The sequence below is a fragment of the Streptomyces sp. UF-297 genome (assembly GCF_058245575.1).
The window spans coordinates 1-41,967 of sequence record NZ_JBSIBZ010000086.1 but is presented as its reverse complement, the minus strand read 5'-3'; the positions used below and the strand labels follow the sequence as shown (position 1 = coordinate 41,967).

At 69.5% G+C, this 41,967-nt stretch carries 36 protein-coding genes and 3 pseudogenes; 17 read left to right on the top strand and 22 right to left on the bottom strand.

The features are described from left to right. Positions 1 to 245 (top strand): hypothetical protein (locus AC4IJH_RS34990; protein WP_490855994.1); only part of this gene is annotated, 245 nt, incomplete at its 5' end. A gap of 73 nt (positions 246 to 318) precedes the next feature. On the opposite strand, the gene AC4IJH_RS34985 is transcribed toward AC4IJH_RS34990, so the two are convergent. The 3 genes and pseudogenes from AC4IJH_RS34985 to AC4IJH_RS34975 all read right to left on the bottom strand — a co-directional run. Beyond that, positions 319 to 975, bottom strand: a complete 657-nt coding sequence (locus tag AC4IJH_RS34985) for a maleylpyruvate isomerase N-terminal domain-containing protein (RefSeq protein WP_490855993.1) — start codon at positions 973 to 975, stop codon at positions 319 to 321. A gap of 309 nt (positions 976 to 1,284) precedes the next feature. After that, positions 1,285 to 2,394, bottom strand: coding sequence for an N-acetylmuramoyl-L-alanine amidase (locus AC4IJH_RS34980; protein ID WP_490855992.1), 1,110 nt, complete (start codon positions 2,392 to 2,394; stop codon positions 1,285 to 1,287). A 402-nt stretch (positions 2,395 to 2,796) separates the two neighbouring features. Next, a pseudogene (locus AC4IJH_RS34975) lies at positions 2,797 to 3,156 on the bottom strand (sigma factor); the annotation flags it as partial. A 267-nt stretch (positions 3,157 to 3,423) separates the two neighbouring features. Here AC4IJH_RS34975 and AC4IJH_RS34970 point away from each other — a divergent pair. The 3 genes from AC4IJH_RS34970 to AC4IJH_RS34960 all read left to right on the top strand — a co-directional run bounded on the left by AC4IJH_RS34970 (position 3,424) and on the right by AC4IJH_RS34960 (position 6,001). Continuing rightward, positions 3,424 to 4,506 (top strand): NAD(P)/FAD-dependent oxidoreductase, encoded by a 1,083-nt coding sequence (locus AC4IJH_RS34970; RefSeq protein ID WP_490855991.1) that lies wholly within the window; start codon positions 3,424 to 3,426, stop codon positions 4,504 to 4,506. 77 nt (positions 4,507 to 4,583) lie between these two features. Then, positions 4,584 to 5,393: a leucine-rich repeat domain-containing protein gene (locus tag AC4IJH_RS34965; protein WP_490855990.1), complete on the top strand. Its 810-nt coding sequence runs from the start codon at positions 4,584 to 4,586 to the stop codon at positions 5,391 to 5,393. Positions 5,394 to 5,560: 167 nt separating this feature from the next. Beyond that, positions 5,561 to 6,001, top strand: coding sequence for a nuclear transport factor 2 family protein (locus tag AC4IJH_RS34960; protein ID WP_490855989.1), 441 nt, complete (start codon positions 5,561 to 5,563; stop codon positions 5,999 to 6,001). Here AC4IJH_RS34960 and AC4IJH_RS34955 read toward each other — a convergent pair. The 5 genes from AC4IJH_RS34955 to AC4IJH_RS34935 form a co-directional block, all read right to left on the bottom strand. Then, complete coding sequence (locus AC4IJH_RS34955) at positions 5,943 to 6,530, bottom strand: methyltransferase family protein (RefSeq protein ID WP_490855988.1); 588 nt, start codon at positions 6,528 to 6,530, stop codon at positions 5,943 to 5,945. The two genes, AC4IJH_RS34960 and AC4IJH_RS34955, sit on opposite strands and share 59 nt — an antisense overlap. Before the next feature lie 430 nt (positions 6,531 to 6,960). Beyond that, positions 6,961 to 9,057, bottom strand: coding sequence for an ATP-binding protein (locus tag AC4IJH_RS34950; protein WP_490855987.1), 2,097 nt, complete (start codon positions 9,055 to 9,057; stop codon positions 6,961 to 6,963). 574 nt (positions 9,058 to 9,631) lie between these two features. Further along, entirely contained in the window at positions 9,632 to 9,874 is a 243-nt protein-coding gene (locus AC4IJH_RS34945; RefSeq protein ID WP_490855986.1) for a hypothetical protein, read from the bottom strand. Next, positions 9,871 to 10,113 carry a hypothetical protein gene (locus AC4IJH_RS34940; RefSeq protein WP_490855985.1) on the bottom strand — a complete coding sequence of 81 codons (243 nt, stop codon included), beginning with the start codon at positions 10,111 to 10,113 and terminating at the stop codon, positions 9,871 to 9,873. Before AC4IJH_RS34940 ends, AC4IJH_RS34945 begins: the two co-directional genes overlap by 4 nt. A gap of 798 nt (positions 10,114 to 10,911) precedes the next feature. Beyond that, positions 10,912 to 12,327, bottom strand: a complete 1,416-nt coding sequence (locus tag AC4IJH_RS34935; protein WP_490855984.1) for a carotenoid oxygenase family protein — start codon at positions 12,325 to 12,327, stop codon at positions 10,912 to 10,914. A gap of 477 nt (positions 12,328 to 12,804) precedes the next feature. Between AC4IJH_RS34935 and AC4IJH_RS34930 the strand changes: the two genes are divergently transcribed. Next, complete coding sequence (locus AC4IJH_RS34930; RefSeq protein WP_490855983.1) at positions 12,805 to 13,293, top strand: amidohydrolase family protein; 489 nt, start codon at positions 12,805 to 12,807, stop codon at positions 13,291 to 13,293. A 181-nt stretch (positions 13,294 to 13,474) separates the two neighbouring features. Here the strand turns inward: AC4IJH_RS34930 and AC4IJH_RS34925 are convergent, their stop codons facing one another. Further along, entirely contained in the window at positions 13,475 to 14,281 is an 807-nt protein-coding gene (locus AC4IJH_RS34925) for a class I SAM-dependent methyltransferase (RefSeq protein WP_490855982.1), read from the bottom strand. Positions 14,282 to 14,826: 545 nt separating this feature from the next. On the opposite strand from AC4IJH_RS34925, the gene ovoA reads away from it, so the two are divergent. From ovoA to AC4IJH_RS34910, 3 genes are all read left to right on the top strand, one after another. Beyond that, positions 14,827 to 17,199: a 5-histidylcysteine sulfoxide synthase gene (gene ovoA / locus AC4IJH_RS34920; protein WP_490855981.1), complete on the top strand. Its 2,373-nt coding sequence runs from the start codon at positions 14,827 to 14,829 to the stop codon at positions 17,197 to 17,199. Between the two features lie 124 nt (positions 17,200 to 17,323). Next, entirely contained in the window at positions 17,324 to 19,225 is a 1,902-nt protein-coding gene (locus AC4IJH_RS34915) for a hypothetical protein (RefSeq protein WP_490855980.1), read from the top strand. A gap of 138 nt (positions 19,226 to 19,363) precedes the next feature. After that, a complete protein-coding gene (locus AC4IJH_RS34910; RefSeq protein ID WP_490855979.1) occupies positions 19,364 to 20,785 on the top strand; it encodes a pyridoxal phosphate-dependent decarboxylase family protein in 1,422 nt (473 codons plus the stop codon). Between the two features lie 122 nt (positions 20,786 to 20,907). Here the strand turns inward: AC4IJH_RS34910 and AC4IJH_RS34905 are convergent, their stop codons facing one another. Further along, a complete protein-coding gene (locus tag AC4IJH_RS34905) occupies positions 20,908 to 22,383 on the bottom strand; it encodes an FAD-binding oxidoreductase (RefSeq protein WP_490855978.1) in 1,476 nt (491 codons plus the stop codon). Continuing rightward, entirely contained in the window at positions 22,376 to 23,572 is a 1,197-nt protein-coding gene (locus AC4IJH_RS34900; protein ID WP_490855977.1) for a glycine cleavage T C-terminal barrel domain-containing protein, read from the bottom strand. The genes AC4IJH_RS34905 and AC4IJH_RS34900 overlap by 8 nt, the downstream gene beginning before the upstream one ends. A gap of 500 nt (positions 23,573 to 24,072) precedes the next feature. Here AC4IJH_RS34900 and argF point away from each other — a divergent pair, with 500 nt between their 5' ends. Next, the gene (gene argF, locus AC4IJH_RS34895; protein WP_490855976.1) at positions 24,073 to 25,065 is read left to right on the top strand and encodes an ornithine carbamoyltransferase; all 993 of its coding nucleotides are present in this window, start codon (positions 24,073 to 24,075) and stop codon (positions 25,063 to 25,065) included. Between the two features lie 37 nt (positions 25,066 to 25,102). Here argF and AC4IJH_RS34890 read toward each other — a convergent pair whose 3' ends face one another. From AC4IJH_RS34890 to AC4IJH_RS34855, 8 genes and pseudogenes are all read right to left on the bottom strand, one after another. Continuing rightward, positions 25,103 to 25,813, bottom strand: coding sequence for a hypothetical protein (locus AC4IJH_RS34890; RefSeq protein WP_490855975.1), 711 nt, complete (start codon positions 25,811 to 25,813; stop codon positions 25,103 to 25,105). A gap of 1 nt (position 25,814) precedes the next feature. After that, complete coding sequence (locus AC4IJH_RS34885; RefSeq protein WP_490855974.1) at positions 25,815 to 26,366, bottom strand: RNA polymerase sigma factor; 552 nt, start codon at positions 26,364 to 26,366, stop codon at positions 25,815 to 25,817. Further along, the gene (locus AC4IJH_RS34880; protein ID WP_490855973.1) at positions 26,363 to 26,521 is read right to left on the bottom strand and encodes a hypothetical protein; all 159 of its coding nucleotides are present in this window, start codon (positions 26,519 to 26,521) and stop codon (positions 26,363 to 26,365) included. Before AC4IJH_RS34880 ends, AC4IJH_RS34885 begins: the two co-directional genes overlap by 4 nt. A 151-nt stretch (positions 26,522 to 26,672) precedes the next feature. Then, complete coding sequence (locus AC4IJH_RS34875) at positions 26,673 to 27,125, bottom strand: hypothetical protein (RefSeq protein WP_490855972.1); 453 nt, start codon at positions 27,123 to 27,125, stop codon at positions 26,673 to 26,675. An 82-nt stretch (positions 27,126 to 27,207) separates the two neighbouring features. Beyond that, positions 27,208 to 28,194, bottom strand: a complete 987-nt coding sequence (locus AC4IJH_RS34870) for an MsnO8 family LLM class oxidoreductase (RefSeq protein WP_490855971.1) — start codon at positions 28,192 to 28,194, stop codon at positions 27,208 to 27,210. Between the two features lie 348 nt (positions 28,195 to 28,542). Next, on the bottom strand, positions 28,543 to 29,436 hold the full coding sequence (locus AC4IJH_RS34865; protein WP_490855970.1) for a S41 family peptidase: 894 nt from the start codon (positions 29,434 to 29,436) through the stop codon (positions 28,543 to 28,545). Positions 29,437 to 29,477: 41 nt separating this feature from the next. Beyond that, a pseudogene (locus AC4IJH_RS34860) lies at positions 29,478 to 29,555 on the bottom strand (transposase); the annotation flags it as partial. Positions 29,556 to 29,605: 50 nt separating this feature from the next. Beyond that, the gene (locus AC4IJH_RS34855) at positions 29,606 to 30,118 is read right to left on the bottom strand and encodes a PadR family transcriptional regulator (protein WP_490855969.1); all 513 of its coding nucleotides are present in this window, start codon (positions 30,116 to 30,118) and stop codon (positions 29,606 to 29,608) included. 55 nt (positions 30,119 to 30,173) lie between these two features. Here AC4IJH_RS34855 and AC4IJH_RS34850 point away from each other — a divergent pair, with 55 nt between their 5' ends. The 3 genes from AC4IJH_RS34850 to AC4IJH_RS34840 are packed head-to-tail and all read left to right on the top strand — an operon-like array spanning position 30,174 to position 31,776. Continuing rightward, positions 30,174 to 30,863, top strand: coding sequence for a cysteine hydrolase family protein (locus tag AC4IJH_RS34850; RefSeq protein ID WP_490855968.1), 690 nt, complete (start codon positions 30,174 to 30,176; stop codon positions 30,861 to 30,863). 26 nt (positions 30,864 to 30,889) lie between these two features. Then, positions 30,890 to 31,414 carry a class I SAM-dependent methyltransferase gene (locus tag AC4IJH_RS34845; protein WP_490855967.1) on the top strand — a complete coding sequence of 175 codons (525 nt, stop codon included), beginning with the start codon at positions 30,890 to 30,892 and terminating at the stop codon, positions 31,412 to 31,414. Then, positions 31,393 to 31,776 carry a hypothetical protein gene (locus AC4IJH_RS34840; protein WP_490855966.1) on the top strand — a complete coding sequence of 128 codons (384 nt, stop codon included), beginning with the start codon at positions 31,393 to 31,395 and terminating at the stop codon, positions 31,774 to 31,776. The genes AC4IJH_RS34845 and AC4IJH_RS34840 overlap by 22 nt, the downstream gene beginning before the upstream one ends. Positions 31,777 to 31,848: 72 nt before the next feature. Here AC4IJH_RS34840 and AC4IJH_RS34835 read toward each other — a convergent pair whose 3' ends face one another. Next, positions 31,849 to 33,411 (bottom strand): PucR family transcriptional regulator, encoded by a 1,563-nt coding sequence (locus tag AC4IJH_RS34835; protein ID WP_490855965.1) that lies wholly within the window; start codon positions 33,409 to 33,411, stop codon positions 31,849 to 31,851. A 284-nt stretch (positions 33,412 to 33,695) separates the two neighbouring features. Here AC4IJH_RS34835 and AC4IJH_RS34830 point away from each other — a divergent pair, with 284 nt between their 5' ends. After that, positions 33,696 to 34,817: an MFS transporter gene (locus AC4IJH_RS34830; protein ID WP_490855964.1), complete on the top strand. Its 1,122-nt coding sequence runs from the start codon at positions 33,696 to 33,698 to the stop codon at positions 34,815 to 34,817. A 2-nt stretch (positions 34,818 to 34,819) separates the two neighbouring features. After that, a pseudogene (locus tag AC4IJH_RS34825) lies at positions 34,820 to 35,326 on the top strand (urea carboxylase-associated family protein); the annotation flags it as partial. Positions 35,327 to 35,446: 120 nt separating this feature from the next. Here AC4IJH_RS34825 and AC4IJH_RS34820 read toward each other — a convergent pair. Beyond that, a complete protein-coding gene (locus AC4IJH_RS34820) occupies positions 35,447 to 36,655 on the bottom strand; it encodes an amidase (protein ID WP_490855963.1) in 1,209 nt (402 codons plus the stop codon). A 547-nt stretch (positions 36,656 to 37,202) separates the two neighbouring features. On the opposite strand from AC4IJH_RS34820, the gene AC4IJH_RS34815 reads away from it, so the two are divergent. The 3 genes from AC4IJH_RS34815 to AC4IJH_RS34805 all read left to right on the top strand — a co-directional run bounded on the left by AC4IJH_RS34815 (position 37,203) and on the right by AC4IJH_RS34805 (position 40,677). After that, a complete protein-coding gene (locus AC4IJH_RS34815) occupies positions 37,203 to 38,300 on the top strand; it encodes a hypothetical protein (RefSeq protein ID WP_490855962.1) in 1,098 nt (365 codons plus the stop codon). A gap of 307 nt (positions 38,301 to 38,607) precedes the next feature. After that, a complete protein-coding gene (locus AC4IJH_RS34810) occupies positions 38,608 to 39,849 on the top strand; it encodes a sensor histidine kinase (protein ID WP_490855961.1) in 1,242 nt (413 codons plus the stop codon). A gap of 117 nt (positions 39,850 to 39,966) precedes the next feature. Further along, positions 39,967 to 40,677, top strand: coding sequence for a response regulator (locus AC4IJH_RS34805; RefSeq protein ID WP_490855960.1), 711 nt, complete (start codon positions 39,967 to 39,969; stop codon positions 40,675 to 40,677). 37 nt (positions 40,678 to 40,714) lie between these two features. Here AC4IJH_RS34805 and AC4IJH_RS34800 read toward each other — a convergent pair whose 3' ends face one another. After that, positions 40,715 to 41,464: a Rossmann-fold NAD(P)-binding domain-containing protein gene (locus AC4IJH_RS34800; protein ID WP_490855959.1), complete on the bottom strand. Its 750-nt coding sequence runs from the start codon at positions 41,462 to 41,464 to the stop codon at positions 40,715 to 40,717. Positions 41,465 to 41,967 lie beyond the last annotated feature (503 nt).

Genomic DNA, 41,967 nt, shown 5'->3' with positions numbered 1-41,967 from the left:
TCACCAGGTCACCAGGTCACCAGGTCACCAGGTCACCAGGTCACCAGGTCACCAGGTCACCAGGTCACCAGGTCACCGTCAACGACCCACAGCAGGTGCGCGCTCTGCAGGAGGCGGTACGCAACACCGTGGACGCTGACCTCGATCCGACAGCCATCCCGGCGGACGAGCTGGCCATGGCCGGGCTCACCGTCGAATGCGAGACGACCAGCGTGTCCACCGGGAAAGAACTGCGGGAGCACTAGCACAAACACAAGCTGAAGGTATGCGCACGCCGCAGGGTTCCCTCCGTCGGACGAGAATGCGGCTGGCCGCCGGTCAGCCCAGGACGAGGGGGAGTTTCGTGGCCAGCTCGCCCAGTGCTGCGCGCTCGTCTTCGGTCGGTACGCGCCGGCCGGTGCCGATCAGTAGTGCGTCCGTGTCGGAGAAGGACGGAGGGAATGCCGCTCCGGCGATCTGCTCCAGCAGTTCGCGTGTGCGGGCGAGGCCTTCGGCGGGCGGTTGTGCCGCGTGCGGGAGATGCACGATGAGGTCGAGGTGGTGCAGCGTCCATTCCAGGACGTACGCACCGAGGTAGTCGCCCGTGGTGAGCACCTGGTCCTGGGTGCTCACCCGCACCGTGGGGTCGGCGAGTCCGGCGGCGCGACCGGCGGCGGAACCGACGTCGTCGAGATGGAACTTGAGCAACCGCGGCTCTTCATACGCGGCGGCCAGCCGGACGATCAGCGCGTCGAGCGGATCGTCGCCGGTCGGCGGCGTATCGGCGACATTCCAGTAGGTCACCGCATCCCGGGTGGGTTTTGCTTCGGTGGGGGTGACGAGGGTGATCAGGACATCCTGGGCGTCGATGATCAGGTGGCACACCAGGTCCCGTACGAGCCAGCCGGTGCAGCCGGACGGCCGCGCGAAGTCCTCGTCCGAGAGTTCGGCGACCGCTGTGCGCAACGCTGTCCACGAGCGTGAGAAGAGATCCACGGCCGCAAGCTAGCAGCGCCCGGCCCCCGATTGCGACCGAATTTCACCCGCCCGCACGGGGGAAACTCGCGTCCGGGCACGGGGAACTCGGGCTCATGAATATGGGGCTCACGGGCAGTCCGCGAACCCCACGTTCAGTCATCCCACATCAAGGATTTCCTCGTGGAGTGGGAGGGCGAGTGTTCTCGGTACGCGAGACGGTGCCGTCAGCCCGTGGAGACCCCGCTCGCGGCCGATGCACTACTGCCGGTCCCGGCTGCACTTCGGCGGGCGAACTTCACGCGTACCGACGCAGGGAATCAATTCCGCCTACTTGCCCGGCTCCTGGGCCTGCTCGATGCGCTCGGCTACCCGCTCACGCAGTTGAGGAAGCAATGCGTACAAGTCCTCGCCCGGGCAGAGCGTGGCGAAGACGTCGCGATGTCCGGAGATGACGTCGACGGTCGTCGGCTTCTGGCCGGGGAAGTCCAGGGTGGCTTTCCCGGCAGGGTTCAGCTGGTACTGGGATCCCTTCCAGGCGAGGATGTCCCGCAGGCCGTCGAGCATGGGCTCCTCCGGCTTCGCGGCGCCCTGTTCGGTGGGCTCGAAGTTGCCGAGGGTCGCTACGCCGAGAGTTCCCGTGTTGTATCCGGCGGCGTGGCCGCCCAGGATCGCTTTGGGGTCGGCGGAGGGGTTCGCGGCGATGCTGCCACGGCGTCCCTCCCAGATTCCGCCGAAGCGGTCGACGACGAAGTGGTACGGGAAGTCGCCGTACTTCTGGTTGTCGATCATGTCCGCGTAGATGGCGCGCATCAGGCCGGGCACGTCTTCCGGGCGGTAGGCATTGCCGTTGACGGTGTGGTGGACCACCATCGCCCGTACGGTGCTCATGCCCTTGAGCCCAGGGTCGGCCTTGGATTCGTCCGCGCCCCAGTCGGCCCGGCTGTGGACCGTGGGCTTGAGGCGGTCGGCGGCGCCGATGCCTGTTTCGGCCGGACTCGCGGCGGCCACCGGCTTCATGGCCACGCGCTGTACGGAATTCCGCGCGCCCGAGCTCTCCCCTGTGTCCGGCTTCTTGTCCGGGTTGATCAGGGACAGTCGGAGGTCGTCGGGGAGCTTGCCGTTCTGTGCGGTCATACGCAGTTGCACGCCGTCGGAGGTGTCCGAGAAGAAGACTCCGGATCCCGCGCGCTTGGCCTCGTCGGAATCCTGGTCGCTGCCGAGAGGGATGTTCTGCCATGCGGTCCAGGCACCGTTGCGGTGGAACCGTGCGCTGGCACTGGCCGTGTGGCCGAGGCGCGCTCCCTTGCGCCAGGACAGGCTGATCGCCCGGAATGTCTCGGGGGTGTTTTTCCGTACGTCGATCCCGTGCTTGGCGGTGCCGGATTGCGTACCCGGCCGCGGTTCGCCCGTAGCGCCGGTCAGTGTCACGTTCGTCATCTGCGTCGTGGGAGCGACGTCCGCGACCGGGACGGTGGGTTCCGGGACTCCGGGCTGTTCAGCCGTCAGAACTGCGGCGGCGAGGGCCCCACCGGCCAGCAGTGCCGCAAGGGGCCGGGCTATACGTATTTTTGACATCTAGGGACTTTCCATTGGTACGGGACGCAGTGACCCAAAATGATCAAGCGAAGGTGCAGTACATCACAACAAGGCGCCATGAAATACCTATTGCTTCCCTGAAGGTCAAAACGGGCCTTTTTCGCGCACACTTCAAGCCACCCGATTCCTCACCTCGCCGAAGGCCTGCCGGGCGTGCGGGGCTCGGCCGTGGCACGGGCGGTGAAGACACCAAGCCGTACCGGCCGGATCGACGCATCGCATGCACCACGGGTGCCACGTGTGCTCGGTCGGCGTGAGCGTCTCCAGCACCAGCGGCATCGCCATCGAGACGCTGTCGGCGAGCTCGATGTCCTCGGCCACGTCCGGCGCGGTCCGCAGCGGCTCGGGCATCCAGGGGCCGACGTACGGCTCCTTGCGCCGCCCGAGCGTCGCATCCGGGTGAGCACCTGGCGGGTGGTGATCCGGATCAGATACGCGCGCTGGTCCCGTACCGTGCCGAGCTCGACGTCCGCCCACCGCAGCCGAGGTCTCCTGGAGCACGTCCTCCGCATCGGCCGCCGACCCGAGCATCTCGTAGGCGACCGTGAAGAGCAGGTTGCGATGGGCGACGAACGCCTCGGTGGCGGCGTCCCGGCGGCCGATCTCGCATGTGCCCCCGCCGTGTCCTGCGGCGTGGTCCCCCGTGGGTGGCTCCTGTCTCCGGGTGCGCGACCGTGTCACCCCACGAGGCGCCGGGACCCACCGTCCTGTGCCCTCGGAACGGAAATGAGGAGGAGTGGAACACGGGCCACGCCACCGCGGAGCTGACGGCCGCCGCTCGACGGTGGCACACGTCACACGGCTGGACTGTCACAGAGATCGGCTCATCGGCGCCTTGTGTACGACCAGTTACCTCAACAGGAGGCCGACATGAAGGTTGTAGTGGTGGGCGCCGGCTACGCGGGCGTGCTCGCGGCGAACCGGCTGGCCAAGCAGGTGAAGTCTGCCGAGATCACGGTGCTCAACCCGCGCCCCGACTTCGTGGAGCGCGTACGGCTGCACCAGCAGATCGCCGGGACGGGCGCCGTCGCCACGCCCCTCGCGTCGATGCTGAGCGACGGGATCTCGTCGCGCATCGGCAGCGTCGACAAGATCGGTGACAGCACCGTCACACTCGAAGACGGCCTGAGCCTCGACTTCGACTACGCCGTCCTCGCCGTGGGCAGCACGGTGCGGCCGATGCGGGGAACGGTCCCGGTGGGTACGTGGGAGGGGGCGGAACAGGCTCGCGTGGCGCTTGCCGCTCTTCCCGCGGGCAGCACGGTCACCGTCATCGGGGGCGGTCCGACGGGCATCGAGACGGCGTCCGAGGTGGCCGCTGCCAGGCCGGATGTCCGGGTGCTGCTCGTCGGGTCGTCGGTCGCCGAGACCTTCTCCCACGGAGCGCGGAGGCAAGTGCGCACCGTACTGGAGCGGCTGAAGGTCGACATCGTGGACGACGGTGTCACGGAGGTAGCCGCGGGTGCGGGAAAGTTCGACGGCGTGGTGCGCCTTCGCTCGGGAGGGGCGTTCGCCTCCGATCTGACCCTATGGGCGATCGTGGCGGACGTCCCCGACCTCGCGGCGCGCAGCGGTCTTGCGGTCGATGCGCGGGGGCGTGCGGTCGTGGACGAGTTCCTGCGCAGCGTCAACGACGAACGGATCTTCGCCGTCGGCGATTGCGCGGCAGTACCCGGAGCTCGTTTCGCCTGCCAAAGCGCCGGACCGCAGGCCGCCCACGCGGTCAACACCCTGGCCCGCCTGGTCAGCGGCCGCAGGCCCGAGCCGTACTCCCTGCGCTATTACGGATGCGGCATCAGCCTCGGACGCAAGGGCGCGGTAGTCCAGCTCACCCGAAGCGACGACTCCCCGCGGCAGGCCTATCTCGCGGGAAACACCGCAGTGGTGGTCAAGGAAATCGCGACCCGCTTCGCCAAGTACGGCGCCCAGAAAGGCAGCGGTGCCGGTGCGTGAATGCCGCGCCCGAGAATCGGGATTCCCGTCCCGATCATCACTGGAAAAGCCCGCGGCAGCCCCCGTAACGTGTCGCCATGACCGACGAGGCAGAGCAGACGCTCTTCGCAAACCGCTGGGGCGACGCATCGGACCCGATCTCGATAAGGCGCAGGTCCCACCGTGACATCTGCTCGTGCTGCGACGAGGCCACGCCGCATCCGCGCACCCGGCCCGGTTTCCACGCCGAACGGCAGGACACCTCCGCCCCGGGCTGGCAGCGCTTGTTGGAGCTGATCGACGAGGCCGTCGCCGACGGGCGCGAAGAGTTCCGCCCCCTGGCCGAACTCAGCCCCGAAGAGCGGCGGCAGATCGTCACCCTGCCGTCCAGCATCGCCCAACTCACCGCAGTCAAGCACCTGGTGCTCTACGGCAGCAACCTGGTCCGCATTCCGCCCGACATCGGGGCCATGACCAGCCTGGAGGAATTCACCCCCTACACCTCCTACCGGCTGCACTGGTTCCCTTACGAAATAACCCGGTGCCGGAAGCTGCGACGCAGCACGGTGAGCACGCGCGCGCTGTTCGGCAACTACAAGCTGCGACCGCCCTTCCCACAGCTCCAGCCGTCCCGGGCCTCCGTCGCCCAGCTCGATCCGGCAGATCTGGATCCCCGGCACTGGGGCGTCACCGCCCTTCACAGCTGCAGCGTCTGCGACCGGCCGATCGATCAGGGCGGACTTCACCAGGTGTGGATCTCGCTACGCGTGGCCACCGACGTCTTGCCCCTGCTGGTCAACGCCTGCTCGTCGGAGTGCGTAGCCGCACTGCCCGACGGCGCCCAGGGCTACATCCCCTCACCGCACAAGGGCGGCCCGGTCAAGCAGCCGCCGTCCGATGAGGACTGACCATCCGGACACCTTCCTCCCCATCCCCGCCCGGAGAAGGCGGGCCCTCGCCCTATCCGCCGCTCATTACCCCCGGAGTAATCGACCGCTCTCCCCCTCCCCCGGCAGGATCAAGCACATCGGCGGAAACGCCCGCCGGGGTCCGGCCGCAGCCGCGAGGAGAGCCCATGTCCGTGAAGTCCACCGCCACCACCGCGAGTTCCGTCGCCGAGACCACCCGGGCCGTCGTGCAGGAGTTCCTTGCCGCCCGCATCGCCGGGGACACCGGGCGGCTCGTCGCACTCTTCGCCGATGAGGTCGACTGGCTGCTCGCCGACAACCCCACCGTCCCGTGGATCCGTCCGCGGACCACCGCCGCCGAATGCGCCGCCCAGTTCACGGAGTTGATGGAACACACGGTGCCCGAGGACGCCCGCGCCTCCATCGACACCTTCCTCGTCGACGGCACCGACGCCGTCCTGATGGGGCACGTGTCGGGGACCGTACGCGCGACGGGAAAGCCCTTCGAGGGCCCGTTCGCGCTGCGCCTCACCGTCGAGGACGGCCGGATCACCCGGCACCACCTCTACGAGAACAGCCTGTCGATCGCCGAGGCCTGCGCCCCGTGAGGGCGCGAGCAGGCAGCCCTGTTGTGGGCACGGGACCGTCCCCCCGCCAGGGACGCAGCCTCGGCCACCAGCCCGGTACCGCCCGGCGGTACGTCGCGTACTCCACGCCGAACGCCTCCAGCAGCTTCGGCTCCTCGTACCACCGCGCGAACGCCCACATCACCGTTTCGGCGAGCAGCCCGTAAGCAAGCAGAACCGGCCGGCCGAGAAGCAGTGCCTGCCCGCCGATCGATGCCGTGACCGCGACGTACATGGGGTTGCGCACATGGCGGTACAGCCCTCCCACCACCAGCCGCTCGGTGGGCGCGACCGGCGCCGGAGTCCCCAGCCCCTCCACGACGAACCGTACGAAGGCCTGCCCCAGCACCACCGCGCCCGCCAGGAGAACCACGGCGCCCATCACCCGGACAGGCAGCCACCAGTGCCCGGCCTGCCACCCCGTCACCCACCAGGGCACAACTCCGCCCACCGTCCCCGGCGCAAGCACCATGAACACCGAACTCCCCACGGCCGCCCTCGCCCTGCGCATACGGCCAGCATGGCCGCCACACCCTGCGCCGTGAACGGAACTGTCGACCTCCGGTCCCCCACGTCCCCGACCGGTGCGGCCGCGTAATTGCCAGGCGACATCGGCATGTTGCCCGTGCGGATGAGCAGCGGAGGACACGCAGCGAAACTCTTGAGCGCTGCACGGCACCGGCCCACAGCCGGAGTGAAGGAACTGCCGCTGGCCCAACTCGCGGCGCACGGTGTGACGGTCACCCAGACGAGCGCCTCCACAGAAGCGGTCGCCGAGTGGACCGCTGCGGCGATGCTCCTGGCCGCCAAGGGTGTGCCCGTGTACGTACGTGCGCGCGAGCGACGCGCGACAGTGGCGGCCAGGTGCTGGGGCGCCCCTGCTCGTGGCAGGGACGCAGACGCTCATCGTCGGCAGCGGCGCGATCGGCTCATACGCGGGCTCAGTGCTGGTGCAGGGCGTAGGTGAGGCCGGCGTCGCTGCTGTCCTCCAGGCCCCTGCGGAACGCCGCCTCGTAGGCAGCGTCCCCGACGGATTCGCGGGCCTGGCGTTCACAGGCTTCGCGGGCGGCAAGGAGTTCGGGGACACCCAGCTGGGACCGGCCGATGATGTCCCAGGTCTGCTGGCCGATGCCAAGGAGGCGGGCCGCCCGCTCCCCGTGGCCGGTGCCGGCGGCCACCGAGGCCAACAGGTCGAGGGCCGTGGCGATGCCGATGCTGTCGTGGAGCAGGGCCTTGCCCTCCAGGGCGGCTCGGGCGTGTGCGGCGGCCTCGTCCAGCAGGCCCAGGCCGCACGCCGCATGCCCGTGCACGTAGTCGGCGAAGGCCCGGGCCCACCGCTCGCCGCGCTGGGCACACTCCGCGCGCAGGGCATCGGCCACCGCGCCGGCCTCCGCGAACTCCCCCAGGTTGGTGTGGACGAACACGCGCAGCGTCCACACCAGGAAGCGCGCCCCGGCATACCCGCCGCCATGTTCTTCAATGTAGGGCACCGCATCGAAGACCTTGGCGGCCTCGGCGGGCTGTCCGGTCAGCGCGAGGCGCCCGCCCTCGAGGTGGGCGGCGGCGATCAACATGGCGGGGTCGGCCGCCGCCTCGGCGTCGGCCCGGAACTCCGTCCCCAGCCGGGCGACCACGTCGTAGTCCCCCTGCCCCAGCGCGATCGCGCCGCAGGTCCACACCGCCTTGCTGCGGGCCGAACCCGCTGTCGTGCCACGTTGCAGGGCCCGGTCGAGGTAGTGGCGTCCCTCCCGCAGGAAGCCGCAGCACAGCCAGAAGAACCACAGCGCCCCGCCCAGCTCCAGCCCGGTCTGTCCGTCCTTCCCCTCGTCCAGGCAGAAGTCCAGCGCGGCGCGGAAGTTGGCGTGCTCGGCGGTCGTCCGCTCGTACCAGGCTGCCTGGTCAGGCCCCATCCAGGCGGCATCCGCCTGCAGGGCCAGCGCCCGATAGTGCTCCCGGTGACGGCGGCGCAGCTCGTCCTCCTCGCCCAGACCGCGCAGCCAGCCGGCGCCGTATTCACGCAGGGTGTCCAGCATCCGGTACCGCTCCCCGCCCCCGGTGGGCTGCCAGATCAGGATCGACTTCTCCACCAGCGCGGCCAGCAGCCCGTCGACGCGGTGCTGGGGGAGATGGCCATCGGCGCACACCCGGCGGGCCGACTCGCCATCGAAGGTCCCGGCGAACACCGACAGCCGCGCCCACAGCAGCCGTTCGTCCGGGCTGCACAGCTGGTGGCTCCAGCCGATCGCAGTCCGCAGCGCCTGGTGCCAGGGAGGCTCGGTGCCGTGCACCACCTTCTCGGTCTCCCCCAGGACCGTGAACCGATCGTCCAGCCGCTCGGTCAACTCCCCGACCGACAGCTCGCCCAGGCGCGCCGCGGCCAGTTCGATGGCGAGCGGCAGGCCGTCCAGGCGCCGGGCCAGGCCGATCAGCGCGGCCCGGCCGGCACCGGTGACCGCGACGTCGGGCACGCGCTGCGCGGCGCGCTCGGCCAGCAGTACCACCGCATCCGCCCGCGGTGCCGCGGGATCGTCGAGCTCCGGGACCGGCAGCGGTTCGACCGTGTACACCTCCTCACCGGGCGCGCCCAGGCGACGGCGGCTGGTGGCCAGGACCCGCAGGCCCGGCGCGGCCCGCATCAGCGCCTGGACGGTCAGCGCGCAGGCGTCGGCCAGGTGCTCGCAGGTGTCCAGCACCAGCAGCAGCTCCCGCTGCGCCAGATAGTCGGCCAGGACGTCGGTCATCGGGCGGGTGGTCTGGTCGACCAGCGGCAGCGCCTCGGCAATGGCGTACGGCAGCGCCTTGGCCTCGTGCAGCGGCGACAGCTCCACCAGCCACGCCCCGTCCCGGAATTGGGGTTGCAGGGTGGTCGCGGACTCCAGCGCGAGCCGGGTCTTTCCCACCCCGCCGACTCCTGTCAGGGTCACCAGCCGCGCCGGCCCCGCGAACAGCCGCCCGATCTCTGCCAGTTCACCACGGCGGCCCACCATCCTCGTCCGCGCTGTCGGCAGATTTCCCACCCGTCGCTGCTCGACGGCCACGGTCGCCCCCTTTCCGCCCCGCACACCGCCCGCGCAGGGATGAGCCACAGAGTCTGCCGCCCCAACCCCACGCCATGCGCGGCCGGAGAGAATGCGACCTGTCACGCCCGAAGCTGACCGTGACAGTGCAGGAAATGAACGGATCTCAACGCATCCTGCACAAAGATCGTCCGGCGCCGCGAGCCCGATCGGGGCGACACCGCATCCAGTCCAAGGCGATCGGCCCGATCCGCGCCGTCCACCATGAACCCACACCCAGCAGACAGGTCCCAGTTCACCCGCGCCGGTGGGCGCCGCCCGTATCGTCCAAGAGCACCTACGGCATGCACGAGGAACACGTCCAAGGCCTGTTCTGCTCAAGCACCACTGCTCTGATACGTCAGCACGCTCGCGGGCCTTAATGTTGACGTGATTCGTGCCCTTGGAAATTTGGTCCGCAGGCATGGGCCACACCGTCTTACTGGGCGTCAGCGTTCTCCGGACAGCGTTGCGCGCAACGCAGCACCACAGCCTCCCCGGAGCCCCGCCCTTGGCGGGGGCACTCGTCTTTATGCCCGGTGCAGGTCGCGCTGTATCACGTCATACAACGGCGAGTCGGGGAAGGGCAGTTCTTCTCCGGCGTGCTGGCGATGACGCAGCCCCAGCCTCCGGCGGCTGTGTGGCTCGTGAGCCGGTCCTCGAAGCGCGCCACGGAGAAGAACGAATCGGTGGCGATGTCATCCGCGTACACGTCGGCGTAGACGTCAAGGATGGTGGCGCGGATCTCCGGCAGCAGCTCGCTGGTGTAGTAGCTGGTCGTCAGGAGATCCACGGTCACGTGGCCACCGCCTCGTATCGGTTCGAGAATCCGTCAGCTTCCTGCTCGTTGCGTTCGAGCAGGACGTCGCGGAACTCCTTCAAACGTGTGTTGATGCGGCCGTTGTTCACCCCTGGCAGCAGCGCCAGAGCCTCGTCTCCGGCCGCAACGGCTTCCTCAAGTGCTCCGGCTTCTGCAAGGGCTCGCCCGAGCCTTGCATGGGTGGCAAGGTGGTTACGCCGGAACGGAGTCGACTGCACGATGGACGTTCAGCAGCGCGGACAACTGCCCGCAACGACGCCCTCTCGTCTGGTCCAGCGCTGCCCGGGCGATCGGCACGGCCTCACTGCCGTACCCGCGCTGCCAGGCCTGGTGCGACATGGAGGACCAGATGCGGGCCTGGAGGCGCGTGTCACGCGCCGGTAGATCGAGACCCCACGCTCGGACGTCCGCCCATGACCGCCACAAGCCTCCCCCTCGCGCGCACTGGGCATCGGCCCTCGCCGGACACCGTGGCCTGCGTGCTGCCTGGGGCCCGCGTCACCCGAGGTCGCGTACGGCGGGCGGCAGGACGGGGCGGTAGTCGGGGGCGGCATGGTTGCGACGGATGCGGCGGGCCCGTAACGGCATGCCTCCGTGGACGAGGGTACGTACGAAAACGGACGGACGACGGACTCCGAAGGCGCGGCGCAGTGGCTCGTCGAGGAGCATGCCGGCGGCGGCACGTGCCAAGGCCCGGACAGGTGAAGTCGTCGGCGGACGAGAGGCTTTCGGACCGGATCGCGATCGGGGTGCCGCCCCGCGCCGGAATGGACGAGCAGTTTCTCCAGACGGCTGATGCCGGTGCCCCCGCTGACGGCGAGGGAGACGACCGGCCGCAGAATACGTACTTGCCGACGATGCATCGGCGCGTACTGCCTCACTCCGCTCAACGCCTTCTCCCACCTGTAGAGGTCTGCGTCACCGACAGGCCCCTTCGCAGCGGGTGGGAGAAGGCAACGTCGTCACTCCTGCTGCGGAGCGCCCATTCGTGCTCGGCGTCTGTCTGTGTGCCGTTCCTATCCTGGCCGTTGACCGGCCTGGGTCTCCGGTTCTGTGTCGTTCAAGGTGCCCGGGATCCAGTTGCCGTGGAAGCCTGCCGGTATGCGGACCGGTACGTGGATCTCGGCGACCGGGGCGGCGCTGAGGTCGGTGGCGTCCAGGATGGCCAGGTAGCTGGTGCCGCGGGAGCGGTCGTGGGCGAAGGTCAGGAGGTAGCCGTCGTCCTCGTGGCCGGGGGTGGTGGAGCGGGGGACGAAGACGGGCTCTCCGCAGGTGTGGCCGGCGGGGAAGCGGTGGGTGCTGCGCAGGGCGCCGTGGGTGAGGTCGTACTTGTAGATCTCGGTGTGGTGGGGCTCGGCGTCGAGGGTGAATCCGGCGGTGTAGCCGTAGCGGTGGGGCAGGCCGATGCCGGTGTCGGCGATGCGGGGGTATTCGCTGGGGGTGTCGTCCAGCGGGGTTTCGGTGACCTTGCCGGTGGCCAGGTGGAGCACCCACTGGTGCAGCATCGGCAGGCCGCCGCTGAGATCCTGTGGTCCCTGTCGCCACAGGGTGGGTACGCGGGTGCCGGTGAGGGTGATCGTCCCGTCGGTTTCGAAGGCGTTCATGGTGTGCCATACGTAGCAGGGGGCGATGTCGAACCACCGTACGCAGGTGGTCTCCCCGGTCCGGGGCAGGATGCCGAAGCGGGCGCGGTGGCGGTCGTCCCAGCGCCAGGGCGGGCCACCCGCGGCAGCCCGGTCGGCGTCGAAGACGACGGGCAGGTCCATGAAGATGACGTGCCGTGCGGTGATGGCGAAGTCGTGCATCATCGTGGCCCGCGGCACGTCCACGGTCTGTTTCTGGAGCACCTTTCCCGCTGCGGAGGCCCGGTAGTAGGTCAGGTACGGCGGCCGGAGCCGGTAGCCGAAGAAGTGCAGCTCCCCGGTGAGGGGGCAGGTCTTGGGGTGGGCGGTCATGGGGGTGGTGAGCGCCCCGTCGAAGGTGAAGGTCCCGAGGGTCGCCAGGCCGGGGGTGATCTCGTAGGGGAAGCCGCCTTCTTCGAGGGCGAGGAGCCGGCCGGCGTGGGCGATCAGGTGGGTGTTGGCCGTGGTGACGCGGTAGTCGATCCGTGAGGTGGCCGGGTCGAAGGCAAGGGCGAAGCGGGAGGCGCCCGGCTGTGCGTACAGCGGGGTACGCACGTAGCGGTTGCGGTACCAGGTGGCCCGGCCGCCGGCCAGCGCGATGGTGTGGATCATGCCGTCGCCTGCGAAGAAGTGGGGCGACCAGCCACTGCGCGGGTTGGGCCCGTTGCGGAAGTACTGGCCGTACAGCTCCTTGGGGACGGCGCCGGTCACCGCGCTCGGCCGGTGTGTGACCTCGGCCGCGACCGGTGCGTTGTTGCCCGAGAGGTGCAGGGGCGCCGGGGAGCCCGACGGCCCCGAAGGCATCGTCATCTGCGGTCTCCTGCCGTGGGGTGAGGCCGCCAGCGTCCCGCAAACCGCTGTCCCGCGGCAGTCTTGTTCTTTTCGCACGCGTCAGCCGCCCCGGCCCGTACGACGTCATCCTCCATCCGGCGCCCGCAGCGGCAAGCACACCCTCCGCCCGGTCCTCAAAGTCGAACGCACATGGTGCGCTGCCTCCCTCACCGCCGCCACAGGCGCATCCGCGCCAGGCGGTGCGTCCACCGCCTGGCAGGTACGTACGGATCTGCGTTCAGTGCGCGTCGGTCCATGGCGCATCAGGACCTCGAACGCCCCCTGCCAGCGGGCTGGATCTACGCTGTGCCCCGCGGCCACCGCACGATCTTCCATCGTCACACACCGATGATCAGCGGTGGCCGTACCCGTCTCCCAGCCGGCCCCCCTGTTAGCAGGATCGTGGTCTACGGCTGGAGCATTAGCGGTTACTGAGTGGGGAGGAGGCACAGCCGGGTGGTTGCCAGCGGTGAACAACACGTGAAGCGTTCGCGGATCTGGGCGGTCCGCACGGCGCGGCTGTTCGATGGTTACGCATTGCGACCAGGGCGCCCACTTGTGCTCATCGATGGCTCGCGCATCGCAGGTGTCGATATGACGGGAGCGTCTCCTTCTGCAGACCTGCGCGTTCTGGATCTCGGTGACGCCACGCTGTCGCCCGGGCTCATCGACTCTCACGTACACCTTGCCTTCGACCCCGACGACAAGTCGAAGCAGACGATGGCAGAGGAAGATGACCGCACCACCCTGGCGCGCATGCGTGTCCACGCCGGGCAGCAGCTGCGGGCGGGGGTCACCACCGTACGGGACCTCGGCGATCGTTGTTTTCTCGCCGCATCGCTCCGTGACCACTACACGGCAGGGACGGAGACAGGTCGTTGGGCGAAGGAGGTTTCGAACCGCGCATATCCACGAACCGGTCGAGGTTCCGGACGAATTCCGTGACGCCGGTCTGAGCTCGATCGGCTTGGAGTTGGGGGAGGGTGCCCGGCAATTCCCGTTCAGGGCAGGTGGGTTGGTGGGTGGATCGGTGTTGATGGGGCCGGGGTGGCTGGGCCGGGTGAGACCTGCGCTGAACGTGGGGCGTCTGCCCTGAACGGGGTTTTGGGCACCCTTTAGCGGTGTGCTACTTCGTGCCCGAGACGATGAGGTACGGGGAGCGGGTGCGTTCCGCGTCCCAGGCGTGGCGTTGCAGGGATTCGGGGTCGGCGAGTTGTTGGGCGTCGGCGAGGACGGGTTCGCGCAGGGTGATGTCGGTGAAGCCGGCGTCGGCGAGGACTCCGGTGAAGACCGGTACGTTCCAGTGGTAGTCGCGCAGCAGGACTGCCTCGCCGTCCGGGCCGAACAGTTTGGTGCGCTTCGGTTCCCCGTCGGCGTAGCTCTTTCCCGGTTCGCCGACCTGGAAGGCGGAGAATTCCACGCCGATGCTTCCCGGGTGTACGTCGAGTACCACGAACCGTCCGCCGGGGCGCATCGCCCGGTGGACCTCCCGCACCAGCGAGCGGATGATGTCGAGGTCCGGGATCGTCAGGAAGACGTTGCAGCAGATCGCGCCCGAAATGCTCTCGTCCTCCAGGAAGGTAAGGCCGTCGGCGCCCATGAGGACGTATTCCAGGCCGGGGTGCACGTACTCCTTCCTGGCGATCTCGATCATGCCGGGTGAGTCGTCGACTCCGATCACCGGGCGCTCGTAGGTGGTGGCGATCTTCTGGCTGAGGTGGCCGGGGCCGCATCCCACGTCGAGTACCGGACCCGCCGGTGCCTGATCCAGGCGCAGTGCTTCCAGGGCGAAGGGGTAGCCGAAGGTCCAGCAGAAGGACTTGTCCCAGTTGGCGTAGTCGGTGGCAACTTCCTGCGACGTCCAGGGGGTTGGGGGCGGCAGGGTCTGGCTGCCCGGAGAGCCCGGCGCGGGCTGGGGCGATTGTGTCGTCATCGTTGGCTCCAAGGCTCGACTCGGAGGTGCACGGGAGAGCGCTCGGCGGATCGGCCCTGAACAGGAGGGAGGAAGGGCCGGCCGGCGGCAGATTGGCCCGACCGTACTCACGACCGCTCGTGTTTCTCTTGAGTCACGCTCGAGGGCTGCACATACTCTCGCTCCCCCAGGGTTGATTCGGCTTCGGCCGAGGGTGATTTCGTGCCGCGCGCATCACCGGCCCCATCAGCACGAATCACGCTCCTCAACACCTCGAGCCAGAGCGCAATTCGAAGCGATCACGATCAAACCTTGAGTGGATCTTGATAACGTCCGTTTACTGCCGGCGCGGACGGCAGCCGTAGTCACGGTCCCTGTCAATGCGCACCGGTGGTGCCAGAAATTCTCCTTTGTCGGGCCCCTTCCTCCGCTGAATGCCGAAGTGTCCCGGATTCGACCGGTCTCCTCGCAGATACCGGCCCTCTCGGTCGAGCGGCCGCCAGAAAACTCACGCGGCTGCCCCCACACTTCCTCAGCGTGATCCCACCCCAAGAAAGAGGTGGTTCGTGACGACCGTTTCGGAGCAGACCTGGGAAAGGAACGTCACCAAGCACGCGGATGAACGACTCAACGGGCCCAGAGGCTCGTGGTGGTTCACCGGAAAGGCTCCACTGCCCGGCCTGTGTCCGGGTGTCGGCGCGGACGGCCGGATCACCTCGCTACCGCTGCCCGACCTGTCCATTTGCGATCGCGCCGCGGCCCTGGACTATTTCGACAACTCCTGGGCGCTGCAGGAAGTCCTGTTCGCCGGGCTGCGCACCACGGAGGCGTTCTACCGTCCGCCGTCCCACAATCTGCGGCACCCGATGATCTTCTACTACGGGCATCCGGCCGCGCTCTATGTCAACAAACTGCGGGTGGCCGGGCTGCTCGACGGTCCCGTGGACGCGTACCTCGAACGGATCCTGGAGACCGGCGTCGACGAGATGTCCTGGGACGACCTGTCCAAGAACGAGATGCTGTGGCCCTCGGTCGCCGATGTGCACGACTACAGCGCCGAGGTCTACCGCCGTGTCCGTCAGGTCATCGAGGCCACGGATTTCGCCCCCGACCTGGGCCGCCCGGTGGGCCAACAGGACCGGGCCTGGGCGCTGTTCCTGTCTTTCGAGCACCACCGCATCCACCTGGAGACCAGCTCCGTCCTCATCCGCGAACTGCCCCGCCACCTGGTCGAGGCGCACCCGGCATGGCCCGCCCCCGCTCCGATGCGGCGCACCGGCTCCGGCGGACGGCCCACCCCCGAGGCGGTCCCGGACAACCGCATGGTCGCGATCGAGGGCGGCCCGGTGCACCTGGGCAAACCCGCCGGCTTTCCCTCCTTCGGCTGGGACAACGAGTACGGGACCCGCCAGGTGGAGGTCGCCACCTTCGAGGCCGCCCGCCTCCTGGTGAGCAACGGCGAGTACTACCGCTTCGTCGCCGACGGCGGCTATCGCAGGTCCGAGCTGTGGTCGGAGGAAGGCTGGCGGTGGCGGGCCTTCCGTAACGCCAAGTGGCCGCGGTTCTGGGTGCCGGACGGCCCCAGCGGGCTGCACGCCTACCGGCTGCGCACCACCTTCGACGAGATCGAGATGCCCTGGGACTGGCCGGCGATCGTCAACTACCACGAGGCCAAGGCGTACTGTGCCTGGCGCGGCACCCAGGACGGCCGCACCTACCGGCTGCCGACCGAGGCCGAACACCGTATGATCCGCCAACTCCCGGAGACACCAGGGGTGTTGGACGATCCGGTGATGCATCTCGACGGCACGCGGCTGAGCGAGCGGGGCGTCAACCTGAACCTCGCCTGGGGATCGGAGAGCCCGGTCGACCACTCCCCCGCCACCGCGCACGGCGTGCACGACGCGGCCGGGAATCTGTGGCAGTGGGCGGAGGACGTGGCCAACCCCTTCGACGGATTCGAAGTCCACCCGTACTACGAGGACTTCAGCACCCCCTGTTTCGACGGGCAGCACCAGATGATTCTCGGCGGCGCCTTCATCAGCACCGGCGACGAGGCGAGCATCTGGGCCCGCTTCCACTTCCGCCCGCATTTCCTGCAGCAGTCCGGCATCCGGCTGATCGCCTCGCCCGAGTCGTGTGCGGACGACGAAGGGGCGAGCGGTGCGGCGTCGGGCGCGCAGGCCACCCGTGAGCTGCTCGACCGCCACCTCCTGATGCACTTCGCGAACGCCAGGGACACCTTCGGCAGAGCGGATCACCCGCTCACCGCGGCGCACGGCTATCCGCGGCGTCTGGCGCAGTTGCTCGTGCGGGAGGCTCAGGAGGCCGGCGCCCGGCTGCACCGCGTGCTCGACCTCGGCTGCACGGTCGGGGGCGGGAGTTTCGCCCTCGCCCAGAGCGGGGTGCGCAGCGTGGTCGGCGTCGATCTCAGCCCCCTGTTCGTCGACACCGCGCGCAGACTGGCGCGCGGCGAATCGGTCGCCTACGAGCGGTTCGACCAGGGGGAGAACTGCACCCGGCTGCACGCCCGCGCGCCGAGGCCGGCGGACGGCTGCGAGCTCGACTTCCTGGTGGCCGACGGATCCGAACTGCCCAAGTCGCTGGGCGGTTTCGACGCCGTGCTCGTGTCCGACCTACTCGACCGGGTCGCCGACCCGTACGCGCTGCTGCGGCAGTTCACCGAGTCCGACGACGTCCTGGCGTCCGGCGGGCTGCTGCTCGTCGCCAGCCCGTGGGGCTGGCACAGCTCGTGCACCGCACCCGAGAACTGGATCGGCGGGCGGCGCCAGTCGCCGACCAGCGAGCGCGAGTTGCGGCGCTTTCTGGCCGGGACCTTCCAGAAGGTGGCGGAGGCGGACGAGCCCGGGGTGTTGCGCGGCCACGCGCGGCGCTTCGAATTCCTCGACGCGGACGTCTCGGTCTGGCGCAAGCGCTGACGCGAAGCCCCTGGCGGGACATCCCTGCCGGGCGGCGTACGTACCCGTGTGCATCCGATCCGATGCGCGTCCGGGAACTCCCTGCCGAGCAAGGTGAGGCACTTCCACCAGTGAGGAAAGCACGATGAGCCAGAAAAAGATGAAGGCGGCTGCCGAGAGCAGCAAGCGCAGGGGCGTCATGGACGGTAGGGACGGAATGGATCCCGTGCCGTCCATGGACTGTACGTACGGCATCGACCGCACCGAGGTGGAAGAGGACCTGCGGGGCGTGCGCGATCCGGATTTCCTCGCCCTGGGCCTGGGCGGTACGAACATGATGGCCATGCTGTGGACGGTGGCCATGGGGCGCCGGGCCGTCGGCGTCGAAATGCGCGGCGGTCCCTCTCTCGGGGTGCACTGGAATATCCGCGAGGAGCTGTACCACCATCTCGGCCTGATCGACCGGTTGATGCTCAAGCGCTATGGCGAGGAGGGTATTCCGCGCCGGGGCGACGGTCGGCTTCTGCGGCTGTCCGACAGCATGTACCAGCCGGGCCTGCCCGCGGGGCCGGTCACGGCCGACGAGGTGGTCACCGGATTCCTCGGCTCGTACGTCGGCGCGGAGGCCCGGATCGTCGGGACCATCCACCACACCGAGTTCATCGACGACCGGTGGAAGGACGGCAAGCCGAACCGGGTCGTGACGGTGCTGGACCCGGCCGTGCCCGCCGCCAAACCCAGCAAGAAGCGGCTCGGCGGCAGCATGGCCGAGGTGCTCGACGGCCCGTCCATCTTCCAGGCCCAGGCCGCGCAGATGCTGATCCTGCTGCGGCGCTATCTGGAGGCCGTGGAGCGGATGGACCTGGAACGGGGCCTGGAAGAGCCGCGGGTGCGGCTCTTCACCCAGCACCGGGTGGTCTCGGAGACGGAGGGGGACGGCTTCGTCGAGCACCCCGACGGCCGTATAGGGGTGCGGATAGAGGCGATACGGGAGCTGGACTTCAAGGGGAAGTTCCGCCGGGTGCGCGCGCCCGGGTCCAAGGTGATCGACGTCGGCGTCCCCGAACTCATCATGATCGCGCAGGGTTTCGAGAGCATCGACGCCGAGCGGCTCGGCTTCAAGCAGGAGGACGTCACCGTCGACCACCAGGACGGGCACGGCCCGGTGGTGGCCCAGGCCGACTACCTCGCCGGGCTGATGGACGTGCTGGTGGACGGCCGGCTGCGGCGACGGGTCGCCTCGGAGTTCGACCAGGACGGCACCGAGTACTGGGCGCGCCAGATCGCCGTCGGGCACGAGGCGGACCCCGCGGTGGGCTGGGTTCTGGTCCAGGTCCCGGACTTCAAGACCTTCGATCCGATCGCGACCGGGCTGGTTCCGGAGGGAACCGAACAGGAGACGCCGGAGTACTACGCGGCGTATCAGTACCTGATGCGCGAGTTCTTCCTCGAACAGGCGGCGCTCATCCTGGAGATCCCCCAGCAGGAACTGCGCAAGGTCCAGATGCTGTACGGGCCCAAGCTGTTCAGCTTGGTCGAGCGGATGGGTGAGGACGCGCTGCTGGCCAGGAACACCGTGGTCGCCGGGGACTCGTTCGGCAACGGGCACTTCATGACGAGCGGTGGCGCCATGACGGGCATGGTCGGACACGGACGCCGGGTGCGGGACTACTGGCGGGCCCGCAACAAGGAGGTCGGCCGCAAGCGCGCCATCCGGAATCTCGCCGACGGGATCAAGGAGGACACCCTCGGCTGGCTGCAGGTCAGCGCGCAGGAGTTCAGCCAGGCCGCGCCGATCAACTTCGGGGCCGAGCGCATCCGGCAGATCGCCGAGTCGAGCGGGCGCGACGAGGCGTCGCGGGCCGCGGCCATCGATGCCACCCGGCGGCACCGGCACACGCTGGCTCCGCTGGACTACTCGGACTGGCGGCGCCCGGTGATGTATCCGGGCACGGTCTACGCCTTCCCGCTGCCGCCGCTGCTGCCCACGCATCCGGCGGCTCGGGACGCGGCCGCCGATGAGGGTCAGGAGGCCGCTGCTTCCTGAGCGCTCCGCCGGCTGTGCGGCCGGCCGGCTGCGGGCCGTCCGCAGCCGGTCGCTCCCGCACGGCGGAGCCGCGTATCGGCACTGTCCCGCGCCCCTCATGGGGCGCGGGCACCGTTCCTCACCTCAGGAGTGACCGTCATGCCGCGAACACCACCACCGCCGGGCCTGCGGCCGGGGCTCGAACCGCAGCGGGAGGAGATCGAGGCGATGATGGCCTCGGCGACCTCCTTCGTCACCGACTTCCTCGGATCGCGCGGCCAGGCACCGGCCGTACAACTTGAGGGACCGGAAGGGGAGTTGACGCGTCTGCTGGCGCCTCCGGGGGACGGCCCCGGGGAGTTCGGCCAGCTGCTGGCCACCTTCCGCGCGGCCGCCGAGCGGGCGGTGGAGACCGCGGGCCCGGGCTGCTTCGCGTACTTCACCGGCGGCGGTCTCTTCGCCTCCGCGCTTTCGGAACTGCTCGCGAGCACGGTCAACCGCTTCACGGGCGTCAGCTCCATGGCCCCCGCGCTGGCGGCCATGGAGCACGGTGTCATCCGCTGGTTCTGCGAGCAGTTCGGCCTGCCGGAGTCGACATCGGGCGGGCTCATCACCACCGGGTCCTCCACCGGGACACTCTCCGCCCTGATCGCCGCGCGCCAGGAACTGCTCGGCGACCCGCCGTGCAGCGGGACGATCTACGTCACCGAGCACACCCACCTCTGCGTCGCCAAGGCCGCGCGGATCGCCGGGTTCGCGCCCGACCAGGTCCGTACCGTCCCGGTCACGGCCGATCTGCGGATGGACCCGCAGGCGGCCGAGCGGCTGATCGCGGCCGACCGCGCGGCGGGCCGGCGGCCGTTCTTGCTGGTGGGGACGGCGGGCACGACCAATACGGGCACGATCGACCCGCTCGGGCCGCTCGCCGAGGTGGCGCGCAGACAGCGGGTGTGGTTCCACGTCGATGCCGCGTACGGCGGTGGCTTCCAGCTGACCGAACGGGGCCGGAGCAAGCTCTCGGGTATCGAGCGGGCCGATTCGATCACCCTGGATGTCCACAAGTCGATGTTCTTCCCCTACAGCTCCGGTCTGCTCCTGATGCGCCGGGCCGGTGCGCTGCGGGCGGCGCACCGCGCGGACGCCGACTATCTCCAGGACATGGACCGGGACACCTGGCTGCCCGACTACCAGGACCTGGGCATCGAGATGAGCCGGGAATTCCGCGGTCTGCGGCTGTGGCTGCCGCTGCATCTGCACGGCATCGGCGCATTCCGCGCGGCCATCGACGAGAAACTGGACCTGGCCGCGGCGGCCCACCGCGAGCTGCGCAGCATTCCCGGTCTGACGGTGGCAGAGCCCGATCTGACCGTGCTCACCTTCCGGGCGCCGGGCGGCGACGAGGTCAACCAGCGGCTGCTGGGCCACATCAACGCGAGCCGTCGGGCCTATCTGACCAGCACGCGGATCCGGGGGCGGCACACCTTGCGCATGTGCGTGCTCGGGCACCGTACGCACCGTACGCATGTCGAGGAGGCACTGAAGATCATCCGTGCCGCGGTGGGCGCGGCCGCGCGAGTCTGAAGGGTGCGGTGAACTCCTGCTGCCCACACGGGCGAAGGGGCCACCGGCCGGGACGCACGCTGCCGTCCGTCGGTCCGGTGCCCCCTTCGCCGGGCGTCATCGCAGGCATCAACGCGCTGCCGTCACAGGAGGTTGTACCGTCCCGGCGCGATGATCTGGTCGGGGTCGAGCGACTTCTTGATGGCCGCCATGGTCTGCCAGTACGCGTCGTCGGAGCTGACGAGCGCCGCGATGGCCTCGATGCCGGCGCGGTGCGGTGCGTAGCCCGCCGCGGTCAGCACCTTGCGCAGCTGGACGGCGCACGCGTGGGCGTTGTGGACCTGCTCGGCATCGCTCCGGTTGAACAGCACGATGAGGGTGGCTTCGAGGCTGTAGCCGTCCAGGGCGCTGAAGCAGATGCAGGGCCGCAGCCCGTAGGAAGCGCAGACCTCGCGCACCAGGCGGGCCGTCTCCTGCGCGCCGGCGCTGGTGAACGGAACGGCCCAGACATCGCAGACCATGCCGAAGTCGCTGGCGTCCAGGTTGTCGGCGTCGAAGGCGACTCCGACGCGGGAGGCCCAGTCGGTCACGGTCAGGTTGGTGGGCCGCCCCTGCAGCACGCTGAGCACCGAGCGCCACCAGTCGGACTCGTCCTGCGGGAGCTCAGGGGGACGGTCCGTGCCGACCGATGCCAGGTCCAGGCGGCCGAGCGGCGCCAGGGCCTGTTCGGTTTCCCGCAGCAGTCCTTCGACCGCCGCCGGGCGGCCGGTGATCGCCCCGAAGGTGGTCCAGGCCGGAGGGCTGTCGGGCGAGCCGTGGATCCAGACCCCGTCGAAGATGCGGGTCGGGTGGGTGAGGACCCCGTCCCGGTGCAGGCAGGCCAGCACATCGAGCAGTTCGCCGGTCCGCTCGGGCCGTTCGACCGTGAGGCGGAAGGCCGTGGTCGTCCCCGGCCGGCGCCGCAGCCGCAGCGCGGCGGCGGTGACGATGCCGAAGTTGGACTGGATGAACAGGCCTTCCAGCGACGGACCGATGCCATGGTGCCACTGCGGCCCGTGGTGTCCGCCGGCGCTGTGCCACTCGCCGGTGCGCAGGTAGGTCCCGTTGCCCAGCAGGACCTCCAGACCCACCAGGTCGTCGGAGCGGTTGGCGAGATAGCCGATGCCCCGGTCCAAGGTGTTGCCGACCAGGCTGGTGGCGGCGGCCGATCCGGTGATGTTGGCGAGCAGTTCGGGTGCGTGGCGGTCCAGGTAGTCGGCGAGCTGACCTTGCGTAACACCGGGTTCGACCACGACCGTATCCGTGGCGCGGTCCAGGCCGAGAATGCGGTCCATCCGCGACAGATCCACGATGACGGCCCCGTCGCGGACCGGGAGCCAGGAGCCCAGCCCCCAGTTGTGGCCGGTACTGGCGGGGTGGAGGGGGACGCCGTGCGTACGCGCGATGGACACGACCTCGGCGAGCTGCTCCCGCTGGCTGATGCGCAGCGCGGCGGGGACGAGCCGGTCGTGGACGGTGACATTGGCCGTGTACGCGGCCAGGTCAGGTCCCTGGACGACCGCGGCGGGCCCCAGCAGCCGCGACCACTCACGCAGCGCGGCGTCGATGCCGCTAGCCATCCACGCCTCCCGCGGCATCCAGGGCATCGGGGGCGGGGAAGGGCAGCGCGGTGACGGTCCACGTGCCGCCCCCGGCCTTGAGGGTGAGGGACTGGCCGGGCCGGCACCCGGGCTTGAGATGGGCGAAGGCCAGCGGCCGCCCGTACCGGGGAGAGAAGGCGCTGGTGGTGATGTAGCCCGCGAACTCGCCGTTCTGGGCGAAGGCTTCCTGGCCCAGAGCGGGAACCTCGGCCGCAGGCCCGTTCGGCACCAGGCCGGCGAGCCAGAGCCGACGGTCGTCCCGGCCCTGCAGCAGTGCCGAGCGGCCGATGAAGTCTCGCTGCTTGGCCTGCTCGGCCATGGCGGAGAAGCCGGCTTCCCACAAGGTGGTGCCGCCGTGCAGTTCGATCGGGTAGACGCCGAAGACCATGTCCCGGCATTCGAGGCGGAAGACGTCCAGCAGGTCCCAGCCGCACGGGGTGATCAGATCCGGCTGCTTCAGAATCCTGCGCCAGCTCTGGTTCAGGGCCTCCCCGTCCCCCCACATCTCCATACCGATCAGGGTCTTCACAATCCATACCGGGAGTCCATCGGGCGTCCGGGCCTGGCAGGCCTGGAAGGGCCGCAGTTCAGCGATCCGGGCCCGGTCCTGCGGCTCCACGAGTTCGCTCATGGCTTCCAGCCGCTTCGGCCCCTTGATGTTGAAGCAGCCGACCCCGGCGTCCTCCACCGTGGCCCGCGGGTGAGCGGCCAGCGCCTCCGGCAGCCAGGACAGCCCCTTCTTGGGCCCGCCGCACGAGAGGACGTACTCGTCCTCGGCCAGCCGCAGGACCACCGCTTCGTTGTCCACCGTCCCGGCCGGAGTCGTGAACAGTACGAACTTTCCGCGGCCCACGCCCAGCTTCGTCATGTCCACCGGAGTGAGCATGTCCAGGACCTGGCAGGCGTCGGGTCCGGTGATCCGCAGATAGTTCATGGCCCCGGCCACGAAGGCGGCCGCCCGCTCGGTGACCGCCTCGTACTGGCGCTCCATGGAGATCCGGGACCAGCCGGCGACACCCACCACGGTGTCTTCCAGGACACAGACCCCCGTGGGCGGTCCGACCTCGTCCGCAACCAAATTCAGAACGTCGCCCGGGTCCGAGAAGTGCAGTGCGCGCACGTCGTCCCGGGGCGGCAGCTGATCGGTGCCCAGGCGGGACCACACCATCCCCGCCTGCATAAGAGGGCTACGCAAATGCAAGTCATGAATGCGCGGATACAGTCCCTCATCCAGAACAGACCTCATAAACCCTCACCCCCGGTACGCCACGCCCCGCTGCCGAGTTCCCCACACCGATTCACCGTGGTGCCACCTCCTGCTTTCCGCACGTCCCTGCTGAAGAATTCCGGACTCACTGCCCCACGAAATCGGGTGCAGTCACTCCCCCGACCAGCAACATCGGCCGTCCGCCCGCAGCACGCTCGGGCACAACCGACCGGTGAACAGCAGCATGACCTGCCTGGCCATGCCCATCGCAGTTCCCGGGCAGCCTCTGTCAACTTGTGGCGGTGAACGAGCAAAAACGACATCAGGTGCACGGGTACGGCTGCGCGGCCTCAGGCAGTCAGCGGGTTCACCCGCACGGAACCGGTGAGGGTGCCCGCTCCCCCGCCCTGAACCAGACTCGGCGCAGAGCCTCCCGCGGACCCCCGACTCGGAGACCTGCGATGACCCCACCGCCACCGGCGCCCTCCGACGGCTGTGCGGCCATGGGCGGCACGGTCCCGGACCATCTGCTGCGGGTCAGCGACCTGGACCCGGCCACCCTGCCCGCGCTGCTCGATCTGGCGGAGGGCATGAAGCAGGACCCGCAGGAGTGGGAACACAGCCTCCGCGGGGCGGCCATCGGGTGCCTTTTCGAGAAGCCCTCCACCCGTACGCGCGTATCGCTGGCCATGGCCGCCCACCGCCTCGGCATGGCCGCCACCGTCCTCAACCGGGACGAACTCCAGCTCGGCCACGGGGAAACCGTCGCCGACACCGCCCGCGTCCTGTCCTCCTACCTCGACGCCATCACCCTGCGCACCTTCGAGCACAGCGTGGTGGAGGAGATGGCCGGGGCCTCCGCGGTCCCGGTCGTCAACGCGCTGTCCAACACCCACCATCCCTGCCAGTCCCTGGCCGACCTGCTCGCCCTGCGCGCGCACTTCGGGACTCTGGCAGACCTGCGCGCCGCCTTCATCGGTGACGGCAGGAGCAACACCCGCAACTCATTTCTCGCCGCGTGCGCCGCCTCCGGCATGCACCTGGCCATCGCCAGCCCGCCCGGATACGAGACGGAGGCGGACATCCTGGACGAGGCCCGCCAGACCATGGCGCGGCAGGGCGGATCCGTCACCCTGACCACGGAGCCCGAAGAAGCGGTCCGCGACGCGCACGCCGTCTACGCCGAGGTGTGGGTCTCCATGGACAACCACCGCGAAGCCGCCGAGCGCGAGCGGCACCTGGCCCGCTACCGGGTCGACGACCCGCTCCTGGCCCACGCTCCGCGGGATGCGATGGTCCTGCACTGTCTCCCCGCCGTCCGCGGACAGGAAATCACCTCCGACGTCCTCGACGGCCCCCGCTGCCTGGCCTGGCACCAGGCCGCCAACCGCCTCCCCACCGCCCAGGCAGTGCTCCACACCCTGATCACCGCGGCCCGCCGACAGGCGAACTGAAACCGTCCCCGGGGGCCGCCCGGCCAGTGGGCCGCGCTCACGGGCTGGCGGTGATTTCCTCGATACGTGTGGCGAAGTCGGCGTCGGGCAGCGGGAGTTCGACGTCCTCGTCGACGAAGCCGAGCGCATCGGGGACGTACGCGATGACCGCCACAGCAGCGGCGGACACATGGGGGTGCTCCTTGCGCAAGGCCTCCAGGATGCGCAGCGCGGTCACGATGTCCTGGCGGTCGGCGAACGAGGGCGTGGTGGGCATCGGGGCTTCGAGCCCGGCCTGGGCGTGCCAGAGCCCGGCTTCGTAGCGCTCGCCGAGGGCCATGTGGTGCATGTACAGGCAGCAGGCGGCTCCGACGTCTCCCGCGCCGGCGGCGAACTGCCACCAGAACTGGGCGCTGTCGGAGCGGTCCGCGAGGTGGAGCACACAGCCCAGTACGCGGGCCCCCTCGGGTTCCAGGATGCGGCGGGCCATGAAGGTCCCGAGTTTGTGGAGGTCCTTCGCGACCACGGTTTCGCACAGCGTGCGCAGATAGCGGTGGTGGATGCGGCGGGGCAGACCCGCCCGTTCGGCCGCGCGGGCAGCGGCGGCACGGGCGGGCTCCATGTGGTCGTCGAAGGAGAGCGCGCCCCGCCACATCTTCTTGGCGATCCGTGCGGTCAGCCGGGCTTCCGCCTCCTCCATCTCGCTGCCGGTGTAGGGGCGGCGCGGGAGACGGGCCTTGGCCAGGGCCCGCTCGATGGGGTCGGTCATCTCACTTGCTCCCCTTTCCCTTGTCCAGCCCCAGGGTGTGTTGCAGACGGTGGCGGGCGTTGCGGGTGGTGGAGCGGACCCCTGCCTGGGTGACGCCGAGGATGTCGGCGGTCTCGCGGGTGCTGTAGCCCAGGCAGTACTGCAGCACGATCACGTCGTGCTGGCGCTCGGGCAGGGAGCGGATGGCCTCGTAGACCGACAGGCTCGCCTCGAGTTCGCCGATCGGGTCGACGGCGCCGCGCAGGGCGGCGGTCTCGAAGGCGGCGACGTCGATGACGGCGGGGCGGCGTCCGCGGGCCCGGGCGCAGTCGATGGTGCAGTGCTTGACGACCACCCAGGCATACGCGTTGGGGTTCTCGTGCTGCAGGACGTCGGTCCATTTGAGGTAGAGCTTCTCGAAGGCCTGGTCGACGGCTTCCTCGGCGTCGGCGTGGTTGCTCAGGTACAGCTCGGCCCAGTGCACGTAGACGCCGCGGTACAGATGGTGAAAGGCACGGAAGTCGGCGGGCAGCGCGGTCATCGGTAGCGTGAGCAAGCGGCGGATGCCGGTCACCAGGCGCCTCCCCGAGAGCGCCGACCGCGCAGTGCGGCAAGGCCCGAAGGCCCTTCGGCCACCGCGGTACGGCGCGGCAGGGCGCAGGCGTCGTCGCCGAAGACGCGGACGGCCACGGCCGTGGTCAGCAGGTCGCCTGCGAGATGTAGCGTCACGAGGCTGGGGATCCCCTCCGAGTGGTGTGTGAGGCGCGCTCCCCCACGCCTCGGAGGAGCCGTCTGCCTCCTCTGCCCTATAGGCGATCCCCGACCCCGATTCGTGCATCGCGGAACCAGGGAATCTCACGGTGAGTTCCCGCTCGATCACTCATACGGTCAAGCGCCGGGCAGGGGTCGAGCTCACGGGGCCCAGGGCAGGCGTACGGCCTCGATCCCGGTGTCGCTCAGGGGGCCTCGATGAGCGGTGCGGGACCCGCAACCTTGGTGGCCCACAGGTCGTAGTCCGCGCGGACGATCCACGAGCGGCACGGCCCAGATCACCACCGGTGGCCGTGCCGACCCCACTGAAGTCGATGCCCGCGAGGATCTGGGGTTCGATGCTGCCGTCCGCCACCCCGGCCCGCTGGTACTCGTCGTACGACACGTCGGCGGGACCCTGCTCGTGCTCGTACATGGCATTGATCACCCATGCCGCGTCGGGCATCGGCGGCGGCATGAACCCCGTGATTCCCTCATCACCGGTCAGCTCCAGCAGCCAGGCGATCGCACTGGACGGGGCGAGCGGCCAGCGGGCAGTCACCAGGTCGGACATCTCAGACATCCCCCATGATCCCACCCACGGTCCTGGGCCGGGCCGCCGACGGGAGCGCGGCCGGCTTGGCGTGGACCGCGCGCCGTTGTTCCTAGGGTGCGGTCGTGGCCTCGGCGTACTTCATGATGAGTTCGTAGGAGCGCATGCGGTCGCGGAGGTCGTAGACGGGTGTGGTCAGCATCAGTTCGTCCGCCCCTGTCTCCGCGGCCAGTTGTGCGAGGCGGTGGACCACGGTCTCGGGCGTACCGACCGCTTGCTGCGCCCGGAAGCCGGCCAGCGCCTGGCGCTCCTCTGCCGTGAAGGAATGGGCGGCCGCGTCCTCGGGCGTGGGGAAGGGAATCTCACTCATTCCCTTGAGGAGCCCGGCTTTGACGACATCCATCGGCCCGACGCGCCACGCGGCCTCTTCTTCCGTCTCGGCGCACACCGCCTCCACGCACACCAGCACCCGAGGCTGCTCGCACCACCGGGACGGGGTGAACTCTGCCCGGTAACGCTCCAGCGCCGCACGGGTGTTGTCCGGCCTGATGTGGTGCGCCATGGCGATCGGCAGACCGAGTTCCGCGGCGAGCGCGGCGCCTGCGGTGCTGGAGGACAGCAGCCAAGGCTCCGGCAGCGGGCCGAGTGCGACTTCCTCCACCAGAAAGGACAGGATCGCGGCTACGTCGCTGCGGTACTCCGCATCCGTCGTGGGCCCGGCTCCGCGGCGCAGTGCCCGTGCGGTGGCCTCGTCGAAGGTGCCGGGGCCGCGGCCGATACCCAGGTCGATACGGTCCTCGTGCAAGGCGGCCAGAGTTCCGAACTGCTCGGCCAGCGTGATGGGTGCGTGGTTGGGGGCCAGAACGCCCCCCGAGCCGAGCCGGATGGACGAGGTCAGAGCGGCGGCGTGGGCGGCCAGCACGACCGGCGGGAACGCGCCGATCGCGGGCGAGTGATGGTGCTCGGCGTACCAGATCCGGCGGTAGCCCAGCCGGTCCAGTCCCTGTGCGAAGGCGGCGGTGTCGCGCAGCGTATCCACGGCTCGGGCGCCCGCTTGGACCATCGCGACTTCCAGCGCCGAAAGAGGTGCATCGATCATGCCGTCAGCATAGAGAGCGTACGTTCGATCGGAGGAACTGCCGACCCGGCCGAACCTCCCCGGACCAGGACGCCTACAGCACGCACACCGGGTTCGAGGACGTAGAGGTAATCGTCCCAGTTGCTCCCGCCATAGAGGCGGATGAGTTCCTTGTAGTCCTCCGGCAGTTCCACACCGAGGGCCTGTTCTGCGGGCCCCCAACTCTTGGTCGTGGGATCCGCGGGCGGTGGGATCAGCTGGACGAGACGTGCGAGGGAGGCGTTCAAGGGGTGCCATTCCAGTGGGCGGCGAGCGGGGCGTGCTGGGTACTGAGGCTGTGGTCGGGTGAGCGCTGCCGGAGCGCGCGGCCTATGCTCCCAGGCGCTCCCGTACGGCCTTGAGTGCGGTTTCCAGCGCCTGGTCCGCCGGGACGGAAAGGTCAGGGGTCACTCCGACGGCTTCCCAGTTGGTGCCGGTGACGCTGTTGATGGTTCGGGCGGTCGGCACGGTGACCAGGATGTGTTCGGTGAGCGGGTGGCGGGCTGTGGGGTGCGCGCCACCCGCCGTTGTTTCGCCGACGAGTACGGCCCGGCCGTGTGCCTGGAGGGTGTACGCCACGTCCTCGCCGCCGGAGAACGTGATCGCGCTGGTGAGGACATAGACCGGGCGGTCCGCATAGCGCGGGGCGGGAAGGTGCGCGATCGTCCAGAACTGGCGGGTGGCGCCGGTGGAGCGTTCGTAGATGTCGTTGAGGTGTACCTGGTCGTCGCGGAAGAAGTAGCTGCACCACATGGCGGCCCCTTCCGGCGCTCCGCCGCGGCATGCGCGCAGGTCCAGAATGAGCGCGGAACTGTGGGCGACCAATTGCATGGCCGCGCCGATCGTGTCGGCGCCGTCGTCTGCGTACGCGATGCGCCGGATGTCGATGAACCCGATGTTCCCGTCCAGGTGCTCGACGCGGCGTATTCCCTGGTTCTCCGCCCTGAGCAGTGCGCGGAAGGCGGCCTGTCCCTCGTCCGCGTCCTCGGGTTCCAGCGACTGCGGCTCATCCGTCCACAGCAGCCGCAAGTGCTTGTCCGGGCACGCTTCCTGAAGGTGAGCGGTCACCGTCTCACAGAGCGCTCGCCCGTCCAGACCGTGGTACGCACCGGCCGCGAGACGCCTACGGACCGCGGCGCCGATCTCCACGGCCTTCTCGGGAAAGACATACCCTGCCGCGATCCGGCCCAGGGCCTGCTCGACTATCTGTTCGTTGGTCAGCACAGCGGGCCATGCTAGTGCCGCGCCGAGCGGCGCTCGCCCTTAGAGGAGTTGGTCGGGGTGCAGGCGATCTCGACGTTGTTCGCCGCGGCCCAGGTGCCCACCCGCCGGCGCTTGTTCGTGGGACCGGTCCGGGTTCAGGACGGGCGAGGTGGCTGCAGCCGGGGCGGTGTCAGGCCAGCACCTCCCGAAGCCAGGACCTTTCCGCACGGCTGGTGGCGCGGGCGATGGTAAGCATGCCGCGCCGGTAGGGATCGTCGGTGTCGTCGGCGCCCAGTAGGCGGTCACCGTCGTGGAAGAAGCTCGCGGGCTGTTCCAGGAATTCCAGTCGGCGGCGCAGTACCGCGTGCTGGTCGGCGGTGTCGGGCAGGTGGGAAAGGAAAGCCAGGACGGTGAAGTACCGGGTGCTGTCGCTGATGTCCAGGCCGCCTGCCTCCCGCAGCCGGCGCAGCAGCTCGCAGCGGCCGGCGTCGGTCAGGCTCAGGGTGTGCCGCTGAGCGGCCGAGGTGCCCGGTTCGGTCCGCCGCTCCAGCAGCCCGGCCTTGACCAGTCGGTTGATCGCCGGGTAGAGACTGCCGTCGCTGACCGGTCGGGCGTGGCCGGACAAGTGCGCTATCCGGTGGCGCAGTTGATAGCCGTGCAGCGGCCCCTCGGCCAGAAATCCCAGGATCGCGAGTTCGAGCATGCTGTTACTCTCGCACATCGAAACGAGGTACCTCGAATCGATGTAGGAGGCGGGAGTGACGTACACCGAGGAGTGGGTGACCGCGCGGGCGCGCAACGCCTACGAGTGCGGCCGGGCATCGTTCGCCATACGGCCCGAACGGGCGGCGCTGCTGGTCATCGACATGCAGGACGAATTCGTCCGGCCCCGCTGGAGTCCCTACTGGGTGCCCGCGGCCACCCGGATGGCGCCCCGGCTCCGCCACCTGGTCGAAGAATGCCGGGCCGCCTCCGTACCGGTGATCTGGACCATCTTCGACGACACCCATATCGGACTGGACCGGCCACACGCCCTGCGGTTCCTCCCGCACGCCGACACCGGCTGGCGCCGGCCGGGCCCCGCCGAGGTATGGGCTCCGATGGGCCGCCGCCCCGACGAGGCCGTGATCCGCAAGCCCTCCTACGGGGCGTTCTACGACACCCCGCTCGATACGATGCTGCGCAACCTCGGCCGCGACACGGTCATCGTCACGGGAACGCTCACCAACTACTGCTGCGGCACCACCGCCCGGCAGGCATACGAACGTGGCTACAAGGTCGTCTTCGGATCCGACGTCACGGCCACCGACGACGAGTCCCGGCAGGAACCCGAACTCGCTGTCCTGCGCAAGGGCTTCGCACTCGTGCTGACCGCCGAAGAGATCACCAGCCGACTGGCCGCAGCCACCTCAGCACCAGAGGATGAGGATCGGGCGAACGTTGCCTGACGAGGCACGGGACCGCGTACATCGTCATGCGCATGGGTTTTCGCGCAAGAGCAGGCAGCGGCAAGGGACTGCCGACGGCACAGAGCCGATCATCGGCAGTCGCCATGCCGCGGCACGGAGAGGATTGCTGTACGCACATGCAGCCGGCTGATCTCTCCAGTGGAATCGTCGCGGAGTCCTACGCTCCCCCGAAGTCCTTCTCGCCGGATCCCGAACCGTACGCGTCCTTCGTGCGCGAAGCGGGCGCCCCCGCCTTGGAGTTGGGCTGCGGAGACGGTGACCCGCTGCTCGCTTTGCGCCGGGAGGGCCTGGATGTCGAAGGCGTCGACTCCTCCGCGGACATGCTGGAGCGCTGCCGGCGCAGGGCCGACGAGGCGGGTATCTCTGTGACCGGTCCACCATCAGCGGATGGAGGCACTCAGCCTGTCCCGCCGGTTCCAGTCGGTCTTCCAGGCCGGGCCGACCTTCAATCTGCTGCCCGGACGACGGCACTGCCGGCGCTGCCCTGCGCAGCATTCGGCACCATCTGGTGGACGGCGGTTCCGCGTTGATCCCGCTGCACGTCCGGTCGCCGACCCCCGCCGACCGGATCGGTCAGATACGCACGGCCGCCGCGGAGGACGGCGCCGAGCTGCGGTACTCCTTTGTGTCAGAGGAGCGCGACGAAACTCTGTGGACCCAGACCTCTGTGCTGCGCTACGAACGCCACCGGGACGGCGAGAGCACGGTGGTGGAGCGCCCGTGGCTGCTGCAGTGGTACACCCGCTCCGATTTCGAGGAGCTTGCCGCAGCGGCCGGGCTGACGACGGTGATGGTTGGCGTTTTCGACCGCGGTCCCGGTGGCGAAGCCGGTGCGGCTCTGCCACCGGGGTCCGCGGATTCCGGCTGGTGTGCAGGCCGTTGCCCGCGATGAACGAGGTACGAACGAGGTACTCAGGACGGTGGAGAGTGCCTGGTCCGGGCCGTGGGCGCCATGGGCGCCGGGCTAATCCCGTTCCTCGGACATCTGCAGGGCCAGGAAGAGGTCCACGAGGTCTTCCGTATGACCGAGGTCGCGGCTGGTGAGGCGCTGGAGCTTGGAGAGGCGGTTGCGCAGGGTATTGACGTGGACGTGCAGGGCGGAGGCCGCCGCGCCCCAGCGCATTCCCGATTCGAGGAAGACGGTCAGGGTCCGGCGCAACTCGCTGTTGTGGGTACGGTCGTACTCCACTACCGGCCCCAGGACGGACTCGGCGAAGTCCCTGCGGGTCTCGGCGTCGAGCAGGGCCACCATGAGCCGGTGGGATCCGACGTCGGCGAAGGACACCACCTGCGGGCCCTGGCGGCGCAGCCGGGCCACTCTGGAGGCCTCCTTGGCCTGGAGCAGGCTGCGGCGCAGGTACTGATGGCTCGCTGCCACCCGGCCCGTTCCGACCAGTACCCGCTGCCCGCGTAAGGACGGGGTCTTCTCCAGCGCTTCGACCAGCCCTTCGGCGAGCGCGCGCAGGTCGCCGTGGTCGTCGCGCAGGCCGACGACGGCCACCAGGTCCTGGCCGCTGCTCGGAACCACCGAGGGGAGCCCCAGTCCGACGAAGTACTGCGTGACGGTGTCGGGGAGGGGGGCCAGGGTGGGGGTGGGCGCCCCCGGGCTGGGGATGATGAAGACGCCCAGGGGGCCGTCGGGGTCGATGCTGAAGGACCGCAGCCGCGGCCCGAGTTCCTCCGCGCGATGCGGTCCGCTGAGCACCATGTCGAGGATCTCCCCGGCGAAGCGCGTCTGGATGGCGGACACCGCCTGCTGATGGGCGAGTTCCACGGTCAGCAGGCGTACCGCCTGTTCGAGGGCGTCGCGATCCGCCTGGCCGAGATGGTCGGCGGCCCGGCCGTACACCACGGCGTGGTCCGAGCCGCCGACCCCCTGTATCGGGATCATGGTGGCTTCGGCGCCGTGGGACAGGCCGATCGTGCACTCCTGGGCTCCCTGGTGCAGCTTCTTCGCCACCAGCGACAGGTCGGACTCGGACAGCGTGCAGTGGACCTCGTGCACCGCTGTCCCCATGCGGTCCACCAGCGCGACCGGGGTGCGGTCCTGTCCCGACAGCACGCCGAGCAGGCCGCGCAGCCCCCGGCCGGCAAAGACGGCGCTGGTGAGGGCGTTGTTACGGCGCAGCGTGTCGAGCAGTTGGCGCTGGCGCTGCTCCGCCTGGGCCGTCGCCACCGCCTGCGTGACGGCGGCGAACGGCACGTCGATCGGCAGGCACAGCAGGGGCAGTTGGGCCGCGCGGCAGGCCGCGATCAGGGCATGCGGCACCTTGGGACAGACCGTACGCAGGCCGAAGACCAGGCCGATCGCACGGGCTTTGACCAGGGCCCGCACATAGCCATCGGGGGTTTGGTGGGAGAGCCACAGGCCGTTGGTGAGCACGAGTTCGTGCTCGCGGACGTAGTCCTCGGGGTCGGGGAGTTCGGTCACATGCACCCAGCGAACGGCGACATCGAGGTCACCGGTGCCCTCCACCGCCTCCAGGCCGAGGTCGGGGTGATCGAGAAGGCTACGGATGCGAAGCACAGTGCGGTGTTCACCTATCCCAAGTCGCGCCACCAGTACGGTCCATCGAGCGTTGGAGCCGCATAGGCACCGGGCGATCGTCCAGTCCATGGCGTGGCTTCCGACGCGGATCGACGCACACAACTCTCCCGTCACAGGACTGGGCAATCGCACAGCCAAAGGCCTGATCAGTGGAGAAGTCGACACTATCAACGACGACATGGAACTGGTCGGATCGCTGTGTGACCTCTACGCCCACCGCTTCTCGCGCCGGCCCACCGACCACGAGACTGTTCACCCGGCCCATGGCTGCCGTGCTGCTGTGCACGCTCTGCGGCTTCGCCGGCTTCTACCTCATGCTGTCCACCGTGCCCGAATACGCGGTCGACACCAGCGGCAACAAGGCGTCGGCCGGAGTCATCACCGGTGTGCTCATGGCAGCCACCGTCGCGGTGCAGCCGGTGATGCCCCGCGTCACCGCGTGGATCGGCTACCGCACCGCGCTGATCGTCGCCATGGCCCTGCTCGGGCTGCCCGTACTGCTGCTCGCCGCCACCGAGAACTTCGCCATGATCCTGGCCTGTTCGGCGGTACGGGGCATCGGGTTCGGCATCTTCGTCGTGGCCGGCAGCGCCGCGGTGGCCGAGCTCGCCCCCGCCGAGCGACGCGGCCGGGCAACGGGCTGGTACGGGGTGGCGACCGGGCTCGGCGGCGCGGTCGGCACGCCCTTCGGTGTCCTCCTCGTCCATGAATTCGGCTATCCGCCGCTGTTCACCGTGGGCGTGGCGGCACCGCTGTGCGGGCTGCCGGCCGCGCTGGCCGTCACCGCGCCCCGGCCCGCCCCCGTCACCCGGCCCCGGGTCCTGGCCGGGCTGGGGCGGCCCGCGATCCTGCGCCCGTTCGTCCTGCTCACCGCGGGCACCATGGCGTCCGGCACGGTGGTGACCTTCCTGCCGCTGGCCGCCCCGCGCGAGCCGGTGTGGCTGACGCCCGTCGCCCTGCTGTGCTTCCAACTCGCCCTCGCCGCAAGCCGCTGGCTGGCCGGACGGCTCGGCGACCGGTTCGGCAACCGCGTACTGCTGCCGCCGGCGACCCTGCTCACCGCCATCGGTGTGCTCGGCGGCACCCTCACCCACCACACAGCGGCGCTGCTCGCCTTGATGCTGGCCTTCGGCGCGGGCTTCGGGGCCATCCAGAACGCCACCTTGGTCCTGATGCTGCACCGCTCCGGCCGCGACGGCTTCTCCGTCGCCAGCGCGCAGTGGAACCTGGCCTTCGACGCGGGCCTGGGCCTCGGCGGCTTCGCCATCGGCATCGTCGCTCAATACACCGGCTACACCACCGGTTTCGCGGTGGTGGCCGCCGCTTTGGTGCTGGTCTGCGCCGTAGCGTCGGCGGACTCGAGATCGACAACGGAGATGGAGTGACCATGCCGCAAGACAGCCCCACCATGCTCGACGCCCGTACAGGAGTGGCGGTCCCCCTCGACGCCGGTGAGACCATCGAGATCATCAACTCCACCGGCACCCAGGTCGTCGACACCTGGGCCGTACGCCCGGACGACCCCACCGATCACCTGTCCATGATGCACACCCGCAGCGAACTGTGCCGCCTCGTCCCCGGCGTCGGGGACCGGCTGTTCAGCAATCACCGGGAGCCCATGCTGACCCTGGTCGCGGACACCTCGCCGGGCGTGCACGACACGCTGATCCCCTCCTGCGACCGCAACCGCTACCGGCGCCTGGGCTACGAGGGGACGCACGACAACTGTTGCGACAACTTCGCGGCGGCGCTGCGCGCCATCGGCATCACACCGCCCCCGTACGTACCCGCGCCGCTCAACCTGTTCATGAACGTCCCCTGGTCCCCGGACGGCACGATCGACTTCGCGGCTCCGCTCAGCGCCCCCGGGGACACCGTGCGACTTTGCGCGGAGACCGACGTGGTGGTGGTGCTCTCGGCCTGTCCCCAGGACCTGCTCCCCGTCAACGGCGCACAGCAGACCCCCACCCACGTGCGTGCACTATCACCGCCGGCCCTGCACCCCATAAGGCCCTCACCGCCGCGCCACCAGCTCCGCGGCGGCGAAGAGCGCCTCCTGCGCACCGACCCGGCTGATGAACTGGACGCCGACCGGCAGGCCGCGGACACTTCCGGCGGGGACGGTCAGCGCGGGCAGGCCCAGCAGGTTCCACGGGATGGTCAGCGCCTGCAAGGCGCCCTGCACCGGCCCGAACGCGGTGTGCTGCTCGCCGATCGTCGGCGCGGTGAGCGGCACCGTGGGCAGCGCCAGCACCTCGTAGCGGTGCAGCAGCTCCGCGATCTCGCCGGCAAGGCGCTCCCGCTCCCGCAGCGCCCGGACATACTGCCAGGCGGGGGTACGCGCCGCCTGTCGGAGCCGGTCGAGCAGCTCGGGCCGGAACAGCCCCGGCGCCCGTGCGACGCGCTCGGCGTGCAGGTCATAGACCTCGCCGTTCTGGATCACCCGGAACGTCTCACGCAGCGGAGCCAGGTCGAGGCCGACGGTGGGCAGGGCGGGCAGGTGCGCGAGCGCCTCTCGGACCTGGTGGCCCACCTCCGGATCCAGCGGCGCGCTCTCCAGCCAGGCCATCCGTACGGGGCCGGCCACCCGCTCGCCGGCCGCCTGTGGGCCCGCGAGTACGCGGTAGGCCGTACGGCAGTCCGCCGGCGTCCTGGCGAGGATGCCCACATGGTCCAGTGAGGCCGCCAGCGGGTGCACCCCGTCCACCGGAACGGCTCCGAAGGCGGGCTTGAATCCGGCGATCCCGCACAGCGCAGCCGGGATACGCACCGACCCTCCGGTGTCGGTCCCCAGCGCGAGCGGCACCATGCCCGCGGCCACCGCGACGGCACTGCCGCTGCTGGAGCCACCGGACATCCGCGAGACGTCGTGCGGGTTGCGCGCCGGGCCCGTCACCGACAGGTCGCCGGTCACTCCGTAGGCGAACTCGTGCAGGGTCGTCTTGCCGATGACGACGGCACCGGCGTCGCGCAGCAGCCGCACACAGGCGGCGTCGGCAGGGGTGGGGGCCGCGGTGACGTGGGCCGTGCCCAGCCCCGTCGGCAGCCCCTTCACGTCGATGTTGTCCTTGACCGCGACGGGGATGCCGTGCAGCGGGCCGCGGTCGGTGCCGCCGGCCAGCTCGCCGTCGGCCCGGCGGGCTGCCTCCGACGCTCTGTCGGCGTCGACGGCGGCAAAGGCATTCAGCTCCGGATCGATCGAGCCGAGTGCCTGCCGGACCAACTCGGCCGATGTCGTTTCCCCGGAGCGCAACCGGCCACCGAGAAAGGCGACGGTCCGCCCCGTGAAGAACCCGCTGGCCCCGGCCCCCCGCCATGCCCGCCGCCCCTCCCACCCCACACGCCTCATAGCGCTCGATCCACCACCCGAGCACCGCCTTGGTCCCTCGTCGAGACCGCGATGGCCGTACTTGGCACTTTCAGGTACGCGTGTAGACCAAAGTCTTCGCATTCCGCCCTTTCGGTCCATTGATGGCGTGCGCGGCACCAGGAGATTCTGGTGTTCGAGAGCCGAAAATCGTGCGGCTCGCTCACCACCACGCCGTGGCCGTATTCCTTCCGGCCGCGTCTCGAAACGAGTGAGCCGTCTGCCTGCCGGAGACAACTTGGCATGCGCGGCTCAGGGGACTGAAACAGTGAGATCGAACAGATCGGACGGCCGGCGCCGACGCCGGCGGGGGCAGCGGACCGCCACAGGTACTGCGGCCGCCAAGGATTCGGCACGGCGGGTCACCACGCATTCCGTGTCCACATCCTCTGACGCACGGGCCGTGGTCAAGCAGCACTACGCGGGTACTGTTCCGCCCGGTCAGCAGCCCTGGGTATACGCCATCCGGCCCGACCTCACCTTCCACAACGCGGGCGCCACACTGGGCAATCTGGTCGCCAACAGTTCGCCCGGTCTCAACCAGCGGCAAGGCACCGCCGCTGGGCTCACTGCGGCGCCTCCTCTTGTGATCCGACTGGCTTGCGTCCGGTTCGTGAATTTTCTGAAGCGGGCGTTCGGCATCGACGTTCAGGCCATCCCGTCGAAGGACGCGCTGCGCAACAAGTTGAGCGAGTCCTGGCAGGAGTTCATCGCCTCCGGTGACTTTTCCGCGAGAGCGGACGAGTTCGCCGGCCGGGCCGAGCGGGCGCGCGATTCCCTGCGTACGCAGTCGCTGTACAGCCAGGAGATCCTCATCACGACGCTGCACGCACAGAGCGCCAAGGACAGTGCGGACGCCACCACTGAGCAGGCCCGTACCGAGATCAGCGACCGAGTCGCGGCGGCGGTCGAGATGATCCGGTCCGCCGGCCAGGCCGAACGGGACCGCATGGTCCAGGAACTCGACGAACTTCAGGCAGCCTCCTGGAACGACCAGCTCGCCAAGGTGCGCGAGACGTTCGTCGAAGCTGCCGACGATCAGATCAAGAAGCTGCGCGGCCCGAGAATCACCCTGGCTGTCCTGCACAGCAGTCGGTCTCGGGCGTACAGCGCGCGCCGGAAGTGGGAAAGGGAGCGGGACAGCCTGCGCTCGTACGTCAAGCACAGCTCGACGGTCCGGCAGGCTCTGCCTCTCCCGGACTGCCCTCTCTCGTCGCCCGACGCGCTCAGCCGATGGGCCAGGTTCGAGAAGGCCCAGTTGGACGCCATGCTCGGAGCCAGGATCAGCCGGCTCGAGCGGAAACTGAAGAAGCCCGACACGCCTCGTCTGGGCGAGCTGAACAGGCTGCGGGAGAAGCTGGCCCGAGAAAAGGAGGCGGTCGACCAGCAGCTGCGCCACAAGCTCGACGGGGCGCAGAGCAACGGTGACCAGCCGGGTGCAGCGGCCGAGGCGAGCGAGGCCGAGCAGGGGCGAGGAGGAGCGGGCCGCCGACTCCACTGAGGACCCCGGTCACGCGGTGCGGCACTATCACCGGACACCGAATTGCCATATTAATCAGTACATGTCGCTTTTAGGCAGGTAGGGTCTTTCTTGCTCCACGCCCTGTTCGACGCCGTATGACGCGACGGCGCTGTCGACGTCACCACTGACCCGTACTTCCACTCTCCAGACCGGCCACTGACGGCCGGTCCACTCGCACAGCACACAACGAACCGAACCGGGGGCGGGGCCCAGAAACGCAGCCCCGTCGCAGGTCAACAGCCACTGGCCGTGTCGGGCAAGAAGCAAGAAGGGCACAGCCGTTTCCATGTCCGACCCCGTACAGGCCCCCGCACCGGACACCTCCGGCGCGAGTGGCAGCAGCCCGCAGCAGGCCACGCCGTGGCAGCGCGAGACGGCGCTCGGCTGGTTCGGCGCGCTGTACCACAGCCGCTGGAAGGATCTGGCGACGGCGGTGGCGTACGGAATCCCGCTCCTGGTGGTAGCGCTCGCCGACCCCGCTGCGGGGCTGGTGCCGGGGCTGGCCGTGGGGGTGAGCGTCTCGATGGTGATCGCGGTGGCGACCGTATGGCGGCGGCGCTTCCTGATGCCGTACGCCGCGGTCTCGGTCGCGGGAATGCTGGTCACCGGCCACCTGATCAGCTCGTCGATGGCGTGCTACACCGCCGTCCGCGCGGGCCAGAGCCGGCTGGCAGCCGCACTGGTGGTGATTCCTCTGCTCTTCGCCGTGATCGCTCCGGATGCCTTGATCACGCACGCGGCGTCCCCGCAGGCCACGGTGGCCGACAGCGCCGTGGTCGTCTTCGTACCGGTCCTGCTGGGGTGCCTGGGCAATGTGAACACCCGGATGTCCCGCCTGGCCGCCGAGCGGCAGGCGCAGCAGACCCTGCTGCACGAGAGCCTGCTGCGCGAGGCCGCCCTCAAGCAGCGCGAACGGCTGGTGCGCGACATCCACGACGGCGTCGGGCGCCAGGTCACCCTCATGGTGCTCCAGGCCGGCGCCATCGCCGTCTCGCCGGGCGCCTCCGACCCCGTCAAGGAACGGTGCCAGCTCATCACCGATGCCGGACGCGACGCCGTGAACGCCCTGCGCGAGATCGTCACGCTCGTACGGACCCCCGGCTCAGCCCAGGCGTCCCCGCGGGGCTCCCGGCACGAGCTGTCCGACCTGGCCCCCCTGATCAAGCGCTATCGGGACGGTGGCCAGCGGATCGTCTTCGATCTGCACATCGCGCGCACTCCCCCGGACCCGGTCCACCAGGACCTCCTCTACAAGGTCGTCGCGGAGGGCCTGAGCAATGCCGTACGCCACGCCGGAGGAGCCGCCGTGGACATCGCCATCACCCAGTCCCCCGCGGAGCTGATCGTCACCGTGCGCAACGACGCTCCCGCCCCTGGAAGCGTCCCGCTGCCGGGCACCGGGCACGGCCTGACCTGGCTGCGGGAAGAGATCGTGACCTGCGGAGGGACGCTCCATACCGCGCCAGAGCCCGACGGCGGCTACCGCCTGCAAGCCCGCTTTCCCGATATCGAGAAGGACGCCGCGTAGATGCACCGAACAGTCTGCCCCGCTCCTGTGGACCGCGGCGGGGCGCCGGACGAGCGCAGGACACCGGACTCGGCCGTCGCCAAGATTCCTGGCCCTTGTGTCACTGAGGAGAGACTCATGATCCGTGTCCTGATCGCGGACGATGACGACCTGGTTCGCGCCGGAATCCGCGCCATCGTGGACGCGGCCCCCGGCATCACGGTCGCCGGGGAGGCCCGGGACGGTGCCGAAGCTCTCTCCCAGGCCCGGCAGAGCCGCCCCGACGTGGTCCTGATGGACATCGACATGCCGCGCTGCGACGGTCTGACCGCCACCCGGCAGCTGCTGGCAATGCCGGATCCGCCCCGGATTCTGGTCCTCACCACGTTCGGCATGGACGAGCACATCACCACGGCCCTGCACGCCGGAGCGGCCGGGTTCCTGATGAAACAGCTCAGCCCCCAGCAGCTCATCCACGCCATCGCCACCGTCGCGGCCGGCGGAACCGTACTGTCGCCGGCCGTCACACAGCAGCTCCTGTCCCATGCCAGCCCGCCCCTTTCGGACAGCGCCGGCCAGGCCCGCGCCCGGATCGGCGAACTGAGCGAACGCGAGCGGCAGGTGCTGTCCCTCCTCGGGCAAGGAATGAGCAACTCCGATATCGCGGCGCACCTTTATACGAGCATGTCCACCGTGAAGACGTACGTGTCCCGCACCCTCAGCAAACTCGGGGTGGAAAACCGCACCCAAGCCGCTCTCATCGCTTATGAATTGGGGCTTCATCAGCCCCAGGGCGATAATGCGGCTCAGACGCGCACCCGTAATGGCCGGTCCGATGCGCAGCAGTAGCTGTTGATACGGCGCCGGGCCTGCGGAATCCGGGGGATCAGACGTCGAGAACAGTCTGCGGGGCCGACAGAAGGTCGGTCAGGTCGGTGCTGAGATAGCCGAGTGTGCCGATGCGGGCCAGACGGAACTGGTAGAGCGTGCGCTCCAGCTCCAGTGTCGGCATGCCGCGCTGTCTGAGCAGTACCCGCAGAGCGTTCTCGTCCGCATTCCGGTGCACGAGGGGGCGGCCTGCCGTCCGGGCCGCCTCGGCGGCGAATTCGTCGAACGTCCAGGCGCGGTCGCCCGTGAGTTCGTAGGTCCGCCCTTCGTGACCCGGCTGCGTCAGGACGGTGGCGATGGCAGCGGCGAGGTCGGACAGGCTGGGCGAAGCGATGCGCCCCTCCCCCGCGCTGGTGGTCAAGGTGCCCTCATCGAGCGCGTCGGGGAGCAGAGCGGTGAAGTACTCGGTGAACGCATAGCTCCGCAGCAGCGTGTAGGCCAGGCCGCTCTCGCGTACCAGGTACTCGATGTACGCGTGGACACCCGTCCTGCAGTAGCCGTCGGCGCCCAGCACACTGGCGAAATAGAGATGCTTGACGCCGGCCTCCACCGCGGCGGCGATAGCCGTTCGGTACGGCGCGAACTTCACTCGCTCCGGTCCGAAGCCGGATAGCAGCAGGAACTTGTCCGCGCCGCGGAAGTCGGTGCCCTCCTGGTGCTCCGTCACCGAGTGTGCGGGAAGGTGCTGGAGGAGGTTGTCCCGCAGCTGGCGTCCGTGAATCCCGTCCGCTCCGGTCAGTGCGATCACCGCTGCACGTCCTTCCTCGGCTCCGTCGCGTCATGGACGTCGCAGGGAGAAACGGGTGGACGGATGCCGTCGGGTAGACGGGAATGCATGCCAGGCACGGTGTACTCCAGAAAACTCTGATGGGATCGCCATCTGCTGTACGCAAAGCCTCCAGCATGTGCCCTGGCCAGGCAATGGGTCATGTGGCCAGATTGTTTCGACCAAAGGACAAGGCCCGGCCCGCCCGGCGGCCGCGAGGCGCTCTCCAAGGCGATCCGCCATCAACCCTGGACGACAGGAAGCCCGCAACAACAGCACCAATCAGCCCGATGGAGGTACTTTCGGCTCATTGCGCACTCCCTGTCGTGAAGTGGACGCTGCTGGTCAGCGGACAGACGAGACCTCATGAGCGGCCTCATCGGTCCTTTCCTTTACTTTCCGTTCCATCCACAACCGGGAGTTACCCCACCATGGCAACCACGCGCACCGCTCAGACCCACTGGGAAGGCAACCTGCTGGAGGGC

Excerpts from the sequence above, each read along its gene's own strand:
- AC4IJH_RS34855 (WP_490855969.1), bottom strand. The coding sequence starts at position 30,118 with ATGCTCGAACTCGCGATCCTGGGATTTCTGGCCGAGGGGCCGCTGCAC.
- AC4IJH_RS34890 (WP_490855975.1), bottom strand. The coding sequence starts at position 25,813 with ATGACCGACCCCATCGAGCGGGCCCTGGCCAAGGCCCGTCTCCCGCGC.
- AC4IJH_RS34845 (WP_490855967.1), top strand. The coding sequence starts at position 30,890 with ATGCGCATGGGTTTTCGCGCAAGAGCAGGCAGCGGCAAGGGACTGCCG.
- AC4IJH_RS34980 (WP_490855992.1), bottom strand. The coding sequence starts at position 2,394 with ATGACGAACGTGACACTGACCGGCGCTACGGGCGAACCGCGGCCGGGT.
- AC4IJH_RS34935 (WP_490855984.1), bottom strand. The coding sequence starts at position 12,327 with ATGACGATGCCTTCGGGGCCGTCGGGCTCCCCGGCGCCCCTGCACCTC.
- AC4IJH_RS34970 (WP_490855991.1), top strand. The coding sequence starts at position 3,424 with ATGAAGGTTGTAGTGGTGGGCGCCGGCTACGCGGGCGTGCTCGCGGCG.
- AC4IJH_RS34830 (WP_490855964.1), top strand. The coding sequence starts at position 33,696 with ATGGCTGCCGTGCTGCTGTGCACGCTCTGCGGCTTCGCCGGCTTCTAC.
- argF (WP_490855976.1), top strand. The coding sequence starts at position 24,073 with ATGACCCCACCGCCACCGGCGCCCTCCGACGGCTGTGCGGCCATGGGC.
- AC4IJH_RS34870 (WP_490855971.1), bottom strand. The coding sequence starts at position 28,194 with ATGATCGATGCACCTCTTTCGGCGCTGGAAGTCGCGATGGTCCAAGCG.
- AC4IJH_RS34810 (WP_490855961.1), top strand. The coding sequence starts at position 38,608 with ATGTCCGACCCCGTACAGGCCCCCGCACCGGACACCTCCGGCGCGAGT.
- AC4IJH_RS34910 (WP_490855979.1), top strand. The coding sequence starts at position 19,364 with ATGCCGCGAACACCACCACCGCCGGGCCTGCGGCCGGGGCTCGAACCG.
- AC4IJH_RS34960 (WP_490855989.1), top strand. The coding sequence starts at position 5,561 with ATGTCCGTGAAGTCCACCGCCACCACCGCGAGTTCCGTCGCCGAGACC.
- AC4IJH_RS34965 (WP_490855990.1), top strand. The coding sequence starts at position 4,584 with ATGACCGACGAGGCAGAGCAGACGCTCTTCGCAAACCGCTGGGGCGAC.
- AC4IJH_RS34905 (WP_490855978.1), bottom strand. The coding sequence starts at position 22,383 with ATGGCTAGCGGCATCGACGCCGCGCTGCGTGAGTGGTCGCGGCTGCTG.
- AC4IJH_RS34900 (WP_490855977.1), bottom strand. The coding sequence starts at position 23,572 with ATGGTGTGGTCCCGCCTGGGCACCGATCAGCTGCCGCCCCGGGACGAC.
- AC4IJH_RS34925 (WP_490855982.1), bottom strand. The coding sequence starts at position 14,281 with ATGACGACACAATCGCCCCAGCCCGCGCCGGGCTCTCCGGGCAGCCAG.
- AC4IJH_RS34805 (WP_490855960.1), top strand. The coding sequence starts at position 39,967 with ATGATCCGTGTCCTGATCGCGGACGATGACGACCTGGTTCGCGCCGGA.
- AC4IJH_RS34915 (WP_490855980.1), top strand. The coding sequence starts at position 17,324 with ATGAGCCAGAAAAAGATGAAGGCGGCTGCCGAGAGCAGCAAGCGCAGG.
- AC4IJH_RS34955 (WP_490855988.1), bottom strand. The coding sequence starts at position 6,530 with ATGCGCAGGGCGAGGGCGGCCGTGGGGAGTTCGGTGTTCATGGTGCTT.
- AC4IJH_RS34875 (WP_490855972.1), bottom strand. The coding sequence starts at position 27,125 with ATGTCTGAGATGTCCGACCTGGTGACTGCCCGCTGGCCGCTCGCCCCG.